The 50,454-nt window shown below is 70.8% G+C and carries 42 protein-coding genes; 19 read left to right on the forward strand and 23 right to left on the reverse strand.

All coding sequences use genetic code 11. The features are described from left to right. The first annotated feature begins 214 nt into the window (after positions 1-214). Both ACK4YQ_RS17910 and ACK4YQ_RS17915 read left to right on the forward strand, forming a co-directional pair. Positions 215-688 carry a hypothetical protein gene (locus ACK4YQ_RS17910; RefSeq protein ID WP_409613254.1) on the forward strand — a complete coding sequence of 158 codons (474 nt, stop codon included), beginning with the start codon at positions 215-217 and terminating at the stop codon, positions 686-688. A 128-nt stretch (positions 689-816) separates the two neighbouring features. Then, on the forward strand, positions 817-2,334 hold the full coding sequence (locus ACK4YQ_RS17915; protein ID WP_409613256.1) for an acetyl-CoA acetyltransferase: 1,518 nt from the start codon (positions 817-819) through the stop codon (positions 2,332-2,334). A gap of 75 nt (positions 2,335-2,409) precedes the next feature. On the opposite strand, the gene ACK4YQ_RS17920 is transcribed toward ACK4YQ_RS17915, so the two are convergent. Further along, positions 2,410-2,781, reverse strand: coding sequence for a hypothetical protein (locus ACK4YQ_RS17920; protein WP_409613258.1), 372 nt, complete (start codon positions 2,779-2,781; stop codon positions 2,410-2,412). An 83-nt stretch (positions 2,782-2,864) separates the two neighbouring features. Here ACK4YQ_RS17920 and ACK4YQ_RS17925 point away from each other — a divergent pair, with 83 nt between their 5' ends. The 3 genes from ACK4YQ_RS17925 to ACK4YQ_RS17935 all read left to right on the forward strand — a co-directional run bounded on the left by ACK4YQ_RS17925 (position 2,865) and on the right by ACK4YQ_RS17935 (position 5,707). After that, a complete protein-coding gene (locus ACK4YQ_RS17925; protein ID WP_409613260.1) occupies positions 2,865-3,521 on the forward strand; it encodes a 2-hydroxychromene-2-carboxylate isomerase in 657 nt (218 codons plus the stop codon). A gap of 99 nt (positions 3,522-3,620) precedes the next feature. Then, entirely contained in the window at positions 3,621-5,273 is a 1,653-nt protein-coding gene (locus tag ACK4YQ_RS17930) for a sulfatase-like hydrolase/transferase (RefSeq protein ID WP_409613261.1), read from the forward strand. Beyond that, the gene (locus ACK4YQ_RS17935) at positions 5,261-5,707 is read left to right on the forward strand and encodes a hypothetical protein (protein WP_409613262.1); all 447 of its coding nucleotides are present in this window, start codon (positions 5,261-5,263) and stop codon (positions 5,705-5,707) included. Before ACK4YQ_RS17930 ends, ACK4YQ_RS17935 begins: the two co-directional genes overlap by 13 nt. Before the next feature lie 27 nt (positions 5,708-5,734). Here ACK4YQ_RS17935 and ACK4YQ_RS17940 read toward each other — a convergent pair whose 3' ends face one another. From ACK4YQ_RS17940 to ACK4YQ_RS17960, 5 genes are all read right to left on the reverse strand, one after another. Further along, positions 5,735-6,784: a glutathione S-transferase N-terminal domain-containing protein gene (locus ACK4YQ_RS17940; protein ID WP_409613263.1), complete on the reverse strand. Its 1,050-nt coding sequence runs from the start codon at positions 6,782-6,784 to the stop codon at positions 5,735-5,737. A 194-nt stretch (positions 6,785-6,978) separates the two neighbouring features. Beyond that, complete coding sequence (locus ACK4YQ_RS17945; RefSeq protein ID WP_409613265.1) at positions 6,979-10,005, reverse strand: TonB-dependent receptor plug domain-containing protein; 3,027 nt, start codon at positions 10,003-10,005, stop codon at positions 6,979-6,981. A gap of 233 nt (positions 10,006-10,238) precedes the next feature. Further along, a complete protein-coding gene (locus ACK4YQ_RS17950; protein WP_409613321.1) occupies positions 10,239-12,917 on the reverse strand; it encodes a M14 metallopeptidase family protein in 2,679 nt (892 codons plus the stop codon). Positions 12,918-13,066: 149 nt separating this feature from the next. After that, positions 13,067-14,845 carry a CIA30 family protein gene (locus ACK4YQ_RS17955; RefSeq protein ID WP_409613267.1) on the reverse strand — a complete coding sequence of 593 codons (1,779 nt, stop codon included), beginning with the start codon at positions 14,843-14,845 and terminating at the stop codon, positions 13,067-13,069. Positions 14,846-15,069: 224 nt separating this feature from the next. Then, positions 15,070-16,281, reverse strand: a complete 1,212-nt coding sequence (locus ACK4YQ_RS17960; RefSeq protein ID WP_409613269.1) for an FAD-dependent oxidoreductase — start codon at positions 16,279-16,281, stop codon at positions 15,070-15,072. Positions 16,282-16,475: 194 nt separating this feature from the next. Between ACK4YQ_RS17960 and ACK4YQ_RS17965 the strand changes: the two genes are divergently transcribed. Together ACK4YQ_RS17965 and ACK4YQ_RS17970 are read left to right on the forward strand one after the other, a co-directional pair. Next, positions 16,476-17,669, forward strand: a complete 1,194-nt coding sequence (locus ACK4YQ_RS17965; protein ID WP_409613271.1) for a cytochrome P450 — start codon at positions 16,476-16,478, stop codon at positions 17,667-17,669. A 107-nt stretch (positions 17,670-17,776) separates the two neighbouring features. Next, positions 17,777-18,766, forward strand: coding sequence for a GNAT family N-acetyltransferase (locus ACK4YQ_RS17970; RefSeq protein ID WP_409613273.1), 990 nt, complete (start codon positions 17,777-17,779; stop codon positions 18,764-18,766). Between the two features lie 23 nt (positions 18,767-18,789). Here ACK4YQ_RS17970 and ACK4YQ_RS17975 read toward each other — a convergent pair whose 3' ends face one another. Further along, a complete protein-coding gene (locus ACK4YQ_RS17975) occupies positions 18,790-19,977 on the reverse strand; it encodes a saccharopine dehydrogenase family protein (protein WP_409613275.1) in 1,188 nt (395 codons plus the stop codon). Positions 19,978-20,097: 120 nt separating this feature from the next. On the opposite strand from ACK4YQ_RS17975, the gene ACK4YQ_RS17980 reads away from it, so the two are divergent. Continuing rightward, positions 20,098-21,117 carry an LLM class flavin-dependent oxidoreductase gene (locus ACK4YQ_RS17980; RefSeq protein ID WP_409613323.1) on the forward strand — a complete coding sequence of 340 codons (1,020 nt, stop codon included), beginning with the start codon at positions 20,098-20,100 and terminating at the stop codon, positions 21,115-21,117. 165 nt (positions 21,118-21,282) lie between these two features. Then, entirely contained in the window at positions 21,283-22,476 is a 1,194-nt protein-coding gene (locus ACK4YQ_RS17985; protein WP_409613277.1) for an MFS transporter, read from the forward strand. A 34-nt stretch (positions 22,477-22,510) separates the two neighbouring features. On the opposite strand, the gene ACK4YQ_RS17990 is transcribed toward ACK4YQ_RS17985, so the two are convergent. Together ACK4YQ_RS17990 and ACK4YQ_RS17995 are read right to left on the reverse strand one after the other, a co-directional pair. After that, complete coding sequence (locus ACK4YQ_RS17990) at positions 22,511-24,178, reverse strand: MFS transporter (protein WP_409613279.1); 1,668 nt, start codon at positions 24,176-24,178, stop codon at positions 22,511-22,513. 95 nt (positions 24,179-24,273) lie between these two features. Next, positions 24,274-24,915, reverse strand: a complete 642-nt coding sequence (locus ACK4YQ_RS17995; RefSeq protein ID WP_409613280.1) for a TetR/AcrR family transcriptional regulator C-terminal domain-containing protein — start codon at positions 24,913-24,915, stop codon at positions 24,274-24,276. Between the two features lie 106 nt (positions 24,916-25,021). Here ACK4YQ_RS17995 and ACK4YQ_RS18000 point away from each other — a divergent pair, with 106 nt between their 5' ends. The 6 genes from ACK4YQ_RS18000 to ACK4YQ_RS18025 all read left to right on the forward strand — a co-directional run bounded on the left by ACK4YQ_RS18000 (position 25,022) and on the right by ACK4YQ_RS18025 (position 31,810). After that, positions 25,022-26,452: an efflux transporter outer membrane subunit gene (locus ACK4YQ_RS18000; RefSeq protein ID WP_409613281.1), complete on the forward strand. Its 1,431-nt coding sequence runs from the start codon at positions 25,022-25,024 to the stop codon at positions 26,450-26,452. Positions 26,453-26,481: 29 nt separating this feature from the next. After that, on the forward strand, positions 26,482-27,636 hold the full coding sequence (locus ACK4YQ_RS18005; RefSeq protein ID WP_409613283.1) for an HlyD family efflux transporter periplasmic adaptor subunit: 1,155 nt from the start codon (positions 26,482-26,484) through the stop codon (positions 27,634-27,636). Between the two features lie 22 nt (positions 27,637-27,658). Then, positions 27,659-29,215 (forward strand): DHA2 family efflux MFS transporter permease subunit, encoded by a 1,557-nt coding sequence (locus ACK4YQ_RS18010; RefSeq protein WP_409613285.1) that lies wholly within the window; start codon positions 27,659-27,661, stop codon positions 29,213-29,215. A 122-nt stretch (positions 29,216-29,337) separates the two neighbouring features. Beyond that, positions 29,338-30,192, forward strand: a complete 855-nt coding sequence (locus ACK4YQ_RS18015) for an enoyl-CoA hydratase-related protein (protein WP_409613287.1) — start codon at positions 29,338-29,340, stop codon at positions 30,190-30,192. Next, positions 30,189-30,899, forward strand: coding sequence for a TetR/AcrR family transcriptional regulator (locus ACK4YQ_RS18020; RefSeq protein WP_409613288.1), 711 nt, complete (start codon positions 30,189-30,191; stop codon positions 30,897-30,899). Before ACK4YQ_RS18015 ends, ACK4YQ_RS18020 begins: the two co-directional genes overlap by 4 nt. An 83-nt stretch (positions 30,900-30,982) precedes the next feature. After that, positions 30,983-31,810, forward strand: a complete 828-nt coding sequence (locus ACK4YQ_RS18025; protein ID WP_409613290.1) for a flagellin — start codon at positions 30,983-30,985, stop codon at positions 31,808-31,810. 8 nt (positions 31,811-31,818) lie between these two features. On the opposite strand, the gene ACK4YQ_RS18030 is transcribed toward ACK4YQ_RS18025, so the two are convergent. After that, complete coding sequence (locus ACK4YQ_RS18030; protein ID WP_409613291.1) at positions 31,819-32,619, reverse strand: enoyl-CoA hydratase/isomerase family protein; 801 nt, start codon at positions 32,617-32,619, stop codon at positions 31,819-31,821. 122 nt (positions 32,620-32,741) lie between these two features. On the opposite strand from ACK4YQ_RS18030, the gene ACK4YQ_RS18035 reads away from it, so the two are divergent. Continuing rightward, complete coding sequence (locus ACK4YQ_RS18035; RefSeq protein ID WP_409613293.1) at positions 32,742-33,788, forward strand: phosphotransferase family protein; 1,047 nt, start codon at positions 32,742-32,744, stop codon at positions 33,786-33,788. 5 nt (positions 33,789-33,793) lie between these two features. On the opposite strand, the gene ACK4YQ_RS18040 is transcribed toward ACK4YQ_RS18035, so the two are convergent. From ACK4YQ_RS18040 to ACK4YQ_RS18060, 5 genes are all read right to left on the reverse strand, one after another. Further along, positions 33,794-34,759, reverse strand: a complete 966-nt coding sequence (locus ACK4YQ_RS18040; RefSeq protein ID WP_409613295.1) for an alpha/beta fold hydrolase — start codon at positions 34,757-34,759, stop codon at positions 33,794-33,796. Positions 34,760-34,822: 63 nt separating this feature from the next. After that, complete coding sequence (locus tag ACK4YQ_RS18045) at positions 34,823-36,322, reverse strand: CehA/McbA family metallohydrolase (protein ID WP_409613297.1); 1,500 nt, start codon at positions 36,320-36,322, stop codon at positions 34,823-34,825. A gap of 71 nt (positions 36,323-36,393) precedes the next feature. After that, positions 36,394-39,147, reverse strand: coding sequence for a TonB-dependent receptor domain-containing protein (locus ACK4YQ_RS18050; RefSeq protein ID WP_409613299.1), 2,754 nt, complete (start codon positions 39,145-39,147; stop codon positions 36,394-36,396). Positions 39,148-39,219: 72 nt separating this feature from the next. Beyond that, on the reverse strand, positions 39,220-40,176 hold the full coding sequence (locus tag ACK4YQ_RS18055; protein ID WP_409613301.1) for a FecR family protein: 957 nt from the start codon (positions 40,174-40,176) through the stop codon (positions 39,220-39,222). Beyond that, a complete protein-coding gene (locus ACK4YQ_RS18060) occupies positions 40,140-40,718 on the reverse strand; it encodes an RNA polymerase sigma factor (RefSeq protein WP_409613302.1) in 579 nt (192 codons plus the stop codon). Before ACK4YQ_RS18060 ends, ACK4YQ_RS18055 begins: the two co-directional genes overlap by 37 nt. A 158-nt stretch (positions 40,719-40,876) precedes the next feature. Here ACK4YQ_RS18060 and ACK4YQ_RS18065 point away from each other — a divergent pair, with 158 nt between their 5' ends. Beyond that, on the forward strand, positions 40,877-41,686 hold the full coding sequence (locus tag ACK4YQ_RS18065; protein ID WP_409613304.1) for an enoyl-CoA hydratase/isomerase family protein: 810 nt from the start codon (positions 40,877-40,879) through the stop codon (positions 41,684-41,686). 3 nt (positions 41,687-41,689) lie between these two features. Here the strand turns inward: ACK4YQ_RS18065 and ACK4YQ_RS18070 are convergent, their stop codons facing one another. The 4 genes from ACK4YQ_RS18070 to folE form a co-directional block, all read right to left on the reverse strand. Continuing rightward, positions 41,690-42,859 (reverse strand): pyridoxal phosphate-dependent aminotransferase, encoded by a 1,170-nt coding sequence (locus ACK4YQ_RS18070; RefSeq protein WP_409613305.1) that lies wholly within the window; start codon positions 42,857-42,859, stop codon positions 41,690-41,692. A gap of 134 nt (positions 42,860-42,993) precedes the next feature. Continuing rightward, a complete protein-coding gene (locus tag ACK4YQ_RS18075; protein ID WP_409613307.1) occupies positions 42,994-43,911 on the reverse strand; it encodes a mechanosensitive ion channel family protein in 918 nt (305 codons plus the stop codon). Between the two features lie 2 nt (positions 43,912-43,913). Then, the gene (locus ACK4YQ_RS18080; RefSeq protein ID WP_409613309.1) at positions 43,914-44,354 is read right to left on the reverse strand and encodes an OsmC family protein; all 441 of its coding nucleotides are present in this window, start codon (positions 44,352-44,354) and stop codon (positions 43,914-43,916) included. A gap of 22 nt (positions 44,355-44,376) precedes the next feature. After that, on the reverse strand, positions 44,377-44,949 hold the full coding sequence (folE, locus tag ACK4YQ_RS18085; RefSeq protein ID WP_409613310.1) for a GTP cyclohydrolase I FolE: 573 nt from the start codon (positions 44,947-44,949) through the stop codon (positions 44,377-44,379). Positions 44,950-45,141: 192 nt separating this feature from the next. On the opposite strand from folE, the gene ACK4YQ_RS18090 reads away from it, so the two are divergent. Together ACK4YQ_RS18090 and ACK4YQ_RS18095 are read left to right on the forward strand one after the other, a co-directional pair. Then, complete coding sequence (locus ACK4YQ_RS18090; RefSeq protein WP_409613312.1) at positions 45,142-45,633, forward strand: Spy/CpxP family protein refolding chaperone; 492 nt, start codon at positions 45,142-45,144, stop codon at positions 45,631-45,633. A gap of 89 nt (positions 45,634-45,722) precedes the next feature. After that, positions 45,723-46,304 (forward strand): hypothetical protein, encoded by a 582-nt coding sequence (locus ACK4YQ_RS18095; RefSeq protein ID WP_409613313.1) that lies wholly within the window; start codon positions 45,723-45,725, stop codon positions 46,302-46,304. 151 nt (positions 46,305-46,455) lie between these two features. Here ACK4YQ_RS18095 and ACK4YQ_RS18100 read toward each other — a convergent pair whose 3' ends face one another. The 4 genes from ACK4YQ_RS18100 to ACK4YQ_RS18115 form a co-directional block, all read right to left on the reverse strand. Beyond that, the gene (locus tag ACK4YQ_RS18100) at positions 46,456-48,849 is read right to left on the reverse strand and encodes a TonB-dependent receptor (protein ID WP_409613315.1); all 2,394 of its coding nucleotides are present in this window, start codon (positions 48,847-48,849) and stop codon (positions 46,456-46,458) included. Between the two features lie 197 nt (positions 48,850-49,046). Then, complete coding sequence (locus ACK4YQ_RS18105) at positions 49,047-49,859, reverse strand: DUF1295 domain-containing protein (protein ID WP_409613317.1); 813 nt, start codon at positions 49,857-49,859, stop codon at positions 49,047-49,049. Between the two features lie 94 nt (positions 49,860-49,953). After that, positions 49,954-50,334: a MerR family transcriptional regulator gene (locus ACK4YQ_RS18110; protein WP_409613319.1), complete on the reverse strand. Its 381-nt coding sequence runs from the start codon at positions 50,332-50,334 to the stop codon at positions 49,954-49,956. Beyond that, positions 50,334-50,454, reverse strand: a 121-nt coding sequence (locus ACK4YQ_RS18115; RefSeq protein WP_409613325.1) for an acetyl-CoA carboxylase biotin carboxyl carrier protein subunit, incomplete at its 5' end; no start/stop codon positions are given. The genes ACK4YQ_RS18115 and ACK4YQ_RS18110, both read right to left, overlap by 1 nt.

A 50,454-nucleotide genomic window follows, 5' to 3' on the forward strand; every position in this document is an offset into this window, starting at 1 on the left:
GGCCAGCGCCGTCCTCGTCGCCCATTTTCACCGCCCGCTTCCGCGCATCGCGGCCGAGGCGACCCCCACCGCCCCGGCCTGAAACGCCAAGCCGGTTCGGTCATGCGCCGGCCGAGTTCGGACGCGCCGGCGGACCACCTCCGCCTCACTGGCGAGTTTGCCCGCCTCAACCCAAGATCGTATGCTCGCCCTGAACTTGCGCCGAGGTCTTGCGATGAGCCGTGCTTCCTCTGCGACCTCGCGAGCCTTCGGTCCGGCGCGGGTCCTGCCTGCTCTGCAGTGGTTCGTCGTGGCCGTCGCCGTCTGCATCGTCCCCGCCACCGTGGCCTTCGGTGCATGGAGCGAGGTCGAGGCGCTCCGGGCGGAATGGACGATCGATGGACCGCCGTGCCCGGTGATCGCTCAGCTCACCCCGGCCCTGATCGGCAGCAAGCCTCCCAGAACCTTCCGCTATGGCTCGGCGGCGTTCACCCGTTCCTTCGGCGCCGTCTACTGCGCCGCCATCCCCGAACTCGGCCTTTGGAAGCGCGAGAGCTACCGCGTCTGCCAGTTCAACAACCCCGGGGCGGTCACGGTGGATCTCGGCGGGGAGCGCACGATCTTCCGTCCTCCGCCAGGGCGCCGGGCCACCGTGACCGTGCGCAACGGCCGGGCGAGCTGCGTCGTCGGCGGCTGGTTCAACTACTGAGTTCAGGCCGCAAAGGCCGTTGAGGCGCCGCTGCGTCAGGCGTCTAAGGTGCGCCCCGCCCGCTTCGCCGCGGGCGGGGATGAAGAGCATCAGGCAGGGGAGGCGCGCAGGTGAACGATTTGACGCCCGTGATCATCGGGGTTGGCGAGGCTTCGGAGCGCATCGGCGCTCCTGGCTATGAGGCCCTCTCTCCGGTGGAGCTGGCCGCCCGCGCCGCCCGCGCCGCCTGCGAGGACGCCGGCGCCGACGTCATCCCCCACATCGACGTCATGGCGGCCATCCGCCAGTTCGAGATTTCCGGGCCCCAGGCCGTCGCCCCGTTCGGCCGGTCCGACAACTTCCCGCGCTCGGTCGCCGTGCGCCTCGGCGCCCAGCCGGCCCGCGCCATCCTCGAGCCCGTCGGCGGCCAGGGCCCGCAGCACCTGGTCAACGAGTTCGCCCAGGCGATCGGCAGGGGCGAGATGGGCATGGCGCTGATCTTCGGGTCTGAAGCCATTTCCACGATCCGCGACCTGATGACCCGGGGCGAGACCCGCGACTGGAGCGAGTCGGTCGGCGGCCAGCTCGAGGACCGCGGCTACGCGGTCGACGGCCTGAATTCCGAGGAACTCGCCGCCCACGGCGCGCGCACCCCGATCCAGCTCTACGCCCTGTTCGAGAACGCCCGCCGCGCAAAGACGGGCCTGGACCGCTCGGCCTACGCCCTGGAGATGGGCCGCCTGTTCGCCCCCTTCACCAAGGTCGCCGCCGCCAATCCCCACGCCATGTCGCAGGAGGTGTTCGACGCCGAGGGCCTGGCCGCCGTCACGCCCAAGAACCGCCTCGTGGCCGACCCCTTCCCCCGGCGCATGGTCGCCCGCGACCAGGCCAACCAGGGCGCGGCGGTGCTCATCGCCTCCCTGGGCAAGGCCCGCGAGCTTGGCGTGCCGGAGGACCGCATCGTCTATCTCCACGGCGGCGCGGACGTGGCCGAACGCAAGCCCTTCGAGCGCCGGGACATGGCGGCCTACCCGGCCGCGGGCCTGGCCTCGCGCCGGGCGCTCGAGGTCGCCGGCCGCGGCGTCGGCGACATCGCCCTGTTCGACCTCTACAGCTGCTTCCCCGTGGCGGTGTTCGACGTCCGCGAGGAGCTGGGGATCTCCGCCGACGATCCACGCCCGCTCACCGTCACCGGCGGCCTGCCGTTCTTCGGCGGCGCGGGCAACAACTACTCCATGCACGCCATCGCCAGCATGGTCCGCGCCCTGCGCGCGCGGCCGGGCGACTTCGGCTTCGTCGGCGCCAACGGCGGCTTCCTGTCCAAGTATTCGGTGGGCGTCTATTCCACCGCCCCCAGCGACTGGAAGGGCTTCGACAGCAAGGACCTGCAGGCCGAGGTCGACGCCTGGCCCGCGCCAGCCTACGCCCCCAGGGAGGCCATGGAGGGCGTGGTCGAGACCTACACCATCGACTACGGCCGCGGCGATCCGCTCGGCGTGCTCGTCTGCCGCACGCCGGCCGGCGAGCGCTTCGTGGCCATGACCGACCCGGCCGATCCCGCGGTCGTGCAGCGGATGATCGCCGAGGAGCCCCTAGGCGCCGCCGTCGTCTGCCGCGCGGACGAGCGCGGCCGCCGCGTGGTCGCCCGCTTCACGCCCAGGGCCTGACGACCGCCGCCCGCACGCTCCCCCTCCGGGAAGCTGACGGCGAAGCCGCAGAAGGCGCGGCGCCGAACGCGCGGCCTACTTCATCCCGCGCCGGGCCAGGGCGAACAGCGCCACCAGCACCGCCTCGACCACCATCGGCGGACCCTGCTCGGGGGTGAAGCCGCGGTCGACCACCGTCACCACCCGTCCGGCCAGCGCCAGTGCGACCAGCAGCAGCGGCGTGGTCATCAGCCGGGCCTCGGCCCTGGCCGCCGCGGCCAGGGCGAACAGGCCCGCCGCGCCGAAGAAGGCGGCGATGTCCGCCCGGATCGTGGCGATTCCCAGCGCCCCTTGCGCGTCCAGGCCCAGCCGCGCGGCCGGCTGCAGCGGGTTGAGCCAGAACTGCGCCGCCAGGAGCAGCGCCGCCGCCCCCGCCAGCCCCACCAGAACTCTCAGCAGCAGGCGCATGGCCGCCTCCCCCTTTCCATTGATTATGGCGCGCTATATGCCATTATCTCGACAACCACAACGATGCCCGCGGAGGACGCCCTGTGACCCTGACCTACGAGCTCTACTGGTCCTTCCGCTCGCCCTACTCCTACATGATCACCCAACGGCTGGTGGACCTGGAGGCGGCCTACGACGTCAAGGGCGTGATCCGGCCGGTCTATCCCCTGGCGGTGCGCACGCCCGAGTTCTTCGAGACGCGCGATCCCCTGTGGTTCACCTACTTCATGACCGACATCCACCGCGAGGCGGCGTTCCTGGGCCTGCCCTTCCGCTGGCCGCGGCCCGATCCGGTCTACATGGACATGGCCACCCGCACTTATCCCAAGGAGCAGCCCTACATCCATCGCCTGACGCGGCTGGGCGTGCTCGCCGCCGAGCGCGGCCGCGGCCTGCCCTACCTGGCCGAGGTCAGCCGGGTGATCTGGGGCGGCGAGGTCGACGACTGGCCGCAGGGCGACCACCTGGACCGGGCCGCCGTCCGCGCCGGTCTCGACCCGGCCGAGCTCAACGCCGCCGTCGAGGCCGAGGCCGATCGGCTGCATGCGGTGATCGAGGAGAGCCAGGTCGCCCAGCGCGCCGCCGGCCACTACGGCGTGCCGATGATCGCCTTCAACGGCGAGCCCTTCTTCGGCCAGGACCGCTTCGACCAGTTCAAGTGGCGCCTGGAGCAGCAGGGCCTGAAGCCGCGGGCGGGCTAGGCCCGGCTTCCTCCCAAGCTAACTATCGACATACTGCATGTCATTTCATATGCTGCCTTAAGGACAACACATCCGCGAGTGGCGGGGCGGGAGGACGCGATGAAGCTCTGGGCTTGGGTGGGCGGCGTGGCGGCCGTCCTGGTGGTGCTCGTCGGCGCCGCGGCGATGAACAAGACCTTCGTCCTGTCCACCATCGCCCGGATGCGCCTGCCGCACGTAGAGCCGAACCGCCCGGTCGTCTGGCAGCCCGGCCCTGCGGCCCCCGCCGCCGGTGAGCGGCAGCCCAACGTCGTTTTCATCCTCGTCGACGACATGGGCTACAACGACATCACCCTGAACGGCGGCGGTGTGGCGAACGGAGCGGTCCCCACTCCCAACATCGATTCCATCGCCCGCGACGGGGTGGTCTTCGGCCGCGGCTACGCCGGCAACGCCACCTGCGCCCCCTCGCGCGCGGCGGTCATGACCGGCCGCTACGCCACCCGCTTCGGCTTCGAGTTCACCCCCGCGCCGGTCGCCTTCGAGCGCATGGTCGGCACCGAGGCCGAGCCGGGCTCGATCGTCAAACCCAAGTTCTTCAAGGAGCGGGTCAAGGACGTGCCGCCGATGGAGCAGCTCGCCGTCCCGTCGAGCGAGATCACCATCGCCGAGCTCCTGAAGACCCGCGGCTACCACACCCTGCACTTCGGCAAATGGCACCTCGGCGCGGCCCCCGGCTCGCGCCCCGAGCAGCAGGGCTTTGACGAGAGCCTCGGCTTCACCGCCGGCGCCTCGATGTTCCTGCCGGAGAAGGACCCGGGCGTGGTCAACGCCAAGCAGGACTGGGACCCGATCGACCGCTTCCTGTGGCCGAACCTGCCCTACATGGTCCAGTACAACGGCTCGGAGATGTTCGCCCCCAAGGGCTACATGACCGACTACCTGGCCGACGAGGCGGTCAAGGCGATCGCCGCCAACAAGAACCGGCCGTTCTTCATGTTCTTCGCGCCCAATGCGATCCACACGCCGCTGCAGGCGACCAAGGCCGACTATGACGCCCTTTCCCAGATCCAGGACCATCGCCTGCGGGTCTACGGCGCCATGGTCCGCAACCTCGACCGCAACATCGGCAAGATCCTTCAGGCGCTGAAGGACCAGGGGCTGGACGACAACACCCTCGTCATCTTCACCAGCGACAACGGCGGCGCCGGCTACATCGGCCTGCCCGACATCAACAAGCCGTTCCGCGGCTGGAAGTCGACCTTCTTCGAAGGCGGCGTGCGCGCGCCCTTCTTCATGCGCTGGCCCGCGGCGATCCCCGCCGGCTCGCGCCTGGACGCCCCGGTCGGCCACGTGGACATCTTCTCCACCGTCGCCGCGGCGGCGGGGGCGGCCAAGCCGTCCGACCGGGTGATCGACGGCGTCGACCTCATGCCCTACGTCACCGGCAAGGCCGAGGGCCGGCCCCACCAGACCCTGTTCTGGCGTTCCGGCCAGTACAAGGTCGTGCTCGACGGCGACTGGAAGCTGCAGAGCAACGAGGCCCGCAACAAGGTCTGGCTCTACGACCTCGCCGCCGATCCCACCGAGCAGCACGACCTGTCCAAGGCCGAACCCGAGCGGGTGAAAGCCATGCTCGCCATGCTCGAAGCCCAGGACAAGGCCAGCGTGGAGCCTCTGTGGCCCTCGCTGCTGCAGGGCCCGGTGTTCATCGACCATCCCTCGGGCGTGCCGCAGAAGGCGGGCGAGGAATACATCCTGTGGGACAACTAGCTCTCCTGCCCCCCTCGACCAACGCCGACTACCGGGGCGCGGCGGTCTCGGCCCACGTGCTGGCCGTGGCCGCCGTCCTCACCATCATCCCGGGGCTGATCCACAGCTTCGCCCCCAGCGGCGGGGCCGAGGGGATCGCCGGGCTCCAGCTGGGGGCTCAGCGCGAGCTGGTGGTGAGCGTGTTCGCCTGGATGGGGGCGGCCCAGATCGCCTACGGCCTTGCCATGCTCGCCGCGGCCCTGCGCTATCGCCCGCTGGTGCCGATGTTCTTCGTCCTGATCCTGGTCGAGCGCGGCCTGATGGCCCTGCAGGGCTGGGTGCTCAAGGCGCCGGCGAGCGGGCATCACCCGCCCGAGCACTACGCCAGCCTCGCGGTCCTGCCGATCGCGGCGGTGTTCCTGGTCCTGTCCCTGCGGGCGCGGGCGGGCGCCTAGCGCCCCCCGGCGCCGCGCCCGCCCCGCCTAGAACAGCGCCTCGCAGCCGGTGCCGGCCAGCGTCCGGTCGACCTTGGCCTTGGCCTGGCCGTCGAGCGCCGCGTAGTCCCGCCGCAGCCAGGCCAGGCACTTGCCCTGGTAGGCGAAGGGCTGCTGGCTCCAGGCGTGGCCGTCGACCTCGGTCTCCACCGTCTCGGCGCCGCGCTCGAGGGCCGCGGCGTTGGCCAGCAGCACCGGCGGGTACACCCGGCCGATCTCCCTCAGCACTCCTTTCAGGCTCGCAGGAAGCGCGCCAGCGTCCAGCCAGTCGCCCTCCCCCGGCTCCAGGCCGGACAGGTCTTCCACGGTCATCGTCCAGGCCGCCACCCGCGGCGCCCGCTCCAGCGTCACCGCCGTGGAGGTCGGATCGAAGTGGGCGAGCTGGGTCAACTGGCCGAAGGCGGCGAAATCGCAGGCCCCGGGCCGCCCGCCCATCAGGAACGGATGGTGGCGCAGATGCTCCTCGAAGGCGTCGCAGAAGCGCTCGTAGCTGGCCTCGATCACCGGCCCGGTGGTGGCGTTCGAGCCGACGTAGCGCAGCCGCGGGATCTGCCGCCCGGCGAACATCTCCCCGGCCCTGGCCAGCTCGGCGTCAGAGGCCGGCCCCCGGGCCCAGTTCGGCAGCACCCGCGAGGCCTTGGCCACGTCCGCCGCATAGGCCCAGCGGTAGTGGAACATGGCCTTGGTCAGCCACTCGTCGCCATAGTCCTCGATCAGGGCGTCGATGAAGGCCAGGGCCGGATCGTCCGGCACGACGCTGCGGCCCTCGTACTCGGCCTCGAACCGGCGGATCAGCGGCGTGGAGTCGGTGACCGCCTCCAAAGTCCCGTCCGCCCCGCGCAGGTAGAAGGTCGGCAGCAGCTGCACCTTGGGCCGCGGCAGGTCCGTGCGCCCATAGGCGCCCAGGATCAGCTTGTAGGGAATGCGCCGATAGCGCAGCACCGCCAGCATCTTGCGGGTGTAGGGCGAGCCCGGCGCCCCGGTCAGGGCCAGGCGGTGCTCGTCGCGCACGGCGGCGGTCTTCGCGTCGGCGGCCATCGGTTCCTCCCGTTGTGGACGGCGCCTCTGCCGGGCCCGCCTGGCGGCGGCCATGTCCGCCGCGGACTTGAGCTTCATCTTATTGCGCGGTCGATGTCAATTTCTCGCCCCCTGCCTGGTGAGCGGACCGCCGAAAAAGAAAACGGCCCGCCGGGCGGCGGGCCGTTCCCTAGAAGTCTCGAACGTCGAAGGCCTTAGAAGGTCTTCTTGACGCTCACGTACCAGTAGCGGCCGTAGGGCTGGTAGAGCTCGGCCAGGTAGCCTTCCGACGACAGCGGCGGCTTCTCGTCGGTCAGGTTGCGCACCCCGACGCGCAGGCGGGTGTCGGCCGCCAGGCCCTCGGTGAACTCGTACTGGCCGTAGAGGTTGGCGGTGATCTGCGAGTCGATCACCCAGGCCTCGCCGTTGGCGTCGATCAGGTCGGTGTCTTCCACGTCGCCGATGTACTGCGTGAAGGCGCCCACCTGCCACTGGTCGTAGGACCAGGTGGCCGAGGCCGACCACTTCCATTCCGGACGACCGTCCTGGCGCACCAGGTCGCCGCCGCCGGTGATCGTGGTCCCCGAGTTGATCTCCCCGGAGTCACGCGCCGCGAGCAGGGCGGCGATGTCCGGCGAGGGGCTGCGGTAGAACTTGATCAGGTGCGCGGCGTTCACGTTCACGCTGAAGTCGCCGTAGGGGGTGCCGTTCAGGTCCCACATCACGCCGATGTCCAGACCGCGGGCTTCCTGCGGCAGCAGGTTGCGGTACTGGTCGTTGACGTAGAGCACCTGGCCGACCGGATCCAGGCCCGTGCCGGCGAAGGCCGCCACGTCGTCCGGGGTCGGGGCGGCGCGGATCACGTTCGGGTTGCTCGAGCCCTGGGTGCGCAGCAGGTAGTCCAGGATCAGGGCGTTGCCTTCGCCGAACAGGCCCACGATCCCTTCCTGCTTCACGCGCCAGTAGTCGACGGTGAAGGTGAAGTGGCCGTAGTCGGCCGGGATGAAGGTCGGCTCGAAGACCAGGCCCATGCCCCAGGTTTCGGACTCTTCCGGCTGCAGATCCGGATTGCCCGAGCGCCGCGCCGTGGTGGCGCCCGACCGCGAGCAGTCGTCGAACGAGGCGATGCGGCCGGCGCGCAGGTCGGCCTCGCAGCGCACCCAGTCGGTGCGGGTGTTCGAACGCGTCACCAGGGTGGCGTTCACCTGCTCCAGGTTCGGGGCCTTGAAGCCCTGGGCCCAGGAGCCGCGGAACCGCAGGCCCTCGACCACGTCCCAGGCCAGCGCCACCTTGGGCTTGGCCACCGAGCCGGCGTCGCTGAAGTCCTCGTAGCGGCCGGCGAGCTGCATCTCCAGGCCGCGCACGAACGGAATGTTCATGTCCTCGGAGATCACCGGCACCGCGAACTCGACGTAGGCCGAGGTCACGTTGCGCGAGCCCTTGGTGTCGGGCGAGGGGCTGGTGCCGATCAGGTCGCCCGTATAGGCGGTCCCCGTCACCGAGTCGGTGAAGTTGATCGTGCCGTCCACGCGCGGGTCGCGGTCGTCCTTCTGGGTCTCACGACGGTACTCGACGCCGGCGGCGAAGCCCACGTCGCCGCCCGGCAGGGCGAACAGGTCCGAACGCGACACCTTGAAGTCGGCCAGGGCCAGGCTGCTGGTGCTGCGGCGGGTGGTCGTGATCCGGATGGCGTCGATCGCCGCCTGGCTGGACGCTGTGGTGTCGGCCAGGCTCGGGTCCGACAGGTTGGCCCCGTTGAAGGGGTTGTAGGCGTCCGGCGTCGACAGGCCGAGCTGGGCCTGCAGCAGGGTGGCGCTGATGCCGTCGGAGACGTCGACCGCCTCGGCGTGCGAGTAGAGCAGCGCGGTTTCCCACCTGAAGCCGAACTTCTCGCCGCGCAGCCCCACCAGTCCGCGCCACTGGGTGTTCTCGACGTCGACGTTGTTCGGGCCGACGTCGGAGAAGTTGTAGGTGCGCAGGATCACCGGCACGCCGGCGGCCGAGATGTTCAGGCCCGCCAGGCGGTTCGGGTTGGTCTGGCCGTTGGCGAAGACCGCCGGGCCGAAGGGGTTCCAGTAGTTCGAGGCCGGGATGGTGATCGGCATCGACGACAGGGTGCCGGTCGAGCTCTGCACGGCGTGCGAGTCGGCGGTGTAGTAGCCGAGTTCGCCGAAGCCGGTGATCTCGTCGGTCAGGTCGTAGTTGCCGGTCAGGAACAGGTTCAGGCGCTCGACCGAGGGCACCACGGTGGTGTCGTAGGCCTTCGGGGCGTCGAAGCGCAGGTTGCGGTCGGCGCCGCTGGTGGCGATCGAGCCGTCGTCGAGGCAGTAGCCGTTGCCCAGGTTGAGCTGGCAGCCGGCGAAGGTGGACGGCTGGACGTGGAAGTAGCCGGCGCTGGAGGTCAGGGCCGTGCCGTTGGCGCGAACCGTGGTCCCCGCCTGCGCCTGCAGATAGGCCCAGGGAGTGACGGTGCTGCGGCCGTCCAGGCTGGAGGCGCCGTCGAAGCGGGTGCCGGCGAACAGCGGACGCCGGTCGCTCGAGGCGGTGTAGTCCTGGTCGCCGGCGGTCAGCTCGGAACGGTCGGTGTAGGCGGCGAACAGGGTGACGTTGCCGCGGCCGTTCTCGAAGTTGTGGCCGAGGGTGGCCGAGATCTGCGCCTCGGTCAGGCCGGTGCCTTCGGCGCCGCCGTACTGGGCCTCCAGGCTGATGCCGTCGAAGCGGTCCTGCAGCACGGTGTTGACCACGCCGGCCACCGCGTCGGAGCCGTACAGGGCCGCGCCGCCGTCACGCAGCACTTCCAGGCGCTTCACGCCGCTCACCGGGATGGCGTTGGTGTTGTAGGTCAGCACCGGCACCAGGTTTTCGTCGGCGCGGCTGGTCGGGTGGGCCACCACGCGGCGGCCGTTCAGCAGGACCAGAGTGTTGCCGACGCCCAGGTTGCGCAGATTCACCGAACCGACGTCGCCGCGGGCGCTGTTCGAGGAGTTCGGCAGGTAGGCCGAGTTGAATGACACGTCGCCCATCTGCGGGATCGAGCGGAACAGGTCGTCGCCCGAAGTGGCGGCGATGGATTCCAGCTGGTCCTGGGTCATCACGGTGACGGGGACCGCCTCGGTGACCTTGGAGCCTTCGATCTGCGAGCCGACGACGACCAGCTCTTCGATGGTCTCCGCCTCGGCGTCCTGCGCCAGGGCTTGTCCTGCCCACCCCGCGGCGAAGCAAATCGCCGAAGTGGTGAACAAGATCTTACGCCACGACTTGTCGTGCATCATCGTTACTACCCCCTGTTACACGCACATGGCCGGGAGGGTCCACGCACGCAAGAATCCAAGTCTCAATCGAGCCAAACACACAGAAATCGCGTCTGCGTCACGTTCTCTTTGCGGGAATGTTGAAAATATAACACCGGGTGTGGCTTCCTGATCGCAACGTGTCCCGCAGCCCACAACCCTGGGCCGCGGGACGCCGTCTACGCCTACTTGCTGGCGGCCGGCCCGTACTGAAGCGCGTTGAACAGGAACTTGAAGGCCGCGTGCGACTGCGCCCGCTGGGCCACCTCCGGTCCCATCAGGAACAGCTTGCCCTCGCCCACGTCCAGATCGACCACCGCCGAGGCGCCGGCCAGCTTCTCCTGGCCCAGCGCCCAGCCGCTGCGCAGCACGTCGCCGGCCGGATACCAGGCCGCCGCCGTCCCCTGCCCCGGCTTGAAGGCCGGGCTGCGGTCGAAGAACACGTCCATGCTCTTCGGGGCGCCGAACGCCACCGGCTGGCTGTTGTCGACGCTCACCTCCAGCAGCGAGCCGGGGATGTAGAAGGCCGTGCGCTCCAGCGGCTTGCCGGCGGCGTCGGTCAGGGCGTCGGCCATCGGCGCGCCCAGGGCGCCGGCCAGCTCGGTGGACGAGCCTATCGCCACCACCGAGCCCCCGCCCTTCACGAACGCGGCGATCTGGGGAAGCGTCTTGTCGGCGGTGATCAGGCCGAGCCACGGGCGGAACTCGTCGGGGATGTCCTCGGCCTTCGGCTGCGGGCGTCCGTCGTCCAGCACGTTGTCGGTGAACACCAGGACGTCGAAGTCCCGGCCCAGGTCGCCGGCGTCCAGGCGCTGCGGATAGACGACCTGGAAGTCGAATTCGAACTGCTCCAGCAGCCAGCGCGTCCAGCCCGAGGTCATCACCCCGCCGTACTTGTCGACCAGTCCCACGCGCACGGGCTTGAGCTTGATGGACTCGCCGGCCGGCGCCTTGGCCAGGGCGTAGGCGTCCACCCCCAGCTCCTTGGCCGCCTTCGCCACGATCGCGCGGCTCTCGGCCGTGGCCGGGATCCACAGGGCGCCGGGCGCGAAGTCGCGTCCGGCCGCGCTCACCGCCGGCTTGACCCAAAAGACGCCCTGCCCGGCCTTCAGCAGGCGGTTGGACAGCACGAAGCTGTCGTTGAGCTCGTGGCTGACCAGGAACCCGGCCTTGCCGGCGCCGATCACCTTGCCCGGCGGCGGCGCCATCACCTCGGCCACCGGCTCGAACGGCCCGTCGAAGCCGTCCAGGATGCGGTCGAACTCAACGCCCATCTGCAGCGCCAGCGTATAGCCGGTGGAGTCGTAGGGCGGGATCGGCGGCCCGCCCGGATAGGCGAAGTCGTGCGGGTGGTCCTGCGGCTCGAACATGTCCAGGACGTGCGGGCGATAGGCCTGGTCGGCCTTCACCACGTAGGAGCCCGCCGGATAGGTCTTGCCGCCGACCTTGAAGGCCTTGGTCGCCCGCTCCACGTCCACGCCCGTCTTGATCAGGGCGTTGAGGAACTTCACCGCCGTAGGCAGGTCGGCCTGGTCGGCCGGAAGGATGTAGCCGCGGGCGTCCCGCTGCGCCGGATCGCGCAGCACCTTGTCGTAGAGCTCCGGCTCCACGCCCATGAATCGGCCCGAGCCCACCAGCGGCTTGCCCTTGGCCGCCGCCTCCAGCGCCTCGATGCGCTTGGGCGTGATGGTCCAGGAGTCGCGGCCGCCCCGCTCGATGGAGTTGGTCCCCATCCGCCAGATGTTGAACAGCAGCCGCTCGCGGTTGCGCGAGGCGTAGTCTAGGACCGCGCGGTTGATCGACAGCGAATAGTCGATCGACTGGCGGAACTTCCACGTCTGCGGCGCGACCGGCGCGGGCAGGTCGTTGCGCGGCAGCTGGTTCTTCGGAACCAGCGGGATCTGCATCGGCGTCGGGTGGCCGATGATCTCGGTGAGCAGCCCGACCGCGTTGTGGAAATAGGTGATCGAGCGCTCCATCCCGTTGTTCCAGGTGGAGTAGGTCGCCCCGCTGCGCATGGTCGAGCCGGGCTTGCCCTCGGCGATCAGGCGGCTGTGCATGGCCGCGCCAACCTCGGCCAGCGAGCTCATCACCAGCGGGTCGTAGTTGTAGTTGAAGGGGTCGCGGAAGGGCGGCATGAACACCACGGTCCCGGCAGGCCCGGTCTGGTGGTGGTTGTAGATGATCTGCGGAAACCACTCGCGGAAGAACATCCGGTTGACGTTCGTGGTCTCCTTCATCGCCGACATGTAGTAGTCGCGATTGTTATCGTGGCCGATGTACTTCTGGTACAGCCGCGGCAGGTGGTCGTACTCGCGCTTCAGCGGGTCCTCGTTGCGCATGTACCAGTCGCTGACCAGCCCCATGCCGTCGGGATTGACCTCGGCGAACAGGATGATCACGTCGTCCAGGATGCGCAGCGTCTCGGCGTCGTCCCGGGTCAGCATCTCGTGCAGGGCCGCCAGCAGCGCCTGGGGCGGCACGGTCTCGGTGGCGTGCAGGCCGCCGTCGATCCAGACCACGGCCTTGCCTTCCGCGGCCAGGGCCTTGGCTTCGTCCTCGCCGACGCCCTTGGCCTTGGCCAGCTTGCGGGAGATCTCCTTGTAGCGCTCGAGCCTGGCGAGGTTCGCCGGCGAGGAGACGATGGCCACGTACTCGCGCCGGCCCTCCTCGGTCTCGCCGATGTCCACCAGCTTCATGCGGTCGGACTGCTGGGCCAGGGTCTTCAGATAGGCCTCGGCCTGGGTGTAGTCGGCCAGGAAGTAGTCCTCGCCGATGTCGTGGCCGAAGGCCTCCTTCGGCGAGGTGATCCCCTTCACCTCGGCCTGCGCCGCCGGCGCCGCCATCGCGGCGGTCGCCAGCATCAGCGCCAGTCCGGCGCTCCTGAGCGATTTCAACACGTTCGTTCCCCGCCTTTCATCTGTTTGCGGCCCGCCCGGCGAAGGCCGCGGCCGCTGGTGCGCCACCCGGCCGCGCCAGGGTGGCGTCGCATGTCTTCGAACCTCGACCGCCCCTAGTAGAAGCTGACGTTGTCCACCTCGAGCCACAGGGTCTCGCCGGGACCGCGGGTCCCGCCGAACTCCACCTGCTGCAGGTCCTTGGCCGTCCACGGGCCCTTGGCGCCGCCACGGCCCTCGCCCGGCTTCAGCGCCGAGAACGGAACCTCGATCGTCTTCCATTCGGGGCCTGCGGTGATCTCCTGGGTCCAGCCGCCGCCGACCGTGTTCACATCGAACTCATAGGCGCCGCCGTCGCCGCGCACCTCGAAGCGCACGCCCTTGAAGGCGCTGGCGTCCACCGGCTCCACCGAGCCGCGGCTCAGGGGGATGATCACGCCGGCGTGGGTGTCGTCCTTTTCGGCCATCCGGGCGGACAGGCTCAGGATGCGCCCCTCGCCGCCGTCGCGCGCGATGGTCTGGCTGATCTGCACCGAGCGGTCGAGGCCGCCGTCCATGTTGTCCAGCCGCAGGGTGTCCAGGCTGGAGCGCGCCGCTTCGAAGTCGTCGATCTTGGCCTTCGCAGGGATCGCCGGCATGGCGACGGCGCTGTTGGCCGCCGGCAGGCTCACCCCCGGACCGAACACCAGCTTGCCGTCGATGAACACCTCATGGGTGTTGCGCACGTCGGAGATGTTCACCCACGGTTCGCCCTTGATCAGCACCAGGTCGGCGCGCTTGCCCGGCTCGATGGTGCCTCGATCCTCGATCACGCCGATGGCCCGGGCGCTGTTGGCGGTGCCGGCCATCAGCGCGGCCTTGGGCGACAGCCCGGCCTTCACCAGAAGCTCCATCTCGTGCAGCGTCGACACCCCGTGCGGCGTGCCCGGCATCCCCGCGTCGGTGCCCAGCGCCACCAGCACGCCGGCGTCGTGCAGCGCTTTGACGTTGTGCAGGGCGTAGCCGAACTTGCGGATGGACTGCTGGTGGATCGGGTTGTCCGGCTGCAGGGCGCGGCCGTCCTTGCCGGGCTCGTAGACGGCCAGGGTCGGCGCATAGGCCGTGCCGCCCGCCTTCATCAGCTCGATCGTCTCCTGGTCGACCTCACGGTCCTGCAGGCTGTGGGCGATCACGTCCACCTTGGCCCGGGCGGCGATCTTGCCGCGGTCCACCGTCACCGTGTGGGTCAGCACCTTCAGCCCGTGCTTGTGCGCCTCGTCCACCAGGGCCGACAGGGTCTCCAGGTTCATGCTGGTGTTGTCCGAGGCCACCCCGTAGCGCCAGCCGTCGGCGAAAGCCTTGATCAGGTCGGGCTTGTAGGGGAGCAGGCCCTGCACCTCGGTGCGGGCGGCCTGGGGCGTGTTGACCCAGCGCGTGGTGTTCTCGTCGGCCCAGTCGGCGCCGTGGCCGCCCGGCGTCGACATCCGCGCCGTGAAGTTCACGTGCGGCGAGGCCAGGCCCGCCACCCAGCGCCGCCGCGGCTCGAAGCTCTCCGGCTGTTCGTGGAAGTCGTCGACCGTGGTCACGCCGGCGCGCACATAGGCGCTGGCGATCGCCGGGGTCAGGTTCGGCTCGCCGCCCGGCGTCCAGTGGGTGTGCAGGTCGAAGAAGCCTGGCGTCAGCGCCAGCCCCTTGGCCTGGATCACCTTGGCCCCCTTCGGCGCCTTGACCTTCGGCCCCACCTCGGCGATGCGGCCGTCGCGGATCACCACATTGGCCACGTGCGGCTCGTCGCCGGTGCCGTCGAACACCGTCGCGCCCATGATCGCCACGACGGGGCCCTGCGCCTGCGCCGCGCCCGCCAGGGCCAGCGCCAAAGCCATGCCCGCGGCCCATCCGCCGATTTTGCGATCCATCACCCCACCTACTCTGAACAACGCCGCGATTCCCCAGCGGCCGGAACGAGACACACAATCACGTCCGGCAAGGAAACTCAAAATCAGCCTGGCGCAATGTAACGTCAGGCTGCGCGCGAAATCTGCACGTAGCGCCTCAAAGACGTTCAGAGTCGTAATCTATACTTGAGTTCGCCGAACGCCGGCCAGTCTTTGAACGATGTTCGGATAGGTCGCGAACCCGCTCACCGGCTCCGCGAATACAGCTCCGCGATCGTCGCCACAGCCGCCTCCGCCGACGCCCGGTCCGGCGTCTCGTTCGCGTCGCCGTAGCCGGCGCCCTCGTCCGGCCCGGTGTCCTGGATGATGACGCCGTCGCTGCGCGAAAGCATGGTCACGTTCTTGTAGAAGACCCCGTAGTTCACCTCCGCCTGCGGGATCAGCCAGGCGATCTGACCGCGCACCGGGGTGATGCTCTCGTCCTTCCAGAGCGCCCGCGCGCCATAGCCGGTGCAGTTGACGAGGGTCTTCTCCTTCAGGGCCGCCAGGTCGGCGGGCGCGTGGAACTCCCGCGTCTCGATGCGCCCGCCGGCCAAGAGGAAGTCGTTCATCAGCCGGCGGCCGAGGGCGGCGACGTTGAACTGCAGCGAGGTGTTGCGCTGGACATAGGGAGCGGCGAACGGATGGGTCCCGGCCGCCAGCAGCTGCGAGCGCGGCGTCAGGTCCCGCACCCGCTCCTGATAGCTGGCGAAGCCGATCGGATCGTGCTCCTGCCGCCGGGCCCGCATCTCCTGCGGCGAGAGATCGGAGACGGTGTAGCGGTCGCTCCAGACCACCGGGTCGCCTGGCAGGCCCAGATAGGTCTGGTAGGCGGCGAAGGAGGTGCGGCACATCTCCTCCCACAGCGCCGGAAACTCGGGGCCCGCCGCCTTGGCGAGCGCGATGCGCGAATCCGGCGACCAGGTGCCGGTCGCCCGCGCCGAGCGGGTCTGCGGGATCAGCTCCTTGGCGTAGATGGTGGTCTTCACCCCCGCCTGCTGCAGCAGCAGGGCCGAGGTCAGGCCGAGCGCCCCGCAGCCGATCACCCCGACCTCCCGCTCGCCCGCCGCCAGGGCCTTCTTCACCGCGATGCTCGACGAGCCCCACGACAGCGACCAGCCGCTGCCGCCGTGGCCGTAGTTGTGCACGACCGTCTTGTCGCCCACCTGCTCCACGTCCAGCCGCGGGCCCTGCGCGCGGAACGGGCGCAGGCATACGGTGATCTTCATGATGCGGTCGGCGTGGGCCCGCACCGGCGCCAACGGCGGCACGGCGTCCATCGACGCAAGGCCAGCCAGCGCCGTCCCTGGGCGCGCGGCGGCGCAGCCGCCCAGGCCCAGGAGCCCGAGTCCTCCGGCGGCCGCCGAACCGCGCAGGAACCTGCGCCGCGCTTCCAGCCTCACGATCTCGCCTGACATACCGCTCTCCCCGCTTCGACTGCGGCGGATGTTGCGCAGCCGCTCCGCCCCGCGCGAGGCCAATCGCCGCCGGACCCCGGCCGCAGGGTTCCGGCGCCGCTTTCTTGGCCGCCGCTGACCGCCCGCGGTTCACGTCGCGAGAGCTTGAACCATGCCGGCGCGCCCCCGAGAGTGCCGGCAGGGAGACCCAGGACATGAAAATCGACCTCGTCAGCCCGGCGAGCTTCGCCGCCGGCCAGCCGCACGACCAATACGCCTGGCTGCGGACCAATGCGCCCGTCCATTGGCACGCCGAGCCCGACGGCCCCGGCTTCTGGGCGGTCACGCGCTACGAGGACGTCTGGGCCGTGGACCGCGACTTCCAGACCTTCTCCTCCGAGCCCACCGTCATGATGACCGACCCGCCGGCCGAGCAGGCCCAGGCCTTCGGCGAGCACAAGATGATGCTGATGATGGATCCGCCCGGGCACACCGCCTACCGCAAGCTGATCCGCGGCGAGTTCACCCAGCCGGCCTCGGCCCTGCGCGGCGAGCGCATCGCCGAGCTCGCCCGCCGGATCGTCGATGCGGTGGCCGCCCGCGGCGAGTGCGACTTCGTCGCCGAGGTCGCCGGAGAGATGCCCTCCTATGTCATCGCCGAGCTCATGGGCCTGCCCCTTGAGGACGGGCGCGAGCTCTACAAGCTGACCGAGACCATCCACACCGCGCCCGAGGCCCTGCCGCCCGGGGCGGGGACGATGGCCGTGATGAAGATGTTCGAGTACGGCTCCAGGGTGATCGCCGAGAAGCGCGCCAGGCCCGCTGACGACCTCGCCAGCCGCCTGCTCGCCGCCGAGGTCGACGGCAAGCGCCTCGACGACATGGAGTTCCTGCTGTTCTTCCTGCTGCTGGTCGACGCCGGCGGCGACACCACCCGCAATCTGCTCTCCGCCGGCATGCTCGCCCTGCTGGACCATCCCGATCAGCTCGCCTGGCTGAAGGCCGACCTCGACGCACGTCTGCCCGCCGCCCGCGAGGAATTGCTGCGCTGGGCGAGCCCGGTGATCTACATGCGCCGCACCGCCACCCGCGACGTCGAGCTGAACGGCGCGCGCATCGCCAAGGGCGACAAGGTCATCATGTACTTCGGCTCGGCCAACCGCGATCCGGCGAGGTTCGACCACGCCGATCGCCTGGACCTGTCGCGCCAGGACAATCCGCACATCGCCTTTGGCACCGGCCCGCACGGGTGCCTCGGCCAGCACATCGCCCGCATCGAGATCGACGCCATGCTGCGCGAGGTCCTGATCCGAATGGACGATTTCGCCCTGGCGGGCGAGCCGCAATGGCTCACGTCCAACTTCATCTCCGGGCCGAGGACCATGCCGGTGCGATTCAGGGCGGCTTAGGACGCTCCAGGCCCTCGGAGCAGCCGCCTGGCGCGGGGTCGCTCGGCGATTGACGCATTTACATAGCTAGCTATATAGATAGCTATGCAGATTGGAGGGCTGAGCCGATGGTCACAGACACCCTTTCCGAACTGGGCGTGACGTTCCTGGGAAGCCGGCTGAAGCGCTTGGGCGACCGCCTGCAGACCGACGCGGCGGCGGTCCTCCAGGCGATCGACGCCCCGGTCCAGCCGGGGCAGCAGCCGTTCCTGGCGACCCTGCGCCGCGAAGGCCCGCGGACCGTGGGCGCGATCGCCCAGCACCTGCGCATGAGCCAGCCGACCGCCACCCGCGCCGTTCAGGCGCTCATTGACCAGGGCCTTGTCGAGGTCAGCCGGGAAGGCCGCGACCAGCGGCAGAAGATGCTGTCGCTCACGCCGGCGGGCGAAGCCCTCATGGACCGCCTCGAACGGGAGCTCTGGCCCAGGGTCGAGGCCGCCGCGATCTCACTCTGTGGCGGCCGTCACCGCGAACTGATGGCGGCCATCGCCGCCGTCGAGGCGGAGTTGGACCGCCGCTCCCTGGCGGACAGGATCCTGGCGCCCGACCTGATTGTCCGCGACTTCTCGGACGACCTCGCCGAGCCCTTCTACCGGATCAACGCCGAGTGGATCGAGGAGATGTTCACGCTGGAGGCCAACGACATCGACCTCTTGTCCAATCCCCGGGAGCGGATCGTCGACAAAGGCGGCGCCATCCTCTTCGCCGAGACGCCGGATCTTGGCGTGGTCGGCGCATGCGCGATCCTGAAAGCGGAAGGCGGATGGTACGAGCTGACGAAGATGGGCGTGCTGAAGTCCGCGCGGGGACGAAAGGTCGGCGAATTTCTCCTGGCCAAGGCGATCGAGCGCGCGCGGGCGATGGGCGCGGCCGACAGCCTCTATCTGCTGACCAACACCAAGTGCGCCGCCGCCATCCACCTCTACGAAAAGCTGGGCTTCGCCCACGACGCCGAGGTGATGCGCCTCTTCGGCTCACGCTACGCGCGTTGCGACGTGGCCATGCGCTTCAGCCCTGAACCCGGTTCCGCCCGGACCGACCCTCCGCAGGAGGGCTAGGGGCGCCTCTCGCCGAGGAGGACCTACCCCGCCTCCACCTCGAACTTCAGGCCCGCCTTGCCGGTCAGCCGCGCGATCAGCTTGTTCCCCATGGCCGCGCCCGGGGTCCAGATGCCGCCGGGAACCTCGGCGGCGTCCTTCACCAGGCAGACGGCCGCCTCGGCGATCATCTTGGAGGTGGAGCCGTAGCCGGGGTCCTTGTCGCCGCTCACCGAAACCTTCACCTGGCGTCCATCCGGGGCGATCCCGACGAACAGCACGTCATAGAACCCGGCCTCGCGTTCTTCCTTGCTGGGCCCTTCTCCGGGCTTGGGCGCGTTCTCGCCGCCCAGCATCGAGGAGCCCATCTGGGCCACCGCCTTGGCCATGGCCTCGCCCTGCTCGCCGGGGCCGGTGAGCATCATCTCGTCGTAGACGAAGTCCTTGCCCCAGGCGTGGCCGAGCAGCGCGTTGGCCCGGTGCACGTTGCGGGTGTTGATCGGCGCCATCACGAACGGGGCGGTCCAGACGCCGAGGTCGGCGTCCAGTTCCGGCGTCATGCCCGGCGGCTGGGCCGGTCCCTCGAAGCCCGGCGTCAGGGCGAAGGGGTTCATCAGGAGCGCCACCACGCCCGGGTCCTTGGCCGCCGCGGCCATCGTCGCCTTCAGGCTCGCGGCCGTGCCGCCGGAAAAGCCGCCCTGCATCTTGCGCACGCGGCCCTTGGCCCGCGGCACGGGGGCGCCGAGCCTGGCCTTGGCGGTCTCCTGCAGGAAGAACACGCCGAGCTCGAACGGAATCGAATCGAAGCCGCAGGAGAAGACGATGCGCGCGCCGGTCTCCTTGGCCTTGGCGCCGTAGGCGTCGATCATCTGGCGCATCCAGGCCGGCTCGCCGCACAGATCCAGGTAGTCGGTCCCCGCCGCGACGCAGGCCGCCACTAGGCCCTCGCCATAGAGCTGGTAGGGCCCCACCGTCGTCAGCACCGCCTTGGTGCGCTCGGCCATGGCCTTCAGCGAGGCCGGATCGTCGGCGTCGGCGACCACCAGAGGCGTCTCCTTCGGCGCGCCGATCTCGTCGCGCACCGCCGCCAGCTTCTCGGCGCTGCGGCCGGCCATCGCCCATTTCACCGCCCCGCCCACGCCATAGGCCTTGGCCAGGTACTCGGCCACCAGCCGGCCGGTGAAGCCGCTCGCGCCATAGACGATGATGTCGAATTCGGCCTTGGGGTTCATGGCGCGCGTCTCCCGTTTCGCGGCCGAGGCGACCGCGTTCGCGGCATAGCTATACCGCGTAAATTTATTTCGCCAAGCTTGAGCGGTGACATGGAGGCGAACGCTTCCCATATGCGCCGGATGATCCCCTTTTCCGTCCTCGACCTGTCCCCGATCCTTCAGGGAAGCGATGCGGCCCAGTCGTTCCGCAACACCCTGGACCTCGCCCGTCACGCCGAGCGCTGGGGCTTCAAGCGCTTCTGGCTGGCCGAGCATCACAACATGCCGGGGGTCGCCAGCGCCGCCACCGCCGTAGTGATCGGCCACGTGGCCGCCGGCACCACCACCATCCGGGTCGGCGCCGGCGGGATCATGCTGCCCAACCACGCGCCCATGGTGATCGCCGAACAGTTCGGCACCCTGGCCTCGCTGTTCCCCGGGCGCATCGACCTGGGCCTGGGCCGCGCGCCGGGCACGGACCAGCTCACCGCCCACGCCCTGCGCCGCCACCTGGCCTCCGACGTCGACCGCTTCCCCCAGGACGTGATCGAGCTGATGGGCTTCTTCGAGCCGGAGCAGCCGGGCCAGGCCATCCGCGCCGTGCCGGGCGCCGGCCTCGACGTGCCGATCTGGATCCTGGGCTCCAGCCTCTTCGGCGCCCAGCTCGCCGCCGCCCTGGGCCTGCCCTTCGCTTTCGCCTCGCACTTCGCGCCGGCGCAGATGGAGCCGGCCATCCGCATCTATCGCGACCGCTTCACGCCCTCCGAACGCCTGGCCGAGCCGTATGTGATGCTCGGCTACAACGTGATCGCCGCCGACACCGACCAGGAGGCGCGGCTGCTGCGCAGCTCGGTCCTGCAGGCGATCGTCAATCTGCGCGCCGGGCGACCCTCGCCCCTTCCCCCGCCCGATCCCGATTTCGAGGCGCGCCTGTCGCCGCCCGAGCGGGAGATGATCGCCCACATGCAGTCGTGCTCGGCCGTGGGTTCGCCCCAGACGGTCAAGACCGAGATGGCCGCCTTCATCGCCCGCACCGGCGCCGACGAGCTGATCGTCACCGCCCAGATCTTCGACCACGCCGCGCGCCTGCGCTCGCTTCAGATCGCCGCCGAGGCGCGCGAAGCCCTGGCGCAGGAGGCGCAGGCCGCGCCTGCGCGCTAAATCGCAATCCGCCGAAGCGGACACCGGTTCGGCGAAAAGACTACGTTCCAACTCAAGGAGATTGAGCCTGGCGATGCAGGTCGGCGTGATTCAGCCTGATCGGATCAGGCTCCTGGCCTCCCGCACGGCGCGCCGCTAGGCTCGCGCCGAGAGGGGGATCCGTCCATGACCGTTGAACAGGCCGCGCCCCGGCCCGCGGGCCGGGCCGGCGTGGTGGCGCTGTGCTTCGCCGTGGCGCTGCTGGAAGGCTACGACATCCAGGCCGTCGGCGTCGCCGCGCCCAAGCTGATTCCCGCCCTGGGCCTGAGCGCTTCGCAGGCCGGATTCGCCTTCGGCGGCGGCATGGCCGGCCTGATGGCGGGCGCCTTCCTGGGCGGCTGGCTGGTCGATCGGGTCGGGCGGCGCCTGGTGCTGGCCGCGGCGGTGGCAATCTTCGGCCTGTTCACCCTGGCGACGATGGTGGCGCCGGACTTTACGAGCCTGCTCGGCGCGCGGCTCGCCACCGGCCTTGGCCTCGGCATGGCCATGCCCACCCTGGTCGCCATCGCCATCGACCTCAGCCCGCCGGAACGGCGCACGGCCACCGTAGCGGCGATGTTCTGCGGGATGCCGGTGGGCGGGGCGCTCAGCGCCGTCTTCGCCGCCTTCGCCTTCGAGCACCTGGGCTGGCGGGCCATCTTCCTGGCCGGGGGCCTGGCGCCGCTGGCGCTGGTTCCCCTCCTGCTTCGCCTGCCGCAGACCCGCGCCGCCCGGTCGGGCCCCGCCGCTGGCCCCGGCGCCCTGTTCGCCGAGGGGCGCACGGCCACGACCCTGCTCCTGTGGGCCGCCTTCGGCCTGACCCTGGTGGTGCTCTACCTGCTGCTCAACTGGCTGCCGACCCTGGTGACGTCCCGCGGGCTCGGCGCAGGCGCCGGCGCTCAGGCCGCCCTCGCCTTCAACCTCGCCGGGGTCGCAGGCACCCTGGCCGTCGGCGCGATGGTCGACCGCCAGGGGGCGAAGCTCGCCTTCGCCCTGGCCTACGCCGGCCTGCTCGCTGCGATCCTCGGCCTGGCCGTCGCCGGCGAGCTTGGGCCGATCCTCGCCTGCGCCGCGGCGGCCGGCTTCTGCCTGATGGGCGCGCAGTTCAGCCTCTATGGCGTCGCCCCGATGTTCTATCCACCGGCCGTGCGCGGGCTGGGCGCCGGCGCGGCCGTGGGCGTCGGCCGCTTCGGCTCGATCACCGGCCCGATCCTCGCCGGCGAGCTCCTGGCCCTGGGTTTCGGCGCCGGCGGGGTGGCGGCCGCCATGGCGCCCGTCGTCGCGGCCGCGGGCGCGGCCGCCCTGGCTGCGGCCTGGCGCGGGCGGATGTTCAGCGCCTGAGCCCCCGCGCCTGAAGCCCCGCGCCGAAGCCGCGTCAGGCGTGGATGTCCACGTCCTTGGTCTCGCGCAGGAACAGCAGGCCGACCACGGCGGTCACCGCCGCGATCGTCACCGGGTACCACAGGCCGAAATAGATGTTGCCCGTGGCCGCCACCATGGCGAAGGCGGTGGTGGGCAGAAAGCCGCCGAACCAGCCGTTGCCGATGTGGTAGGGCAGGCTCATCGAGGTGTAGCGGATGTTGGTGGGGAAGAGCTCCACCAGCATCGCCGCGATCGGGCCGTAGACCATGGTCACCAGGATCACCAGCGCCGTCAGCACGGCGATCGCCAGGGGATAGTTCACCCTGGCCGGATCGGCCGCGGACGGATAGCCCGCCGCCTTCAGGGCCGCGCCCACCTCGCGCTCCCAGGCCTTGGCCGCCGCGGCGAAGCTCGGCTTGTCCAGCGCCTCTCCGCGGAACGACTGCACCGCCCGCTCCCCGATGTGGATCTCCGCCACCGCGCCGGCCGCCGCCGCCCGCGTCTCATAGGGCACGCCGGCCTTGGCCAGATAGGCTTTGGCCAGGTCGCAGGAGGTGTTGAACACGGTCTTGCCGATCGGGTCGAACTGGAAGGCGCAGTCCTCGGGATCGGCGATCACCGTCACCGGCGCATTGCGTGCGGCCGCCGCAAGCTGCGGGTTCACCGCCACGGTCAGCGTCTTGAACAGCGGGAAATAGGCCAGGGCGGCGATCAGGCAGCCGGCCATTATGATCGGCTTGCGCCCGATGCGGTCGGACAGCCAGCCGAACACCACGAAGAACGGCGTGCCGATCAGCAGGCTCGCCGCGATCAGGATGTTGGCCAGGGCCCCGTCCACCTTCAGCGTCTTCTCCAGGAAGAACAGGGCGTAGAACTGGCCCGTGTACCAGACCACCGCCTGGCCGGCGGTGAGCCCCACCAGCGCCAGCAGCACCAGCTTCAGGTTGCTCCAGCGGGCGAAGGAATCGGCCAGCGGCCGCTTGGAGGCCTTGCCCTCGGCGACCATGCGCTGGAAGGCCGGGCTCTCGTTGAGCTGCAGCCGGATCCACAGCGAAGCGATCAGCAGCAGGATCGAGACCAGGAACGGGATACGCCAGCCCCAGGCCCTGAACGCCTCTTCGCCCATGGTCGTGCGGGCGGCCAGGATGACGATCAGGCTCAGGAACAGGCCGAGGGTGGCGGTCGTCTGGATCCAGCTCGTGTAGAAGCCGCGTTTCCCGTGGGGGGCGTGCTCGGCCACATAGGTCGCCGCTCCGCCGTATTCGCCCCCCAGCGCCAGCCCCTGCACCAGGCGCATGACCACCAGGATGATCGGCGCGGCCACGCCGATCTGGGCGTAGGACGGCAGGAGCCCGACCACGAAGGTCGACAGCCCCATCAGCAGCATGGTCACCAGGAAGGTGTTCTTGCGGCCCCAAAGGTCGCCCAGCCGGCCGAACACCAGGGCCCCGAACGGTCGCACCGCAAAGCCCGCGGCGAAGGCCAGGAGGGCGAAGATGTAGCCGGTGGTCTCGTTCACCCCGGAGAAGAAGTGCTGGGTGATGAATCCAGCGAGCGAGCCGTAGAGGTAGAAGTCGTACCACTCGAAGACCGTGCCGACCGACGAGGCCCCGATCACCAGCCGGTCGCGCCGGTCGACCAGATGCTCCGCCCCCTCCCCGTGCGCCGCACCCTCCGCCATGCCCGCTCCCCCTGTCGTTCTTGGCCGACAGACTGGCGCAAAGCCCGCGCCGAAGGGAACAGGTTTCTGGCCGCGCCGCCCGTGGCGGCGGGGATTCAGTCGTTGGCGGCCTTGACGCCGTAGGCGCGCATGAACATCTCCACGGCCTCGTCCACCTCCTGGCGGATCCGCTCGGGCGTGGGCTGTTCGATCAGCCCAAGGGTGCGCTTGAAGTGCAGGTTTCCCTTCACAAGGGCCGAGAACTGGCGCGCGGCGATGTTCGCGTCGGGGATGTCGAGCTGCCCCTGCGCCTTGGCCCGGGCGAAGAATTCTGTCAGCCGCTGTTCGCCCTGCTGGGGTCCGGCCTCCATGAAGAGCCGCGCCAGGCCCGGCGACCGCGGCCCCTCCTCGACCAGCAGCTGCAGCATGCGGACGCTGGAATCGTCGAGCAGCATGTCCATCAGCTTCACGCCGAGGTTGGTGAGGGCGCGGCGCACGTCGGTGTCGTCGACCTGCGCGTCGATCGCGTCCTGCACTTGGCAGCACTGGTCGGAGACGATCGCGCGGAACAGGTCTTCCTTGCTCTTGAAGTAGGCGTAGAGCGTGGCCTTCGAGCCGCCCAGCCGCTGGGCGATCATCGACATCGAGGCGGCCGCGTAGCCCTCCTCGAAGAACACCGATTTCGCAACCTGGATTATGCGGTCCCGCCGCTGGTCGCGAATGGCTTGTGAAATGGTCTGTGCTGGAGCCTGTATCATCAATTGAACCGTACCGTACGGTTTTTAGTTGACACAAGGGCGCCCCTGCGTCAAGAGATTCAGAACCGTACGGTACGGTTCAACTTTTTGTCGTCGAGTCTTGTCGATGAGCCCAATCCTCCTCCCCTTGCGCCGCAGCGCGGCGATGGCTGCTGCTGCGGCGCTGCTCTCCGGCTGCGCCACGGTCCCCGATCTGCCGCAGGGCGCTGCGCTGCCTGCGCCGGAAAGCCTGGCCGCGTCCCGGAGCTTCTCGGCGGCTGACGCCGACTGGCCGGCGGACGCCTGGTGGCGCGCCTATGGCGATCCCCAGCTCGACGCCCTGATCGGCGAGGCGCTGGCCGGCTCGCCGGATCTGGCCTCGGCCGAGGCCCGGGTGCGCAAGGCCGAGGCCCTGGCGGGCCAGGCCCGCGCCGCCCTGCTGCCGAGCCTGACCCTGAACGGCCAGGTGCAGTCGATGAAGCAGAGTTACAACAACGGCTTCCCCGCCGCCTTCGTGCCGCACGGCTACAAGGACAGCACCCGCGCCACCGTCGATTTCGCCTATGAGTTCGACTTCTTCGGCAAGAACCGCGCCTCGCTCGCCGCCGCCCTCGGCGAAGCCGACGCGGCCCGGGCCGACCAGGCCGCCGCCCGCCTGACCCTGTCCACGGCGGTGGCCGGCGCCTACGCCGACCTCGCCCAGCTCTACGCCGATCAGGACGCCGCCCTGGACGCCCGGCGCATTCGCGAGGCCAGCGCCGGCCTGATCGCCGAACGCGCGCAGAACGGGCTCGAGAACCAGGGCGCGGTCGCCCAGGCGCAGGCCGGCGCCGCCAGCGCCCGGGCCGAGGCCGCCGCGATCGCCGAGTCCATCGACCTCACCCGCAACCGGATCGCCGCCCTGATGGGCGCCGGGCCCGATCGGGGCCTGGCCATCCAGCGCCCGCCGGCGGCGACGCTCAAGGCCTTCGGCCTGCCCGACGACCTGCGCGCCAACCTGCTCGGCCGCCGGCCGGACGTGACCGCCGCCCGTCTCCGCGCGGAGGCCGCGGCCCAGCGGGTCAAGGCGGCCAAGGCCGACTTCTATCCGGACGTCCAACTCGCCGCCTATCTGGGCCGCCAGTCGCTGGGGCTCGACCTCTTCACCAAGGGCGGCTCGGTGATCGGCGCCGTCGGCCCCGCCCTCAGCCTCCCGATCTTCGAGGGCGGGCGGCTGCGGGCCGCCTATCGGGGCGCGGACGCCGACTACGACGCGGCGGTGGCGGCCTACCAGGGAACCATCGTCCAGGCCCTGCAGGACGTGGCCGACGTGGCGGTCAGCGCCAAGGCGCTTGAGACCCGCCTGTCCGAAAGCCGTGCGGCCCTGGACAGCGCCCAGCGCGCCTACGACGTCGCCCTGGCCCGCTACAAGGGGGGCCTTGCCACCTACCTCGACGTGCTGACCGCCGAGGACGCTCTCATCGCCAACCGGCGCGCGGTGGCCGATCTGGAAACCCGCGCCTTCTCCCTCGACGTGGCCCTCGCACGGGCCCTGGGCGGCGGCTTCGCCGCAGCCTGACTCCTGTTTGTTTCCAAGGACATCTCCCCATGTTCGACACCGAAGAACCCGCGCGCCCGGCCGCCGAGTCCCAGCACCCCGAGCCTGCGGCCGCCCAGGCCGCAGGCTCGGCGGGCGGCGCCCCCGCCCCTTCCCGCCGCCGCGCGCCGTCCCGCCGGCGCCTGTTCCTGATGCTCGGCGGAGCGGTCGCCGTCGGCGCCGTCGCCTACGGCGCCTGGTGGGCCCTGGTCGGCTCGCGCCACGTCAGCACCGACAACGCCTATGTCCAGGCCTCCAGCGCCCAGATCACCCCACTGGTCTCCGCCGCCATCGTCCGGGTGCCGGTGATGGACACGAGCCAGGTCAAGGCCGGCGACGTGCTGGTGGTGCTCGACGATTCCGACGCCCGCCTGGCCCTGGCCGAGGCCGAGGCCGCCCTCGCCCAGGCCGAGCGCCGGGTCCGCGGCTACTACGCCAATGACGAGGCGCTGAAGTCTCAGGTGGCCGCCCGCGCCGCCGAGGTCGCCAGCGCCCGCAGCGCCCTGGAGCGCGCCCGCGCCGAGTACGCGCGCCGCCAGGCCCTGGCCCAGTCCGGCGCCGTCTCCGGCGAGGAGCTGACCAGCGCACAGACGGGGCTGCAGGCGGCCCAGGCGGCCCTGGCTTCGGCCCAGGCCCAGGTGAAGGCCGCCGAGGGCTCGCGGGACGTCAACGCCGCCCTCATCGACGGCGGCGGCGTCGACGCCAATCCCGAGGTCGCCCAGGCCCGCGCCCGCGTGCAGCAGGCCCGCCTGGATCTGGAGCGCACGGTGATCCGCGCACCGATCGACGGCGTGGTGGCCAACAACGTCGCCCAGGTCGGCCAGCGGGTTCAGGTCGGCTCGCCGCTGATGGCGGTGGTCCCGGTCCAGAGCGCCTATGTGAACGCCAACTTCAAGGAAGTGCAGCTTCGCAAGGTGCGGATCGGCCAGCCTGTGGAGCTGGAGGCCGACCTCTACGGCGACTCCGTCAAGTACCACGGCAAGGTCGTCGGCCTGGCCGGCGGCACCGGCGCGGCCTTCTCCCTGATCCCGGCCCAGAACGCCACCGGCAACTGGATCAAGGTGGTCCAGCGCGTCCCCGTGCGCATCGCCCTGGATCCGGCCGAGCTGAAGGCCAATCCGCTCCGCGTGGGCCTCAGCATGAAGGCCACCATCGACGTCGGCTGAGGCCGCTCAAGGACGCTCCCACATGTCCTCCGTAGATTCTGCGGCTGCGGCGGCCCCGTCCGCCCAGCCGAAATACCTCAGCGGCGGCGCGCTCTGGGGCGCGGCCATGCTGCTGGCCGCCTCGAACTTCCTGGCGATCCTCGACATGACGATCGCCAACGTCAGCGTGCCGAACATCTCTGGAGGCCTCGGCGCCTCCTCCAGCCAGGGCACCTGGATCATCACCTCCTACGCGGTGGCCGAGGCGATCACCGTGCCCCTGACCGGCTGGCTGGCCGGCCGGTTCGGCGCGGTGCGCACCTTCGTCACGGCGATCATCGGCTTCGCGGTCTGTTCCTTCCTCTGCGGCCTGGCGCCGAGCCTTGGCGTGCTGGTCTTCTTCCGCGTGCTGCAGGGCATCTGCGGCGGCCCGCTGATGCCGCTCTCCCAGACGCTGATGATGACCATCTTCCCGCCGGACAAGCGGGGGGCGGCCATGGGTCTTTGGGGCGTCACCACCCTGGTGGCGCCGATCGCCGGCCCGGTCCTGGGCGGCACGCTCTGCGACAACTTCGGCTGGCCCTCGATCTTCTGGGTCAACGTGCCCATCGCCCTGATCGTGGCGCCGGTGGTCTGGCGGGCGCTTAAGGCCTACGAGACCCCCGTGCGCAAGGCGCGGGTCGACGGAGTCGGCCTTGGCCTGCTGGTCCTGTGGGTCGGCGCGCTGCAGCTCATGCTCGACCTGGGCAAGGAGCACGACTGGTTCGAGAGCGGCATGATCGTGGTGCTGGGCCTCGTCGCCCTGGTCGGCTTCGCGGCTTTCCTGATCTGGGAGCTGACCGAGGCCGAGCCGGTGGTGAACCTGCGGGTCTTCCGCCATCCCGGCTTCGCCACCGCCACGGTGATCCTGTCGCTGGTCTATGGCGCGTTCTTCGCCACCAATGTGCTCACTCCGCTCTGGCTGCAGACCAACATGGGCTACACGGCCACCTGGGCGGGCTACGTCACCGGCATGTTCGGGGTGCTGGCGGTGGTCAGCGCCCCCATCGCCTCCCAGCTCGCCGGCCGGGGCGATCCGCGGCGGCTGATTTTCCTGGGGGTGAGCTGGCTGACCCTGATCACCTTCGCCCGCTCCTTCGCAACCGACGACATGACCTACTGGCAGATCGCCCACTGGCTGCTGCTGGCCGGCGCGGGCATGCCGATGTTCTTCATGCCCATCAACCTGGTGGCCCTGGGCAGCGTCGATCCGGAGGAGACGGCCTCGGCCGCCGGCCTGTTCAACTTCATCCGCACCATCTCCGGCGCGTTCGCCACCTCGCTGGTCACCACGCTCTGGGAGAACGGGGCCCAGCGCAACCACGCAGAGCTGTCCGGCGTGCTCAACGGGGCGCAGTCGACCATGGACAGCCTGACCGCCGGAGGACAGTCCGCCGGCCAGGCGCTGGCCACCTTGAACCAGATGGTCCAGACCCAGGCCGTGACCATCGCCACCAACCAGGTGTTCCTGGGCTGCGCCATCGTCTTCGGCATCGCCGCGGCGGGCATCTGGCTGACCCCGCGGCCGCGCACCGGGGTCGACGCCTCGGCCGCGCACTGAGCGCCGTCCCGGGAGCCCCCCGCGGGCTCCCGGGCGGCCCCCCCCCCCGCCTTGACCGGCCCGCGAAACTTAAAACATGTTCTTCCTTTGAACGGCGCGCCGGACAGCCGAAGGAGGACGACATGGCCTATCGCGACATTCTCTACGAGGTCGAGGATAGGGTCCTGACCATCACCCTGAACCGGCCGGACAAGCTGAACGCCTACACCGCCGTCATGGGCCAGGAGCTCGAGGACGCCTTCCGCCGGGCCGACGAGGACGACGAGGTCCGCGCGATCATCGTCACCGGCGCCGGCCGCGGCTTCTGCGCCGGCGCGGACATCTCCGACGGGGCCGGGGCGTTCGACGCCAGCGAGGGCAAGTCGGTGGCCTTTGGCGATCCGGCCGCCGGCGGAACCCGCCGCGCCGGCGGCGGCTTCGTCGGGGCCATCTACACCTGCCGCAAGCCCTCCATCGCCGCTCTGAACGGCCCGGCCGTGGGCGTGGGCCTGACGCTGACCTTGCCCATGGACATCCGCCTGGCCGCCGAAGGCGCGAAGCTGGGCTTCGTCTTCGCCCGCCGCGGCCTGGTGCCCGAGGCAGGCAGCGCCTGGTTCCTGCCGCGGCTGGTGGGCCTGCCCCAGGCCCTGGACTGGTGCCTCAGCGGCCGCCTGTTCGGCGCCGAGGAGGCGGCCGCCGGGGGCCTGGTCAAGGAGGTGCTCGCCCCTGACGCCCTGATGGGCCGCGCCCGCCAGATCGCCCGCGAGATCGCCGAGGAGACCGCGCCGGTCTCCATCGCCCTCACCCGCCAGATGCTGTGGCGCCTCTCTTCCGCCCCCGATCCCTGGTCGACCCTGGCGGTGGACGGCGGCCTGGCCATGGACCTCGGCGCCGGGCCCGACGTAAAGGAGGGCGTCGCCGCCTTCCTCGAGCGGCGCAAGCCCAGGTTCACCGGAAAGGTCTCGCGCGACATGCCAGCCCGCTGGAGCCCCTCTTGAGCCTGGCGCGGACCGCCCCCGCGCCGGCCGGTCGGCGCGAAGCGGCCAAGACCGAACGGCGCCGCCGCATCATCGCCGCGGCGCGGGATCTGATCCGCGAGACCGGCGACGCGGGCCTGTCGATGCGCGCCATCGCCGCCCGCGCCGGCGTCAGCCTCGCCACCCCCTACAACCTCTTCGGCTCCAAGCGCGCCATCGTCCTGGCGATCCTGGAGGACGTGCGCGAGTTCCACGAGCGCTTCTCGCGGCTGCCGCCGAGCGACGCTCTCGGCCGCCTGTTCGAGGCCCTGGCGATCTCGATCGGCTACTACGCCGAGGATCCGGACTTCTACCACACCCTTTGGAGCGCGCTTCTGGACACCAGCGGCAAGGAGCTGCGCACGGTGATCCTCAATCCGCAGAGCCACGCCTTCTGGGCGGCTCTGATCGCCGAGGCGGGAAAGGACGGCGCCTTCGCCGAGGGGATCGACCCGGACCTCCTCCTGCGCAACCTCAACCTCACCTTCGAGGCGGTGATGCTGAACTGGGTCCACGGGGCGATCGGGGCCGAGGAGCTGGAGCCCTCGGTCTCCTACGGCTACGCCCTGGCCCTGCGCGGCGCCGCCTCCCCGGCCTACGCCGCGCGGCTGGACCACGAGGTCCGCCGCCGCCAGGCGCGCCTGCGCCAGGCGATTGCGAAAAAAACCGCCGCGTGCACCGAGCCTTAAGCGTAATCGCGGCAGGCTGAGGCCAGGACAAAACGTCCGTGTGGCCGCCGGTTGCGGCCGGTCTTGAAACGGGCCCCGGCGGCATGCCTGCGAACAGCGTCAACACCAACTTCGGCGCACAGATCGCCCTGCAGGCGCTCAATGCGACGAACCGTGAGCTGGCCGAGGTCCGCAACCGCATCAGCACCGGGCTGAAGATCGCCAGCGCCAAGGACAATCCCGCCGTCTGGGCCATCGCCCAGAACGCTCGGGCCGAGTCCCAGAGCCTGGAGGCCGTGAAGGCCTCGCTCAAGCGCGGCCAGTCGATCGCCGACGTGGCGGTCTCGGCCGGCCAGACCATCTCCGACATCCTCGTCCAGATGAAGGAAAAGGCGGTGGCCGCCACCGAGGCGGGGCTGACCACCGCCTCGCGCCAGGCCCTCAGCGACGAATACGTGGCCCTGCGCCGCCAGATCGACACCATCGCCGCCGGCGCCAGCTTCGACGGGGTGAACCTGATCTCGGCGGGCGGGACGGGCCAGATCCGCGCCCTGGCCAACAGCGACGCCTCCTCGACCATCGATGTCGACCATATCGACCTGTCGACCACCGGCTCGGCGGTCGGCGCGGTCCTGGCCGACCTCACCGGCGCCGTCGGCCAGGCGGACCTGGCCGACCTCGACTCGGCGATCCAGAAGGTGTCCTCGGCGCTCTCGGTCCTTGGCGTGGGCGGCAAGGCCCTGGACCGGCACCTGGGCTTCGTCGAGGCCCTTCAGGATTCCATCGACGCCGGCGTCGGCAACCTCGTGGACGCCGACATCGCCGCCGAGTCCGCGCGCCTCCAGGCCCTGCAGGTGAAGCAGCAGCTTGCGATCCAGGCGCTGACCATCGCCAACAACGCCCCCTCGATCCTGCTCAGCCTGTTCCGCTGAGCCGGCCCTCAGCCGCGGCGTTCGGCGTAGACCGGCTTGCGCTTTTCCAGGAACGCGCGCACCCCCTCGCCGAAGTCGCCGTCCTGGCTGCACAGGATCTGGTTGCGATCCTCCATGGCGATGGCCGCCTCCAGCCCCTGGGCGTCGATGGCGTGGTTCAGGCACTCCTTGGTCAGGCGCAGACCCAGCGGGGTGGCGTGCAGCATGTCCTCGGCGAAGGCGGCGGCCTCGTCCTTCACCTGCTCGGGCTCGACCACGCAGCTCACCAGCCCGAGCTCCCGGGCCCGGTCGGCGGTGATGAAGCGCCCCGTCAGCATGTATTCGGCGGCCACCGAGCTGCCCACCATCCGGGGCAGGAAGTAGCTGACCCCGATGTCGCAGGCCGATAGGCCGATGCAGATGAAGGCGGCGTTCATCCGCGTCCGCGGCGTGGCGATGCGCACGTCCGAGGCCAAGGCCAGGGCGAATCCGCCGCCCGAGGCCGCCCCGTCCACACAGGCGATGATCGGTTGCGGACAGCGGCGCATGGCGATGACGATCTCGCTGATCTCGCGCTGGCCGGTCAGCCCCGCCCCCACCGAGCGGTCGGCGTTGTCGCCGCGGTGCTCCTTCAGGTCCAGGCCTGCGCAGAACGCGGCGCCGGCCCCCGACAGCACCACCACCCGCACGTCCCGCCGCCAGTAGAGGCCCACGAAGAAGTCGCGCAGTTCGTTGACCAGCTTGCGGTTCAGGGCGTTCAGCCGCTCAGGCCGGTTCATCGTCGCCCAGATGACGTCGCCCGCGTGGACCAGGTTCAGGTGCTCGTACATCGGCGTTCTCCCTTGGCCGCGGCGGTGCAGGGCGCCCTGGCGGCATGATTGACAGGCGGTATGGCCCTCCCGACGATCCGGCGCTCCGGCAGGCGCCGGGCCGAACGGCGGGAGGAGATGGAATGGGCGAGGACGGACTTCCGGTCACCGAGGTCGCGCCGAAGCAGCGCTTCGACGAAGCCGCCCTCGAGGCCTTCCTGCGGCGCACGGTCGAGGGCTTCGCCGGCGAGATGCGCGTGCGCCAGTTCCAGGGCGGGGCCTCCAACCCCACCTTCCTGGTCAGCGCCGGCGAGCGCCGCTACGTCCTGCGCAAAAAGCCGCCGGGCCAGCTCCTGGCCAGCGCCCACCAGGTCGACCGCGAATACCGGATCATGAAGGCGCTGGAGGGGACCGGCGTGCCGGTGCCGCACATGCGCGTGCTCTGCGACGACCCCTCGGTGATCGGCACCGCCTTCTACGTCATGGACTTCCTGCCCGGGCGGATCTTTCGCGACGCGGCCCTGCCCGACCAGGCGCCGGCCGAACGCGCCGCCATCTACGACGAGCTCAACGCGACCCTGGCCAAGCTGCACAAGGTCGACTTCAACGCCGTGGGCCTGTCCGACTTCGGCCGCGCCGGCGGCTATTTCGAACGCCAGCTCGCCCGCTGGATCAAGCAGTACCGGGGCGCGGAGACCGAGCACATCCCCGAGATGGAGGCGCTGATCGCCGAACTGCCGGCCCGCCTGCCCGCCGACGATTCGGTCTCGATCGCGCACGGCGACTACCGGCTCGAGAACGTCATGTTCCATCCCACCGAGCCGCGGCTGATCGCCGTGCTCGACTGGGAGCTGTCGACCATCGGCCATCCGCTGGCCGACATCGCCTACAACGCCTTCCTCTGGCGCTCCGACAGCCCCTCCTGGGGCACGCTGCAGGGCGTCGACTTCGCCGCCAGCGGCATCCCGACCGAAGCCGACTACGTCGCCCGCTACCTGGAGCGCGTCGGCCGCGGACCGGTGGAGGACTGGGCCTTCTACGTCTCCTTCTCCGTGTTCCGCCTGGCCTCGATCTCCCAGGGCGTATACCGCCGCGTGCTCGACGGGGTGGCCGCCAGCACCCGCGAGGCCGTCAACGGGACCCCGCATCTCGCCCGCCAGGCCCTGGAGATCCTGCACGGCCGCCTCTGACCGGCTCAGAGCGACTTCAGCCACGGGATCAGCCGGGCGTTCACCTCGTCCGGCCGCTCCTGCTGGGTCCAGTGGCCGCAGCCCTCCAGCACGTCGGCCACTTGCAGGTTCGGCACGAAGCGCCGCATCACCTCGATCGGGTCGGGCCCGCCCAGCATGTTGAACGCCAGGTCCCGCGTGCCGGAGACGAAGAACGCCGGCTGTTCGATCCGGCGGTCCTTGAACCCCTGCAGCCAGGCGAAGTCGCGCTCGTGGTTGCGGTATCGGTTGATCGGGCCCCGCAGGCCCGAGGCCTTGAACTCGCCCACGTAGTAGTCGAGGTCCGCCGGCGTCAGCCACGCCGGGAACGGGTCCGGGTCGATCAGCCCGTCGAGCAGTCTGGCGTCGGCGGTCTTGTCCGAAGGCCAGCTTCCCGCCGGGGCGTCGCCGCTGATCGCATAGTAGAACTTGCGCAGGAAGCCGCGCACGTCGGCTTCGGCCTCCGCCTCGGCCACGCCCTCCTTCTGGAAATAGGCCTGGTAGAAGAACCGGTTCTTGGCCGTGAACAGCTCGGTGAAGATCTCCGAGAAGGGCCGCGAGCCCACGCCCATGTAGGGCACCGACAGGGCCCCCACCGCGCGGAACCGGTCCGGCCGGGTCAGGGCCGAGTTCCAGACGATCGGCGCGCCCCAGTCATGGCCCAAGAGGATCGCCGGCTGGCCCGGCGAAAGGGCGTCCGCCACCCCGGCCACGTCGGCGACCATGTGCTGCATGGCGTAGGCCTCGACCGGCCGGGGCTTGTCCGAGCCGCCGTAGCCGCGCACGTCGATGGCGCAGGCGGTGAACCCCGCGTCCGCCACCGGCTCGAGCTGGTGGCGCCAGGAGAACCACGACTCCGGAAAGCCGTGGACCATGATCACCAGGGGCCCCTCGCCCTGCACCGCCGCGCGCAGCCGCACCTCGCCGGCGTCGATGATCCGGAACTCCCGCATGGCCTGCCTCCCGTTTTGCGGGATCGTCGGCCAGGGCGCCGCGGCGCGCAAGGCGCCGGGACGTCAGCCGCCGAGGGGCTTGGGCCAGTTCAGGTAGATCGGGTTGCCGATCAGCACGAGCCGGCCCTGGGCGTCGCGCACGTCGGCGCGCACCCAGTGGCGCGCCCCGTCCCCGGCCAGGTCGAAGGCCAGCGTCTGATGCGCCTCCATGGACAGGGCGGCCGAAAGCGCCGCGTCGCGCGCCCCGTCGACGATCAGTTCGACCCGCCCCCCGGGCACGTCGGCCACTTCGACAGCCAGGCGCACCCGCTCGCCGGCGGGCGCGGCCAGGTCGCCGCCCATCACCGCCCCGGCGCCGCCGGCCCTGGCGGACAGGTCGAGGCGCCGCTCGCCCGACCCCTGCACGTCGATGAACACCCGCCCTGCGCGGATCGCGGCCAGCAGGTCCGGGGTGGAGAGCGCTCGGGCGTGGACGACGGTCGTCGGCCGGCCGATGGCGCCGGGCCGCTCGAGGCCCAGGCCGGCGTCATGGTTGTCGCTGCCGCCGATGGCCGTAATGCGATGGCCCTCGTTGAGCCGCGCCTGCCAGAAGGCGATCCCCTGCAACGGCCCCTCGGCGGAGCGCGTCGAGGCGATCGTGCCGCCGTTCACCACCTCCACCGCCTGCACCCGGTCATAGTCGACGTCGCTGGCGGTCCAGCCGCAGCCCATGCAGAGTTCGCCGGATGGCAGGCCCGGGTGGTTGATGGACAGCAGCCCCCCCGCCCGCTCGACGGCGTCCTGCAGGTCGCGCGCGGCCAGCCCGCCGCCCTCGCCCAAGCGGAAGTCGATGTATCCCGTGGGGCCGAAGACGTTGGCGTGGCCCTGGAACGTGGTGATCTCGCGGCCCGGGATCAGCAACAGCCGGTCAAAGGCCGGCTGCAGCTCGCGCATCGCCTCGAACTGGGAGGTGGTGTTGTGGTCGGTGATGGCGATGAAGTCGAGGCCGCGCGCCGCCGCCGCTTCCACCGTGCGGTAGACCGGGCACGGAACCTTGGCCCCGGACTGGCTGAGGCAGGCGCCGTCGCTGTGGGCCGTATGCATGTGCAGGTCCCCGCGATACCAGGCCGGGCCGTCCTTCAGCGGCGCATCGGCGAAGCCGGCGGCCGGCCCCTGGCGATCCAGGAAGACCCGCGCCTCATACCGCGCGCCTTGGCCTTCGCGGATGTTGGGCACGCCGATCAGCACGGCCCAGCGGCCGGGGCTGATCGGCCCGGGCAGGTAGCCGGGGCTGGCCTCCTCCGCCGAGACCGTGAACCCCCGCCGCGTTCCCCCGCTCCAGCCGCGAAAGCCGTCCGGGCCCAGGAGGCCGAGGTCGATCACCGTCTTCTGGTCGCGCCCCTCATAGTCGAACTCCACGGTCAGCCGTCGCACGCCGGGGGGAACCTGGAAGGTCAGCTCGCGATAGGTCTGGTGGTCGGCCCGGCTGATCTGGCCGGCGATCACCGCGTCCGGCTCCCGGGCTTCGGCCGCCAGCGGCGCAAGCGCCCACAGCCAGGCGAGAAGGATCATCAAGGATCGCATGGGCGCGCTCCAGAAAAAGAAAGGACGGCCGGAGCCACCGGCCGCCCAGTCGGAGGGGACGGTGGAAGGCCTCAGAATCTGTACATCAGCGCCACGCGGAAGGCCCGGCCGAGCTCCGGGCGGCCGATGCCGTAGAGCGCGCCGGCCTCGCCGGACACGATCTGGCCGGCGCGGGGGTTGCCTTCGGTCAGGCCGATCTCGTTCGTCAGGTTGGTGCCGTAGGCGTAGGCCGTGAGCTGGTCGTTGATGTCCCAGCGGACCGTGGCGTTCAGCAGGGTGTAGGCCGGCAGCTTGGAGGTGTTGGCCGCGTCCGAATAGCGCTCGCCGTAGCGCTGCACGTCGAGTTCGGCGCGGACCCGCCCGTCCAGCAGGTTGACCCCCGGCGTCAGGCGATAGGAGTACTCGGGCACCCGGATCAGCCGGTTGCCGGTGAAGTCACGCTGCACCGGTCCGGTGGAGGCGTTCTCCAGGAAGGTGTAGTCGCCGAACTCCGGGTTCTGCAGGGTGCCGTTGAAGGCCAGGTCGAACCAGTCGGTCGGCCGCACCACGCCTTCCAGCTCCAGGCCCACCGTTTTGGTGTCGGTGATCACCGACTGGCTGACGTAGCCGCCGGTGGACGGGTCGAACACCAGGGTGCCGAAGCCGAGGGAGTCGTAGGCGGTGTAGAAGGCCGTGGCGTAGAGGTCGACCATCGGCATGGACAGCTTGTAGCCCGCCTCGGCCAGGTCCATCGTCTGCACCCGCCCCGAGGTGTTGCCGGCGTTGGTGATGTAGTCGCCCAGGGACGGCAGCCGGAAGGCCGAGGTCCAGCGGGCGAACACGCCCATGTGCGGGGCGAACTGCCAGTCGGCGCCCAGGGTCCAGCCCATGTGGTCGAAGCTGCGGTCCAGCTCGGTGAACACGCCCGAGCCGGTCAGAAAGGTGTCGTCGGCCAGGCTCGCCGACTGGTTCAGGTTGACCGTCGCCGTGCCTTCGCTACGCCCGGTGAACTCGATCCGCTCCCAGCGCACGCCGGCGTCGATGCGGAAGCTGTCGGTGAGCGACCACTCGTCGGTCAGGTAGACGGCGTAGGTGGTGGATTCGCCTTCGCCGTTGGCGAACTCCGCGCCGTAGCGCGAGACGCCGTTCTCGGTGGCCGAGTAGATCACCTCGCCCGCGGCGTTGACGGCCACCAGATCCAGCCGGCGGGCGTTGTCCTGCACGTCGAGCAGCACGTTGGCCGAGTAGCGGTGGAAGCTCTCTTCCACCTTGGCCGCATAGAGGCCCAGGGCCACATCGTGCGTCTGGCCGCCGATCTCGAACTTGCGCAGGAGGCGGAAGTTGTCGACGAGCTCGTCGAGGGGCACGTCGACCCAACGCAGGGAGCCATCCAGCACCAGGCCGTTGCCGTTCTGCCCGGCGGTGTCGAACACCTGGTCCGGCGAGGTGGCGTAGCGCAGCTGCACGTCCGTGGCCCCCGGGACCGCCGCCAGGAGCTGGGCCCGATAGGCGTTGATCCGCGCAGACCCCAGCAGCGGCGTGTTGGGGAACAGGCCGATGCGTTGCGACTTGGACGTGCGGTAGCGCAGGACGTTCTCGACCTTCCAGCCGCCGCCGAGGTCATAGTCGAAGTTGGCCGTGGCCTGGGTCAGCTTGACGTCGGTGCCCTTGGTCAGATCCCAGTCGAAGGGCGCGTTGCGGCCGCGCAGGGTCAGCTTGGCCGTTTCCGGCCCCGCCAGGGTGCCGTAGTTGGCGTCGAAGCCGGGGACTTCGTCCGGCTCGCTGCCGGAGAACTTCAGCGGGATGCCGGCGAACAGGATGACGCTGTCGTCCAGGCGCTTGATGTTGAAGTCGAAACTGCCGCGCTCGAAGTCCCGGCCGATGGAGACGCGGATCTGGCCGCCCTTGTCGGCGGTGAAGCCGGGATCGCGGACGCCGTCGCTCTCGCGGTAGAAACCGCCGATCGCCATGCGCCAGTCGCCGACCTTGCCGCCGTACCAGCCGTCGACGCGGGCCATGCCGTAGTCGCCCGCCTGCACCTTCACCAGGCCCTCGGGGGTCTCGCCGCCCTTGCGCGTGATGAAGTTGATGGTGCCGCCCGGGGCGTAGGAGGCGAAGATCGAGGACGGGCCGCCGCGCACCACCTCCATGCGCTCGATCGTCTCGTCCAGACGGAACGACTGGTCGGCGTTCAGGTAGCCGAGGCCGGAGTCATGCTGCACCGGCGCGCCGTCCTCGTAGAGCGCCACCGCCGAGAAGCCTTCCTGCGGGATGCCGCGGGCGCGGATGTTGGCGCTGGCCTCGCCGCCGGAGGCCTCGACCCAGAAGCCGGGCACCGACTTCAGGGCGTCGGCCACGCCCATGGGGTTTCGCATGCGCAGCGTCTCGGCGTTCAGGGCGGTGACCGCATAGCTGGTCTCCAGCCGCGAGCGTGCGTCGAGGCCGGCGCGTCCGGTGACGACCAGCTCCTCAACGGTCGCGGCGTCGGCGCCCAAAGGGCCGCGGGCCTGCTGCTGGCGAAGGGTGATCGCGCCGGCGTCGGCCGAGGCGATCTCCAGGTCGGTGTTGGCGATCAGCATGCGCAGGGCCTGCTCGCGGCCGTAGCGCCCGCGCACCGCCGGCGCCGCCCGGCCCTTCGCCGCTTCGTAGGGGAACATCAGTTGCACGCCGGCCTGGCGCGAGAAGGCGTTCAGCGAGCTGGCCGCATCCCCCGCCGGGATGTCGAAGTCGATCTGGGCGGCGGGCGCCTGGGCGTGGGCCAGCAGCGGCGCGGCGCTGGCGGCCAGGGCGGTGGTCAGGAACAGGCTGCAGGCGCCGAGGCGCCGCGCCCAGGTCTTGGTGAGCATCTAAGGTATCCCCCGATCGCGCGGCCGTTGCGGCCGCCTCACCGGGTCAGACGGACGAGGCCGGCGAAACCGCTATCGGCCCCGCGTCAAAATTCGCTCGGAGCCGCTTTCGACCACGACGATGCCGAAGGAGGCGTTCAGGGCGGCCAGGAACCCGTCGACGTCGTTTGTCATGAACCGTCCGCCCAGGCGCGTGGCGCCCAGCGCAGGGTCGCGCACCACCAGCTTGGCCGGCAGATAGCGGTTGTACTCCTCGATCGCCGCGGAAAGCGGCTGGCCGTCGAACACGATCTCCCCCCGCCGCCAGGCCTGCGCCGCCTGGGCGGCCTGTTCGGAGACGGGCTGGTCGACCACGCCCGAGGGTCCGGCGGCGACGATGCGCCTGGCGTCGGACGGCCCGTCGACCCGGACCTCCCGCGCCAGGTGGTCGGCGCTGGTCACCGCCGCCTGGCCGGCGAGCACCAGCAGGTCGAGCCGGCTCGAGCGCAGCCGCGCGTTGAAGCTGCCGCCGGCCAGCCGCGCGACCGTGGCGGCGGCGAACAGCAGGAAGGGCCGCGCGTCGTCCGGCGAGACGGTGAAGGCCGCCTCCCCCCGCTCCAGCCACACCCGCCGGGCTTCGCGGGTGAAGCGCCAGGACAGCTTGCTGTCGGTGTTCAGCTCGACCGAACTGCCGTCCGGCAAGCGCAGGGCGCGGCGCTCGCCCACCTCGGTGGTCAGCCGCGGGCGCAGCAGCTCCGGCCCCAGGTAGGCCGCCGCGGCGAGCCCCGCGGCCAGGCTCGCCCCGCCGCCGATCAACAGCCGGCGATTGATCGAGGACTTTGGCGGACGGACCGCCACACCGGCGCTGCGGACGTCGTCGAGCAGCTCCCAGGCGCCGGCCACTTCCGCGAAGGCGGCGGCCCGCCGAGGATCGCCCGCCCGCCAGGCTTCGAAGGCGGCCGGATCGGCGGAACCGCTGTCGAGACGCGCGAGCCAGTCCGCCGCCTGGGCGATCAGCTCCTTCCGACCTTCTGTGCGCCCCGAACCCATTTCGCCGAACTGATCTCTGCCTGCGCGCCGTCCCTTTGGGCCCGTTCCTCTGTCAGAAGCCGCAGCCCCTTGGCCAGATGTTTCTCCACCGTAGAGACGGACAAGCCCAGCCGAACCGCTATCTCCCCCGGCGAAAGCCCCTGGAGCTTGCGCAGGATCAGCACCCGGCGGCACTGGGGCGGCAGCGCGCCCAGGGCCCTGATCGCATGGCGCAGGTCGTCGCGCGCTGCGAGCCGGCTCTCCGGATCGGGCGCGTCGTCGGCGATCGCCTCCGGATCGAGGGCGTCGATCTGGCGGATCGAGACCACCCGGGCCTTGCGGAAACGTTCCACCGCCAGGTTGCGGATGACCCGCAGGACGAACCGCTCCGGCGCCTCCAGCCGGCGCCAGTCGCAGCCGAGCACCCGGCCGTAGGCCTCCTGCACGAGGTCGTCGGCCTCCGATTCGTCGCCGACGAGGCGTCGGGCATAGGCGCGGAAGACGGCCCGGTGCGGCAGGACCGCCGCCAGGAACCATCGATCCGCCTCTCTCAGCCAAGCCATCGCGTCCCCCGTGCGGGCCCGTCGATAGCTCCCCTCGGTGACGGTTCGCGGACAGTCACGCGTCAGGCGCGCGACACGCGCGCCGGCGGTCCTAGAACGCGTTTCAACTTCTTGACGCCGCGCCCGCGCCTGTCAGCATGGCCGTGGGAGGACCACGCATGAGCCAGACCGCCGAAGCCGCGGCCGACGTCGTCTACGCCTTCGATGGGCGCGTGGCGACCATCACCCTGAACCGGCCCCACCGCCGCAACGCCCTGAACTACAAGGCCTACGACGAGTTGGAGGCGGCCTTCCGGCAGGCCAGCCGCGACCCGGAGGTCCGCTGCGTGGTGGTCACCGGCGCCGACCCCGCCTTCTGCTCGGGCGACGACGTCGGCGAGATCATGGCCGGACCCAAGGCCGTCTCCCGCGCCGACGAGGCGCCGATCGTACGCCATTCGGCGACCCCGGCGGCGATGGCGGCGCTGGAGTGCGAAAAGCCGGTGATCGCGGCGGTGAACGGCGCGGCGGTGGGCTGGGGGATGGAGCTGGCTCTGTTCGCCGACATCCGCATCGCCTCGGAGAAGGCCCGCTTCGCCGAACTCTTCATCAAGCGCGGCCTCGTATGCGACGTCGGCGGCTTCTACCGCCTGCCCGCCATCGTCGGCCCGGCCAAGGCGGCCGAACTCCTGTTCACCGGCGATGTGATCGACGCCGCCGAGGCCCTGCGCATCGGCCTCGTCACCGAGGTCGTCCCGCACGGGGAAGTGCTCGCCCGCGCCCACGCTCTGGCCGCCCGCATCGCCGCCAACCCGCCGCTCGCCCTGCGTTTCATGAAGGAGGGGCTGAACCGCTCGGCCTACGGCGACCCGCGCGAGATCGGCGCCTGGGCGATCGAGACCATCCGCAAGCTGATGCGCACCGAGGACCACAAGGAGGGCGTCGCCAGCTTCCTGGAAAAGCGCGAGCCGGTGTTCAGGGGCCGCTGAGGCTCAGGCGCCCTTCAGGCCCAGCTTCACCACGGCGGCGTTGAAGGCCGCCATCTCCTCCATGGAGCCGACCGTCACGCGCGAGCGGTTCGGCCACACCGGCCAGGAGCGCCCGATGGCCACCCCCTCGGCGGCGAAGGCCTTCTGCACCTCCTTGGCCGGCGCGCCCCAGTCGACCATGAACATGTTGGCGTGGCTGGGCAGGTAGGGGATCGACCGCTCGTCCAGCAGGGCGAAGCTGGAGGCGCGGGCCGCCTGCATCTGCGCGCGCCGCGCCTTGATCAGGTCGGCCTGCAGCAGGCTCGTGGTCGCCGCCGCCAGCGAGGGATTGGGCAGGGCGTAGGTCGCCATCATCCCGTCGTAGCGCAGCAGCCGCGCGCCGAACGCCGGCTTGGCGATCGTCAGGCCCATGCGCATCCCGGCCATGCCGAACAGCTTGGAGAACGTGCGCAGGACGATCACGTCCTTGCCCTGGGCCGCCAGATAGGCTGCGCTCGGCGCCTCGGAGAAGTGGATGTAGGCCTCGTCCACCAGCACGATCGAGCCGGCCGGCTTGTTCGCGACCAGCCACTCGATGTCCGCCAGGCTGGTGAGCGTGCCGGTCGGGTTGTTCGGCGTGCAGACGTAATAGACCCCCGCGTTCGGGTCGGCGGCCAGCATCGCGCGCACGTCGTGGGCGTGGTCGGCGGTGAGCGGGACCTTGGAGACCTTCACCTTCAGCCAGGCGGCGACGCTGCCGGCCAGTTCGAAGGTCGGGTCGGCGATCACCAGCCCGCGCTCGGGCGAGCAGAACGAGACGATCACCCGGGCCAATGGATCGCTCGATCCCGGCCAGGGCATGACGTGGTCGGCCGGAACGGTCTCGACCTGGGCGACGGCCTTGAGGAACGCGTCCCGCTCGGACCCGGTGTAGCGGTTGCCGGTCGCGATGGCGGCGGCGGCGTCCCTGACCGCCGGCTCGAAGGGGCCGGTCCAGCACTCGTTGGCGTCGATGCGCACCTTGGCCGCGCCCTGGGCGCTGGCGGGCCGCACCGTGGCGGCCAGCGCCGGCGCGGCCGCCAGCAGGCCGGCGATGCGCGCCAGGCTTCGTCGCGACCAGCCGCGTCCCGTCAGGTCGGCTTCGGCCTCCCGCGACAGGCGGCGGTCGGTGGGAACGATGTCATCCAGGCTCATGGGCCCCTCCCGGCTTTGTAGGCAGCCTAGGCCCGATGCGCGCGCGGGGTAAGCGGCGAGCGCGCCGTCGCCCGAACCGCGCCAGGACCGCGCCCGCCCAGCCGCCCCAGGAGGCGCCGGCGCCTCCGCCGCGGTCAGGTCTCCGGCGCGGGGCCGCGCAGGCGGCGGCGGCGCGGCGGCCGGTCGAGCGGCCCCGTCACGGTGGGCGGCTCCGGCGGGGGCGGCAGGCTGGCCCCCAGGCTCAGGGCGCGGGCGGCCAGCATCAGGTCGGCCTTCACCGCCGGGAAATCGGCCTGCACCGCCCAGGCTCGCACCGCCACCTGCACATAGGTCTCGCTGATCGCCACGATCTCGACGATCGGCTCGGGGCTGCGCAGCACCCGCGGATTGGCCAGGGCGCGCGCCTTCAGCCCCTCCAGCACCGCCCCCACGTCCGCATCGACGTCCAGGCGCACCACCACGTCGGCCCGGCGCTGGGGGTGGAAGCTGTTGTTGACGATGACGTCGCCGAACACCTTGCCGTTGGGCAGCACCACCTTGACGTTGTCGAAGGTGGCCAGCTCGGTCACGAACAGGTCCAGCGCCCGCACCACGCCCGTCCGGCCGGCGATCTCGACCACGTCGCCCACGCGATAGGGCCGGAACAGCAGCAGCATCACCCCGGCGGCGACGTTGCTCAGCGCTCCCTGCAGGGCCAGGCCGATCGCCAGGGACGCCGCGCCCAGCACCGCCAGGATCGAGGTCGCCTGCACCCCCACCTGCTGCAGCACCGCGATCAGCCCGACGACGATCACGCCGTAGCGCGCAAGCGAGCCGCCGAAGGTCTGCAGGGTCACGTCCGGCGGACCCAGCCGGTTCACCCGCCCCAGCACCCGGCGCACCAGCCGGTCGGCCCAGCGCGAGGCCCAGAAGGTGACCGCCAGGATGACGGCGGCCACCACCAGGTTCACCGCCAGGTCCCCGGCCGCGGCTGCGAACCGGTGCAGCAGGGTCTCGTCCGCCCCCAGCGCCCGGCGCAGCTGCGAACTCAGCTCGGGATCCAGCGTCTGCATGGTCAGGAGGTGCCCTCGCCCACCCCTTCGCCGGCCTCGGACAGGGTCGATCGGATCTCCACCCCCTTCGCCAGGGTGCGGCTCACCGGGCACTTCTCGGCGATCGCGAACAGGCGCTGGCGCTCCTCCTCGGACAGGTCGCCGTCCAGCCGGATCTCCCGGGTGAAGACGTCCTGCGCCGCTCCCTCCGCGAGGCGCTCGGCGTGGTGGGCGACCACCTCCACGTGCTCCAGCGGCCAGCCCTTGTGGCGGGCGTAGAGGCGGATCGTCATGGAGGTGCAGGCGGCCAGGCCCGCCAGCAGGAGCTCGTAGGGATCGAACCCCTCGCCGAGGCCGCCGACGTCCTCGGGCTCGTCGGCCCGGATGTGGAGGTGGCGGGCGCGGACGTCCTGGCCGAACGGGCCAAGGCCGTTCTCGGCCACGGTTACGGTGCGCTGATGCATGGTCATGTCCTGTCGAAAGGGCCTAGGCGCGGCGCACCAGGGCCAGGAATTCCTCGCGGGTTCGCGGGTCGTCGCGGATGACGCCGAGCAGGCGGCTGGTGGTGAGCACCGACCCCGGCGTGTTCACCCCGCGCAGGGTCATGCAGCTGTGCTCGGCCTCGATCACCACGCCCACGCCCAGGGGGTCGAGGATGTCCTGGATCGCCTGGGCGATTTCGGCCGTCAGCTTCTCCTGGATCTGCAGGCGCCGGGCGAAGCCGTGGACCACGCGGGCGAGCTTGGAGATCCCGACCACCCGGTCCCGCGGCAGATAGGCCACGTGCGCCTTGCCGACGACCGGCAGCATGTGGTGCTCGCAGAAGGAGACCACGCGGATGTCGGACAGCACCACCAGCTCGTCATAGCCGGCCACCTCCTCGAAGGTCCGGCTCAGATAGTCCCGCGGGTCTTCGCCGTAGCCGCCGAACAGTTCGCGATAGGAGCGCGCCACCCGGGCCGGCGTGTCGAGCAGCCCCTCCCGCTCCGGGTCGTCGCCCGCCCACTCGATCAGCACGCGCACGGCCGCTTCGGCTTCGGACTGGGTGGGCTTGGCCATGGGCGGGCTCCTCGAACGTGTCGGTCACAGCGATATAGCGCGGGTTGCGCACGCGCCCACGCCCTTGCTGCAACATGGTTGTCAGGTCCGACGCCGGCGCGCCAGCTTCGCCACGCCTGCGCAAGGCTCAGTCCTATTTCGGTCCGCTCTCGGCGCTAGTCCGAAGCGGCCGGGGGGCGGACGGGACAGACCATGACAAAGCCCTCGACCCTGCGCACGCCGCTCTTCGCCTTCCTCGCCGCAGCCGCGCTTGCGGCGCCGGCCGCCGCCCAGCAGGCGTCCCAGGATGCGATGCTGCAGGCGCGCCCCTATGCGGTCACCGCCGACCAGGCCCAGCAGATCGTCGCCGAACGCCTGATGCAGGCCAGCCTCGCCAGCGACCTGAAGGACCTTCACGCCCGCCTCGACCTCGACCCCGCCCAGGAACGGCGCTGGCGGGCGTTCGTCGACGCCAGCTTCGCCCCGCTCCAGGCGCCTTCCGCCCTGCTCACCCTCGCCGCCGACGCCGGGCCGCTGGAGCGGGCCGAGGCCAAGAGCGAGGCCTTCCACGACGCCTGGCGGCGCCAGCGCCGCGCCGTCGGGGCCATGAAGGCGCTCTATGGCAGCCTGTCGGCCGAGCAGCGCAGGGTCCTGGACGCGGGCCTCGACAGCCTCTCCTCCACCGTGATCGTGCCCGTGGGATGACGGCGGCGCCCGCGGAACAATTCAACGAAGACACCCTTACGTTACAGGCCGGCCATCAGCAGGTCGCCTTTGCACGCCAGAATAGGTCCATGAGCGCTCCCTCCCCCACGCTGTCCGGACTCGCCGTGGCCGCCCTGCTCGCGGCCTTCGCCCCCGGCCCGGCCGCGGCGGACGAGACCGTCGCCACCGCGCAGACCCAGGATCCCGACGCCGCCATGGCGCAGATCCGGCAATGGATCGCCGCCTCCGAGCCGGTCGAGCTGGAGGAGCCCGACGCCGACGGCGTCATCCTGCGCGACGAGGCCCCGCGCCAGATTCACGGCGAGGCCGGCGTGGCCGTCGGCACGGGCGGCTACCGTAGCGCCTATGTCGCCGGCGTGATCCCGCTCAGCCGCAACGCCACCCTGGGCCTGGCCGTCAGCGAGACGAAGTCCGACGGGCCCGGCTGGTATCCCGCGCCCTACTACGGCGCCGGCGCCCGGCGGTCCTACGCGATGAGCCTTGCGCTCGGCGACGCTGCGGCGGGCTCAGGCGCCTGCAGCCCCTACGGCCACGCCGCCGCCGCCTTCGGCCCGACGCCCTCGTTCGGCTGGAGCGATCCGGGCGCCCAGGCCCTGGCGCGCACCTCCTGCCGCACGGCGCTTGAACAGGACACGGACTGGCGCGACTGAGCGCCGACGGGACGGGGGCGCCTCCCACCAGCCCGGGAGGCGGCTCTCGATCATCTGCGACGCACCTTCCCCGTCGCGATGATGTTGAAAGGGGGCGACGGCGCGTCCGTCGCCCCCTCTTTTTGTCTCCCGGCCTGCCGGGCCGCGGGTCTCAGTACTTGATGCGCAGCGTCGCCCCGTAGGTGCGCGGCGCCGCCGGGAACGCGGCGATGCTGCCGCTCTGGTAGGTCGCGTCGTAGGCCACCTGGTAGTAGCGCTCGTCGGTCAGGTTCTGACCCCACACCTCGAAGCTCCAGCGCTCGCTCTGCGGACCGACGGCGACGCGCCCGTTCCAGAGCGTCAGCGCCTCCTGCACCTTCAGCGGATTGAGGTCCGAGCCGGTGTTGTAGCTGGAGGTGTACTTGGCCGACAGGCTGGCCCGGCCCACCAGTTCGGCGGTGATCGGGCGCTCGTAGGACGCCGCCAGCGAGCCCGACCATAGGGGCGCGAACGACAGCCGCGTGCCCGGCAGCGCCGAGTCCGCCCCCAGCACCGAGGCGCTGTCCTCGCTGTACTGGGTCTCGGCGTAGGTCACGCCGCCCTGCAGGCTCAGGCCCTTCATCGGCAGGAACACGAAGTCGGCGTCCACCCCGCGCGAGACCACCTCGGGCACCGAGGTGACCGTGAAGGTCAGGCCGTTGTAGGCGTTCAGCTGGAAGTCGGTGAACGACTGGTAGAAGACCGTGCCGTTCAGCAGCAGCCGGCGGTCGAACAGCGTCGACTTCACGCCCAGCTCGTAGGAATCGGCGAACTCCGGATCGAAGCCGGTGTCGGTGATCGGCTGCAGCGAGGTCGAGCTGGTGCGCGAGAAGGAATAGGCCAGCCGATCCAGGTTGAAGCCCCCGGCCTTGTAGCCCCGCGCATAGGAGACATAGGCCATCACCTGCGGATTGAACCGGTAGGCGGCCTTCAGCGTGCCGGTCAGCGCCTGCTCGCTGTTGGTCTGGTGCGTGGTCAGGTCCGTGAAATAGGGGTTCTGGAACGTCTGGCAGGCGGCCGAGACGACGGCGGCCGGCGCCGAGGCGTTGGCCGCGATGGCGGCGCAGCCGGCCCCGCCGTCGGTGTTGTCGTAGTGGGCGTCCAGGCCCTTGGTGTTCCAGGTGTAGCGCAGGCCCGCGGTCAGCTCGAGCTTGGGGGTGATCCGCCAGGACTCGTTGGTGAAGACGGCGAAGCTCTGCTCCTCCTGCTCGTAGAGGTCCTTCTGGCCCTGGCCGGTGGCGAAGGCGTCGCCGGCGCTGAGGCCCGACAGGCCGGCGAGGTAGGTGGAGCTGGCCCCGCTGGTGAGCAGCCGGCTCAGGTACGTCTCGAAGTCCTCGCCGTAGCGCGTGCCCGTCCGCGAGGTCAGGCTCTGGTGGCTGAAGAAGGCGCCGACCAGCCAGTCCAGGCTCTCTCCGCCCCCGGCCAGCCGCAGCTCCTGGGAGAAGTCTTCGAATTGCGCGCCCGACCAGCCGATGTCCGACCAGATGATGTCGGCGGTGGAGACGTCGGAATCGGCCGCGCCCTTGGAGCGGTAGGTGCGGAAGGCGGTGATCGAGGTCAGCTTGGCCGGCCCCAGGTCCCAGTTCACCTCCGCCGAGACCCCGCCGTCGTCGATGCGCTTGCGCGTGTCGCGGTTCAGGTAGGCGGTGTAGTCCTCGAAGGCCGCCGGGCTCGCCACCGAGCCGGGGAACAGGGCGGCGATCAGGTCGGTGCGGGCGCCGTTGACCACCTGCAGCGAGGCGCAGCAGCGCTCGTCGCGGTGCGTGTAGTCGATGCTGAACGCGACATCGAGGTCGCTGATCGGCGTCCACAGGAGCTGGCCGCGGGCGGTGAAGTAGTTCTGGTCGAAGTCGGTGTCGTAGTCCCGCGGGCCGTCGCCGGTGACCACGTCGACATAGCCGTCGCGCTCGCGACGGGCGACGAACAGGCGTCCGGCGAGCTGGTCCTCCACGATGGGGCCGGTGACCGAGGCCGACAGGCCGTAGCCGTTGAGGTTGCTGAGGGTCAGCTCGCCCTCGGCGCCGAAGGTGAAGGAGGGCCGTTTGGTGACCACGTTGATCACACCGGCCGTGGCGTTCTTGCCGAACAGGGTGCCTTGCGGCCCCTTCAGCACCTCGATCCGCTCCAGTTCGCCCAGGTCGCCGAAGCCGACCCCGTTGCGCGGCCGGTAGACCCCGTCGATCACCACGCCCACCGAGGACTCCAGGCCGAGGTTGTCGCCCACGGTGCCGACGCCGCGGATGCGCGCCGTGGTCGAGGTGGTGCTGGAGGTGGAGGTGACGGTCATGCCCGGCGTCAGCACCGTCAGGTCCTTGATGTCGCGCACCCCGGCCTCGCGCAGGGTGCGCGCGCCGACGGCGGTGACCACGATCGGCACGTCCTGCAGGCTCTGCTCGCGCTTCTGGGCGGTGACGACGATCTCGTCGACGGTGGCCGCCTCGCCTCCGCCCGCGGCCTGCGCGTGCGCGGACGTGGCGATGATGACGGCGCCGAGCGCGACGCCGCCGGTCAGATAGGTCCTGGGCAATGGAGACTCCCCTCTTTGCTTTTGGTCGCCGAAGTGGCGGCGCAGGAGAGCAAACCGGAGACGCGGCCAAAGCAGGGCCGTTCATGTATCCGCATGACGGTCCAGAAGTGTCGGTGAAATCTTCATCTTGCGCCGCTCGGCGGCGTTTCCGTCTATGACTTGGCGCCTTCGTCCGGCGCCCAAAGACGGCGGCTCCGTTACATGGACGCTTCGCGCTTCGGTGGCCACGGGATGAAGCCCGAGGTGGTCCGAAGGTAGCGGGCGTACTCGGGCCGGGTCTGGCGCAGGCGCTCTTCCAGCATCGGCGCGCCGCTCCAGCGGGTCAGCGTCCAGGTCAGAAGGATCGGCCCGGGCAGCGCCCACACCCCCAGGGGCGTCTCGGCGGCGATCAGGAAGAGGCCCCACCACACGCAGGCGTCGCCGAAATAGTTGGGATGGCGGGTGTACTTCCAAAGGCCGGTGTCGAGCACCTTGCCCCTGTTGGCCGGGTCGGCGCGGAAGCGGGCGAGCTGCGCGTCGCCGATCGTCTCGAAGGCCACGCCGAACAGGGCCAGGGCCGCGCCCGTCCAGGCCAGGGGCCCGAGGGCGGCGCCCGCATCGAGTTGGCCGAGCTGCACCGGCAGGCAGACGATCAGCAGCAGCGGCGCCTGCAGGGCGAACACCAGCAGCAGCGAGGCGGTGGGAAAGCTCCAGCCCCACCGGTCCTTGGCGTCCTTGATCAGGCTCTCGTAGCGGCTGTCCGGCCCATGGGCGCGCCAGCGCAGCAAGAGGTGGCCGCCGAGCCTCGCCGCCCACAGGGCGCACAGGCCCAGGAGCAGCAGCCGCCGCGGGGTCGCCTCGCCCACCTGGACGAAGGTGGCCAGGGCCATGGCCCCCATGCCGAAGGCCCAGACGCTGTCGACGAAGGTCACGTCCCTCAGCGCAAGGGCCAGGAGCCACAGCGCAAGGAAGCCGGCCGCCAGCAGCGCGGCGTTGACGGCCAGGATCGAGGCGGCGGCGGAAAGGTCCATGGCGCGCGTTTCCTGCAAGGCGGACGACCTTAGGCCATACGAGGCCGGGGCCGTCCTGGACGCAGGGCCGCGCGGACGGACCGCGCGCGCGGCGCTAGGCGGCGGCCTTGGGCGCGGTCTGCGCCAGGATCGCCATCACCGCCTCGACCTCGTTCTTCTCCTGCTCGATCGCGGCCAGGCGGGTGTTGAGCTTCTCCATCGCCCGGGCGACGTGGTCGGAGCCTTCGGCGCGGTCCTGCAGCGTCAGAATCTCCTCGATGTCGTCCAGCGCCAGGCCGGCGCGGCGGAACTGGGCGATCACCTGCAGGCGGGTGCGTGCGCGCCGGTCGTAGCGGCGGCGGTTCAGCCGGTCGCGGCGGGCCTCCACCAGGCCCCGCTCCTCGTAGAAGCGGATGGCCCGGGCCGAGAGGCCGAAGAGCTGGCCAAGCTCGGTGATCGTGGCCAGGCCGGTGGTGGTTTCGTTGAGAGCTAGCATCACACGAACTCCATGAGGATGTCGTCAGCGGCGACGGAGTCGCCGGGTTTGGGACCGACGGACTTGATGGTTCCGTCGTGTTCGGCGCGGATGATGTTCTGCATTTTCATGGCCTCGATG

Origin of the sequence: Phenylobacterium sp., assembly GCF_046291545.1 — a bacterium.
Taxonomy (GTDB): Bacteria; Pseudomonadota; Alphaproteobacteria; order Caulobacterales; family Caulobacteraceae; genus Phenylobacterium.

Excerpts from the sequence above, each read along its gene's own strand:
- ACK4YQ_RS17910 (WP_409613254.1), top strand. The coding sequence starts at position 215 with ATGAGCCGTGCTTCCTCTGCGACCTCGCGAGCCTTCGGTCCGGCGCGG.
- ACK4YQ_RS17920 (WP_409613258.1), bottom strand. The coding sequence starts at position 2,781 with ATGCGCCTGCTGCTGAGAGTTCTGGTGGGGCTGGCGGGGGCGGCGGCG.
- ACK4YQ_RS17930 (WP_409613261.1), top strand. The coding sequence starts at position 3,621 with ATGAAGCTCTGGGCTTGGGTGGGCGGCGTGGCGGCCGTCCTGGTGGTG.
- ACK4YQ_RS17940 (WP_409613263.1), bottom strand. The coding sequence starts at position 6,784 with ATGGCCGCCGACGCGAAGACCGCCGCCGTGCGCGACGAGCACCGCCTG.
- ACK4YQ_RS17950 (WP_409613321.1), bottom strand. The coding sequence starts at position 12,917 with ATGCTGGCGACCGCCGCGATGGCGGCGCCGGCGGCGCAGGCCGAGGTG.
- ACK4YQ_RS17955 (WP_409613267.1), bottom strand. The coding sequence starts at position 14,845 with ATGGATCGCAAAATCGGCGGATGGGCCGCGGGCATGGCTTTGGCGCTG.
- ACK4YQ_RS17960 (WP_409613269.1), bottom strand. The coding sequence starts at position 16,281 with ATGTCAGGCGAGATCGTGAGGCTGGAAGCGCGGCGCAGGTTCCTGCGC.
- ACK4YQ_RS17965 (WP_409613271.1), top strand. The coding sequence starts at position 16,476 with ATGAAAATCGACCTCGTCAGCCCGGCGAGCTTCGCCGCCGGCCAGCCG.
- ACK4YQ_RS17970 (WP_409613273.1), top strand. The coding sequence starts at position 17,777 with ATGGTCACAGACACCCTTTCCGAACTGGGCGTGACGTTCCTGGGAAGC.
- ACK4YQ_RS17975 (WP_409613275.1), bottom strand. The coding sequence starts at position 19,977 with ATGAACCCCAAGGCCGAATTCGACATCATCGTCTATGGCGCGAGCGGC.
- ACK4YQ_RS17980 (WP_409613323.1), top strand. The coding sequence starts at position 20,098 with ATGATCCCCTTTTCCGTCCTCGACCTGTCCCCGATCCTTCAGGGAAGC.
- ACK4YQ_RS17985 (WP_409613277.1), top strand. The coding sequence starts at position 21,283 with ATGACCGTTGAACAGGCCGCGCCCCGGCCCGCGGGCCGGGCCGGCGTG.
- ACK4YQ_RS17990 (WP_409613279.1), bottom strand. The coding sequence starts at position 24,178 with ATGGCGGAGGGTGCGGCGCACGGGGAGGGGGCGGAGCATCTGGTCGAC.
- ACK4YQ_RS17995 (WP_409613280.1), bottom strand. The coding sequence starts at position 24,915 with ATGATACAGGCTCCAGCACAGACCATTTCACAAGCCATTCGCGACCAG.
- ACK4YQ_RS18000 (WP_409613281.1), top strand. The coding sequence starts at position 25,022 with ATGAGCCCAATCCTCCTCCCCTTGCGCCGCAGCGCGGCGATGGCTGCT.
- ACK4YQ_RS18005 (WP_409613283.1), top strand. The coding sequence starts at position 26,482 with ATGTTCGACACCGAAGAACCCGCGCGCCCGGCCGCCGAGTCCCAGCAC.
- ACK4YQ_RS18010 (WP_409613285.1), top strand. The coding sequence starts at position 27,659 with ATGTCCTCCGTAGATTCTGCGGCTGCGGCGGCCCCGTCCGCCCAGCCG.
- ACK4YQ_RS18015 (WP_409613287.1), top strand. The coding sequence starts at position 29,338 with ATGGCCTATCGCGACATTCTCTACGAGGTCGAGGATAGGGTCCTGACC.
- ACK4YQ_RS18025 (WP_409613290.1), top strand. The coding sequence starts at position 30,983 with ATGCCTGCGAACAGCGTCAACACCAACTTCGGCGCACAGATCGCCCTG.
- ACK4YQ_RS18030 (WP_409613291.1), bottom strand. The coding sequence starts at position 32,619 with ATGTACGAGCACCTGAACCTGGTCCACGCGGGCGACGTCATCTGGGCG.
- ACK4YQ_RS18035 (WP_409613293.1), top strand. The coding sequence starts at position 32,742 with ATGGGCGAGGACGGACTTCCGGTCACCGAGGTCGCGCCGAAGCAGCGC.
- ACK4YQ_RS18040 (WP_409613295.1), bottom strand. The coding sequence starts at position 34,759 with ATGCGGGAGTTCCGGATCATCGACGCCGGCGAGGTGCGGCTGCGCGCG.
- ACK4YQ_RS18045 (WP_409613297.1), bottom strand. The coding sequence starts at position 36,322 with ATGCGATCCTTGATGATCCTTCTCGCCTGGCTGTGGGCGCTTGCGCCG.
- ACK4YQ_RS18050 (WP_409613299.1), bottom strand. The coding sequence starts at position 39,147 with ATGCTCACCAAGACCTGGGCGCGGCGCCTCGGCGCCTGCAGCCTGTTC.
- ACK4YQ_RS18055 (WP_409613301.1), bottom strand. The coding sequence starts at position 40,176 with ATGGGTTCGGGGCGCACAGAAGGTCGGAAGGAGCTGATCGCCCAGGCG.
- ACK4YQ_RS18060 (WP_409613302.1), bottom strand. The coding sequence starts at position 40,718 with ATGGCTTGGCTGAGAGAGGCGGATCGATGGTTCCTGGCGGCGGTCCTG.
- ACK4YQ_RS18065 (WP_409613304.1), top strand. The coding sequence starts at position 40,877 with ATGAGCCAGACCGCCGAAGCCGCGGCCGACGTCGTCTACGCCTTCGAT.
- ACK4YQ_RS18070 (WP_409613305.1), bottom strand. The coding sequence starts at position 42,859 with ATGAGCCTGGATGACATCGTTCCCACCGACCGCCGCCTGTCGCGGGAG.
- ACK4YQ_RS18075 (WP_409613307.1), bottom strand. The coding sequence starts at position 43,911 with ATGCAGACGCTGGATCCCGAGCTGAGTTCGCAGCTGCGCCGGGCGCTG.
- ACK4YQ_RS18080 (WP_409613309.1), bottom strand. The coding sequence starts at position 44,354 with ATGCATCAGCGCACCGTAACCGTGGCCGAGAACGGCCTTGGCCCGTTC.
- folE (WP_409613310.1), bottom strand. The coding sequence starts at position 44,949 with ATGGCCAAGCCCACCCAGTCCGAAGCCGAAGCGGCCGTGCGCGTGCTG.
- ACK4YQ_RS18090 (WP_409613312.1), top strand. The coding sequence starts at position 45,142 with ATGACAAAGCCCTCGACCCTGCGCACGCCGCTCTTCGCCTTCCTCGCC.
- ACK4YQ_RS18095 (WP_409613313.1), top strand. The coding sequence starts at position 45,723 with ATGAGCGCTCCCTCCCCCACGCTGTCCGGACTCGCCGTGGCCGCCCTG.
- ACK4YQ_RS18105 (WP_409613317.1), bottom strand. The coding sequence starts at position 49,859 with ATGGACCTTTCCGCCGCCGCCTCGATCCTGGCCGTCAACGCCGCGCTG.
- ACK4YQ_RS18110 (WP_409613319.1), bottom strand. The coding sequence starts at position 50,334 with ATGCTAGCTCTCAACGAAACCACCACCGGCCTGGCCACGATCACCGAG.